Source organism: Amycolatopsis sp. NPDC058986, assembly GCF_042741125.1.
Taxonomy (GTDB): Bacteria; Actinomycetota; Actinomycetes; order Mycobacteriales; family Pseudonocardiaceae; genus Amycolatopsis.
On sequence record NZ_JBHYJW010000053.1, the window covers coordinates 1 to 55,641 of the forward strand.

Sequence of the window (55,641 nt, forward strand, 5' to 3'; positions counted from 1 at the left end):
AAGGGCTACGCCACATGACCCGAGACATCAACCGACCACTCACCCTGCTCGGCATCCACCCCTAACCCCACAACGACTTTGCCGGAACCCTGCCCTCCCTTGGGGGGACTGCCCAGCAGCAGTCTACCGCGCACCCATGACAATTCCGGGGCGATGACGGAAACGGGGCCGAGTTGTCCACAATCGCCGGTGGCTGTGGACAAGTGGGTTCTCGTGTGGGCAGGGGTGCGCTGACGGATCATCTGGACGCCGCCCCTTGAAGTCCATTGTGGACGGTTACGTGACGAGGGGGCCCTTTGGTGCGTCCAGCGCACCGAAGGGCCCCCTCGTCACATCGGCGCCCCTTGTGGGAAGGGGCGGGAGAGGCTGCTGCGCCCGGTGGTGCGGCTGGTGCATCTCCTCGGCAAAAGGGCGGGCCCAGCCGACGCTGGACCGCCCGTTCGCTCGCTGCGACGCCGCTCGCCCCGAACGCTCCGAACGCGACACTCATCGTCCCGAACGGAGCGTTCGCGACGATGAGGCGTGGCGACCCTCGCGCCGCGCCAGTGCCGTGAACGACGCGTTCGCGACGTTCACCGTCTCCAACGACGCGTTCGAGACATCGCCGCCGACCCCTGGAGCCAGACTCGGCGCCCAAAGACCGTTCAACGGCATAACCATCCACAAAGGACAAACCAGCACGCCCCGCCCAGCGCGCACCCGAACCGATGGATCCAGCGCGGGCGATCTCGGCGGCAGTCAGCCCTTCAGACTCGCAACTCCTCCAGCGACTCCCGCAGTTTCCCCGCCACCGGAACCGGCCGCCGTGTCTCCCGGTCCACGAACACGTGCACGAAGTGCCCCTCCGCGACCAGCGTCTCGTCCGCCGTGTACATCCCGACCTCGTACCGCACACTGGATTTCCCCAGATGTGCCACCCGAAGCCCGACCCGCAGCGTCCCGGGGAAGGACACCGACGCGTGGTACCCGCACTTCGATTCCACGCACAACCCGATGACCTCACCGAGCGAGAAATCGAGCCCGCCCCGCTCGATCAGCCAGGTGTTGATCACCGTGTCCATGATCGAGTAGTGCACGACGTTGTTGACGTGCCCGTAGACGTCGTTGTCCTTCCAGCGCAACGGAACCGTCTGCCAGTGCGGGTACCCGTTCACCACAGCGTCACCGAGTCCCGGAGGATCGCTGCAAGATCCGAAGCAGACGCCGTGCGCGGAGCCATTGTCAAAAGCCGTTGCTGTTTCAGCGTTCCCTCCACCAGATTGTCCACATCGGACTCCGAATATCCGACGGCGCCGAGCCCGTTCGGGATACCGATCTCCCGCATCAGGCCGGTCAGCACCGCGGGCAGATGATCGGCGAAGTCGCCGGGCCATTCGAAGTCGGGTGCCAGCAGCCGGGCGACGCGCAGATGCCGGTCCGGCGCCGCCCCGAAGGTGAAGCGGAACGCGGCGGGCGCGGTCAGCGACACCGCCATCCCGTGTGGTACCAACGATTCCGAGGCAGGGTAACCGGAAGGGTGGAATTCGCCCACCTGCCCGGCGATCGGGTACGCGTTGGCGTGCGGGATGTGCACGCCCGCGTTGCCGAAGCCGAGCCCGGCGAGCGTCGCGGCCAGCGCCATCGCCTCGCGGGCCGCCGTGTCCGAACCGTCCCGCACGGCGGCGGGCAGCGCCCACGAAAGCAGCTGCAGCGACTGCTCGGCGAACATGTCGGCCAACGGATTCGAGCCGCAGTACGGCACCCGCTGCTCGGGACGTTTGCGTTCGAACGAGGTGAACGGTTTCGCGGTGTAGCTCTCCGCCGCGTGGCACAGGATGTCCATCCCGGCCGCCGCGGTCACCCCGGCGGGCTGGCTCACCGTGAGGCGCGGGTCGACGACCGCGAGCGTCGGGCGCAGCCGCAGGTGGCTGATCCCGCTCTTGACCCGCAGGGACAGCACGTCGAGCACGCACACCGTGGTGCTCTCCGCACCGGTCCCGGTCGTCGTCGGCACCGCGACCAGCGGTTTCAGCGGGTTCACCGGTGCTCGGCCGCCGCCGACCGGCACGTTGACGTAGTCCATCAGGTCGCCGTCGTTGCTGGTCAGCAGGTTCGCCGCCTTCGCGGTGTCGATGCTCGAACCGCCACCGACCGCGACGAACGCGTCCCACGGCCCGGTCCCGCGCGCGAACTCGACGGCCTTGCGCATGCTGACGTCGGTGGGTTCGACGTGCACGCCGTCGAACACCTCGGCTTCGATGCCGTAGCCGGTGATCCCCTCGGCGATGCGCCGCGGCCAGCCCGTCGCGGCGACGCCGGGATCGGTGAGCACGAGCACGCGCCGCGCGCCGAACTGCGTCAGGTCGTACCCGATCTCGTCGCTGGCGCCCGACCCGAATTTGAGCCCCGGCGCACCATACGTGAAGACTGTTTCATATTCGGTTGCCAAGGCCCTCGTCCTCGCTCTCTGCTCGGCCGAACGGATCTGTCGAAAGCGGACATTCAGTGCTATCCCAGTGTCTCTTCGTCCTGATCCGCCGAAGATCACTTGACGGCACTGAACGGTTCCCGCCTAAGCTTTCCCCATTAGATACCAACTAGGAGCGACCGTCGCCCAGACGGCAGTACGGATACTGACCGAAGCGGGAGTGGATCGGGTATACGCGGTCGTCGGGGAGTCCTTCCTGGAGCTTCTCGACGCTGTCCAGCGCGAGCGCTCGATCACCCTCGTCTCGGCGAGGCATGACGCCGGTGCCGCCTTCATGGCCGAGGCCGAGGGCAAGCTCACCGAGCGTCCCGCCGTGCTGCTCGCCGGCAGGGGGCCGAGCGCGGCGAACCTGGCCGTCGGCGTGCAGACCGCCTACCAGGACGAGACGCCGATGGTGGTGTTCCTGGAGACGCCGGCGATGGACCCGGCGCCCGGCAGCTCGCTGCCCGCCAGCGACCTCACCGCGATGTTCGAGCCGATCAGCAAGTCGTGTGTGCGGGCGCAGGACCCCGACGAGGTGCCCGGCCTGCTGGCCGAGGCGCTGACCTCCTCCCGTGAGGGACGGCCGGGGCCGGTCGTGATCGGCGTGCCCAGCGACGCGTGGGGAGTGCCCTACGACTCGGCGAAGCCGGTCGCCACGGTCCGCCCGCCCGCCACCGGCACTCTCGGCCGCTCCGCCGACGCGGTCGCGCAGCTGGTGGACGAGGCGCGGTATCCGGTGGTCATCGTCGGCGGCAGGGCCCGCTCGGCGCGCGAAGAGCTGATCGCCGTCGCCGACGAACTCTCCCTGCCGGTGTACAACGCGTTCCGGCGGCAGGACGCCTTCCCGGAGAACCACGCGCGCTACGCCGGTCACCTCGGCCTCGGCATCCCCGCCCGCCAGCTCGACGCGCTCGAGCGCGCCGACCTGGTGCTCGCGCTGGGCACCCGGCTGGACGAGGTCACCACCCAGTCCTACCGGTACCCGACCCCACAGCAGACCCTCGTGCTGGTCGGCACGGGCAGTGACGACACGCCGCGGCGCGGGCTGACGTTCCGGATCGACGCCGAGGTCGAGCCGTTCCTGCGTGAGCTGCGTTCGGTGGCCTCGCCGCGGACACGCCGGGCTTCGGCGGCCAACGCGGCGGTGCACACCTTCATGACCCCGCCCGACACCAGCGGCAACAGCAGGGTGCATCCGGCCGACGTCGTCCGCGCGCTGCGGAAGCTCTCGCCCGAGGACACCATCGTGACCAGCGACGCGGGCAACGTCGCGCAGTTCATGCACCGCTACTGGTGCTTCACCGCGCCACGCAGCCAGCTCGGCCCGAGCAACGCGGCCGTCGGCTACGCGGTGCCCGCCGCGGTGGCGGCGAAGATGGCCGAACCGCGGCGCACCGTGGTCGCGATGGTCGGCGACGCCGGGACGCTGATGACCGGCCAGGAGATCGAGACGGCGGTCCGCTACCGGGCGCCGGTCATCGTGGTGGTCTTCCAGAACGGGCTGCACGGCGGCTTCGCCGCGCACCAGGCGCGGGCCCACGGCAGGCTCACCGGTGTCACGATCCCGCTGGCCGATTTCGCTTCGTGGGCACGGGGGCTCGGCGCGGCGGGGTACACGGTGGACGACCGGGAGGAGCTCGAGCCGATCATCGCGAGCGCGCTGGTCCGCCAGCGTCCGTGCGTCATCGACGTGCGCACCGATCCCGACGTCGTGGCCCCGGACGTACGGCTGTCCGGGTTGCTGGGTGCGGTCCGTCCGCAACCTCCTGTGACATAAGGAATTTCTCAGGGACTCACAGGGAAGTTCTGCCGCGCCGGCGGAAAACTCCGGTAGCCTGACGGTGTTCCGGATCGGCGATGACGTCGCCGAACCTTTTTGTCGGTGCCCGGTGGCACCCTGGCGGTCATCACCCCAAGCGGGTCCCAGAACGAGGGGAGTTCGACATGGCCGACGAACAACGCGCGGCAGAGTCGCGCAAGGCGTCCGAAGTGGTCCCGGTGCAGTTCAGCGCCAGTGCGGAGGCCCACGACGACGTGGTGGTGGCGGCCCATCGGGACGCCTCGTGGCGGTCGCCGTTCGGCACTGAGCCGCGGCGGGCGGCGAGTGGCGGATAGTACACACCACTCTGGGTGACACGGGTTGTCGGCCGGGCCGACCCTGTGCTTTACTTCGAGTGGTCTTGTTTTTTGTGTTCGTGGTGAATCACGCTCGCAGAATTCAGCGGGCGCAGTGTCTCCTCATCGAGGAAGCAAACCGTCCGGGTTCGACCCGGGTCGCCGACTGGCTTCCTGATTTTGGTGTTATACATGGAGATTTTTGATGACTCAGGGCACTGTGAAGTGGTTCAACTCCGAGAAGGGGTTCGGCTTCATCACCCCCGACAACGGTGGCGGCGACGTCTTCGTTCACTACAGCGAGATCCAGGGTAACGGCTTCCGTACCCTCGAAGAGAACGCCCGGGTGGAGTTCGAGATCGGCCAGGGCCAGAAGGGCCCGCAGGCCACCTCGGTCAACCTGATCTGACCCACGCACTTACCGCAAGGGCCGCCACCGTTCGCCCGGTGGCGGCCCTTGCCGTGTCTGTGGTCCACAGTGGATTCCGCCGGCGCCGTCCACCGGAAATGGGATCACTCGATCGGGGACAGCGCTGGTCAGTAGGCTGCCGGGCATGGTTGAGACCGGGTACACCGTCTCCGGAATGTCCTGTGGCCACTGTGCGCAGTCGGTCACCGAAGAGCTCACCGAACTTCCGGGAGTGGCCGGAGTGGACGTCGACGTCGCCAGTGGCCGCGTCACCGTCCGCAGTGCCACACCCCTGGAGGCCGACGCGGTTAGCGCGGCGATAACCGAAGCCGGATATCGGTTCGAAGGCGTGACGAGCCTGGCGCCGTAGCGGGGCCTTCACCTTCGGCTTACGTTGCAACCCTGCTGCAACCCTTTCCCGCCGGGGACGTCCCGGAGTCTGCTGTTCCTCCAGTAACGCCGGCAGGGAGGGCACGCGGTGGGTGAAGCGGTGGCGGGCATCGTCGCGAATCCGGCGTCCGGACGGGACATCCGCAGGCTGGTCGCGCAGGCTTCCGTCTTTCCCACCGCCGAGAAGGCGAACATGGTGCAGCGCCTGCTCGCCGCCTTCGCCGCCAGCGGGGTTCAGCGTGCCGTTCTTTCGTCCGACCTCGGCGGGATCTCCGCTTCGGTGGGGCAGGCCCTCGACCGGGGTGGCCGTCCTCCCGAGGTCGAGTTCTGCGATGCGGAACCGCTCACCGGGACCGCCGTGGACACCACCAACGCCGTCCGCCGCATGGTGGACGAGGGCGCCGGGGTGATCGTGTGCCTCGGCGGCGACGGCACCGCGCGCGTCGCGGCCGCCGCCTGTGGCGACGTGCCGCTGCTCGCGTTGTCCACCGGCACCAACAACGCCTTCCCCGAGATGCGTGAGGCGACCGTCGCCGGGCTCGCGGCGGGGCTGATCGCGAGCGGCCAGATCGATCCGGACCTGGTGACCCGCCGGATGAGCGTGCTCGAAGTGGTCACCAAGGCCCGCCGCGAAATCGCCCTCGTCGACGTCTGTGTGTCGCTGATCAGGCACGTCGGCGCGCGAGCGCTGTGGGAACCCGCGTCGCTCACCGAGCTGTACTGCACTTTCGCCGAGCCCGACGGCATCGGGTTGTCCAGCATCGCCGGTCAGCTTTGCCCCAGCCCGAGATCGAGCGCCGACGGCGTCGCGCTGCAGCTCGGCCCGGTCGGGGAGACGCCGTACGTCGTGCAGGCGCCGATCGCGCCCGGGCTCGTCGTGCCGGTGGGGGTGCGCGGCTGGGGTGTGCTGCGGCCCGGGGTGCGGGTCGAGCTCGCGGCGGCGGGCGGGGTGATCGCGGTCGACGGCGAGCGTGAGCTGGAGCTGAAGAACGGCGAGAGCGCGTTCGTGGAGCTGCGCTCGGAGGGGCCGTGGTGCGTGGACGTCCGCGCGACCATGGCGGAGGCGGCCCGGCGGGGGCTGCTCCGCACCACCACCGCGGCGGCGCCGGGCAAGGAGCGCCGAAGATGACCGGGCTCCTGCGCGAGGCGTACCGGATGATGCGCACGATCCGGGTCTTCGAACAGTGCGTGCACGACGCTTCCGCCCGTGGCGAACTCCCCGGGGCCGAACGGCTGCACGCCGGTGACGAGGCCGCGGCGACCGGGGTCTGCCTGCATCTCGACGAGCGGGACGCGATCGCCGGAACCCAGCGGGGCTACGGTCACTGCATCGCCGGTGGTGTCGACGTCAAGGGCATGATGGCCGAGCTGTACGGCCGCCGTACCGGGTCCCGCCGCGGCAAGGGCGGCGCCCTGCACATCGCCGACCTCGCGCGCGGCATGCTCGGCGCGAACGGCGTCACCGGCGGCCCGACCCTGATCTGCGGTACCGCGCTCGCCGCGAAACAACAGGGCACCGGAGGTGTCGGCGTCGCGTTCTTCGGTGACGGCGCGAGCGGGGACGGCGCCACCCTCGAGGCGCTGCATCTGGCCACGACCTGGTGTCTGCCGGTGCTGTTCATCGCCGAGAGCACCGCCTGGCCCCGGCGGTCGCGCGGCTGGTCGGTGGCCTCGGACAGCATCGCCGATCGCGCGGCCGCGTTCGGCATGCCCGGCGAGATCGTCGACGGGCTCGATTTTTTCGCCGTCTACGAAGCCGCCGGGGAGGCCATCGTCCGCGCGAGGAACGGCGGCGGGCCGACGCTCATCGAGGTCCGGCGGCTCGCGATCCCGCCGGGGTGCGCGCACGGGGACTGCCTGGAACGGTTCCGTGGCACGGTACTCGACGGCGGCGGGCTCGAAGAGTCTATTTTGGACAGAATCGACGGCGAGGTGGCCGCGCTCGTCGCGGCTTCGGTCGCCGAAGCGAAAGCGGCGCCGGAACCGGCTTCGGCCGATCCGGAAGCCGACGCCTGAGTTCTCCGGTCGAGAGGAGCCGCCGATGACCCGCGCGACGAGCTACCGCGAGGCGATCATCGAGGCGCTGACGCAGGAGATGACGCGGGACGCGTCGGTCATCGTGCTCGGGGGCGGCGGGATTTCGGCGCCGGGACTTTCCGTGCGCTTCCCCGGCCGGGTGCTGGGTACGGCAGGCTCCGGCTCCGCGTTCGTCGGCGCGGCGATCGGTGCCGCGACCCGTGGGCAGCGGCCGGTCGCGGAGCTGGCGTTCCCCGGCTCCGGCGGCATCGGCCTCGACCAGATCTTCGGCCAGGCGGCCATGTTCCGCTCCCTGCTCGGGGGTGCCGCGAACACGCCGCTGGTGCTCAGGATGGCGTACGGGACCGGGCTGTGCCCGTACCCGATCTTCACCCACCTCCCCGGTTTCAAGGTCGTAGTCCCGGCCACACCGTATGACGCCAAAGGTCTTATGGTGCAAGCTATCCGTGACGAAGATCCGGTTATCTTCTGTGAGCACAAGGCTTTGTACGACGTCGTCGGCGAAATCCCTTGCGACACATACACTCTGGCGTTCGGTGACGCGAACGTCGTCCGCTCCGGCGGCGATGTCACACTGGTCGCGCTCGGCCGGATGGTGCCGCTCGCCGAGCAGGCCGCGCGCGAGCTGGCGGTGTCCGGAATCGACGCCGAGGTCATCGATCCCCGCACTACGAGCCCGCTCGACACCGCGACGATCCTCGGCAGCGTCGGCCGCACCGGTCGGCTGGTGGTCGTCGACGAGGCGTCGCCGCGGTGCAATCTCGCCACCGACATCTCCGCGTTGGTGGCGAAGGAAGCGTTCGGCGCATTGCGCGCGCCGATCGAGATGGTGACGCCGCCGCACGCCCCGGCGCCAGGTCCGCGTGTGTTGGAGAATCTCTGCCCGCCGGACACTCAGCGTGTCGTCAACGCCGCCAAAACCGTCGTCGGCTGGCGCCGGTGACGGTGCTCACGCGAGGAAATCCCTGCGTACAGGCTAGGAATCTCCGACTCCGTAGTGCAGACTCCCTCTGCGAGCACTGGGAGCGGCGGTGGGACTACGGAGCCTCGAGGCAGCGTTGCCGGCTGGGGTGGATCCTCGGCAGCACGCGCGCGTCCTCGCCCGCATCCATGACGCCGCGCTGTCCGGCAGGGCCCTGCCGGGCCGGCCGCGGCCGGTGATCGGCGCGTCCTGGCAACGGATGCGGCAGCTGGGGATGGACCCGGACCGCGGCGCAGGCGGGCCCCGTCTCAAGATCGAGGAAATCGAGGAACGCCGCAGGCGGTGCGGGCTGGCCGAGGTGCTCCCCACCCTGCGCGGCGGCCTGCTCGCGATGGCCGAGCAGGCCGCGCACATCATGGTCGTCACCGACGCCGACGGGCGGATCCTGTGGCGTGAGGGCAGCGCGCCGGTGCGGCGCCGCGCCGACGCCATCGGGTTCAGCGAAGGCGTCGACTGGCACGAGAACGCCGTCGGCACCAACGCGATCGGGACGGCACTCGTCGCGCGGCAGCCCGTCCAGGTCTACTCGGCGGAGCACTACGTCCGCGCGCAGCACGACTGGACCTGTGCCGCGGTGCCCCTGTGCGACCCGCGCGACGGGCAGCTGCTCGGCGCGGTCGATCTCTCCGGTCCGGCCTCGACGGTGCATCCGACGACGTTGGCCCTGGTGGACGCCGTCGCCCAGCTCGCGGAGGCCGGCCTGCGGTCCACCCACGGGACGGAGCTGGAGCGGCTGCGTGGCATCGCCGTCCCGGTGCTGGCGAAGGTGCGGGGACGCGCGATCGCCGTCGACGGGCACGGCTGGGTCGCGGCCACCGCCGGGCTCGCCCCGGTCGACCGGATCGCGCTGCCCGCGGGTTGTTCGCCGGGCCGGGCCTGGCTGCCCGCGTACGGAAGTTGCCAGATCGAGCCGCTGCCCGGCGGCTGGCTCGTGCGGCTCGCCGATGGCGGCGACGCGGCCGACGCGCAGCCGACCCGCGTCGTGCTCGACGTCCGCGCGCCGCGCGAGCCGACGCTGACCGTGTCCGGCGACACGGGCACCTGGACACACCGCCTCAGCCCGCGGCACGCCGAGATGCTGTACGTGCTGGCCTGCCGCAGGGACGGCCGATCGGCGTCGGAACTTTCGCTCGACCTCTTCGGCGACGCCGCGCGGACGGTCACCGTGCGTGCCGAGATGTCCCGGCTGCGGCGGCATTTCGGCGGCATCCTCGGCGGGCGCCCGTACCGGTTCGCCGACGACGTCGAAGTGGTGATCGAACGGCCTGCCGATCCGGCCGAGGTGCTGCCGCACTCGCTCGCCCCTGCCATCCGCGGCTGAAGCCGATCTCCACCCGCGCCTCCACCCGTCGACGGTCCCGCTCCACCCGGCCCCGTACCTAGCGTGATCGCCACGAACAAGGCGGCCCATGCCGAGGGGCGGGAACGAGGGGGAAGGATGAAGATGGTGATCGGACTGGTGGTGGTCGGCCTGATCGTGCTGATCGGGTTCATCGCCTACCGGTTGATCCTGGTGGAGCTGATCACGAAGATGAGCGATCACCACTGACGGGCACACCGTGGAGCACCGGCCGGAGGGGGACGTGGCGAGACGAGGGCGGCCGCTGCTGCCGGACACGATCGCGCCGAGCTGGCTCGTCGTGCAGTTGCTCGGCACGCTCTTCTCCGTCGCGACGCTGCTCACCGCGCGAGAGTCGCAAGCGTGGATCTGGGCGTGTTACGGCGTCTCCGCCGCGCTGTGGATGGGCTTCGTGGCGACCGCGCACTGGCGGCCGATCCCGGCGGCGGTGCTGCTGGCCGCGGCGAGCGTCGTGCCCGCGGCGGTGCTCGGCTGGGCGCAGGACTCGTCGGCGATCATCCTGTGTGTCATCGCGCTCGGCAGGCTCGCGACCCTGACGAGGGTCAGCGTCACGGTCATCGTCGGCATGGCGCTGCTGGACATCACGCTGGTCCTGTCCTCCAGCGCGTTCGCCGGGGCGAGCATGACCGAGGCGGCGACCGACGTCGGGATCATGCTGCTGCTGTTGCTGATCGGGCTCAACCGCCGCCAGTACGAGGTGCAGGCGGCGCAGGCCGAGCAGCTGCTGGAGCAGACCCGGCTCGCGCAGGCCGAGCACGCGCGGGCAGCGGCGCTCGACGAGCGCACGCGGATCGCGCGGGAACTCCACGACGTCCTCGCGCATTCCCTTGGCGCACTGGGCGTCCAGCTGGAACTCGCCGAGGCGCTGCTGGCCGAGAAGTCCGATGTGGACGGTGCATTGCGGACGGTCCGGCGGTCCCGGCGGCTCGCCGCGGACGGGCTCGCCGAAGCACGCGACGCGGTCGCGGCGTTGCGTCGCGACGTCCTGCCGCTGGCCGAAGCGCTGGCTGCCGTCGCCGACGCGCACGCCCGCGATCACGCGGTGAGCGTGGATTTCGCCGCGACCGGCGAGGTGCGCCCGCTGCCGTCGGCGGCGGTGGTCTCGCTGGTCGGGGTCGCGCGGGAGGCGTTGACCAACGCCGGGAAACACGCGCCGGACCAGCCGGTCACCGTGCGGCTGGCGTACGAGGCCGACCTCGTCCGGCTCTCCGTGAGCAGTGCTCTCGTTTCGGCCGGGCGCTCTCAGCCCGGTGACGGCGGCTTCGGGTTGACCGGGATGCGGGAGCGTCTCGCGCTCGCGGGTGGCACCCTGACCTCCGGCCCCTGCGACGGGGAATGGCGAGTGGTGGCGGAGGTACCGGCGTGATCAGGGTCGTCGTCGTGGACGATCAGCAGGTGGTGCGTGAAGGACTCGTCGCGCTGCTCGGGCTGCTGGACGATGTGGACGTCGTCGGCTCGGCCGCCGACGGACGGCAGGCGCTGACCCTGCTCGGTACGACACCGGCCGATGTCGTGCTGATGGACCTGCGGATGCCCGAACTCGACGGCGTCGCGGCGACCCGCATGATCACCCGTGACCACCCCGGCACCGCCGTCGTCGTGCTGACGACGTACGCCGACGATGTGTCCATTGCGGACGCACTGCGCGCCGGGGCGCGGGGTTACCTGACCAAGGACGCGGGCCGCGCCGAGATCGGAGCGGCGCTGCGCTCGGCCGCCGCGGGACAGGCGATCTTCGACGCCAAGGTGTCGGAACGTCTCGTGGCCGCGCTGGACGCGCGGCCCGCCACCCGTGCGAAACCGTCGTTGCCGGATGGCCTGACCGCCCGCGAGGCGGAGGTCGTCGGGCTCATCGCCCGCGGGCTGACGAACGCGGAGATCGCCGCCGAGCTGTACATCGGCGAGACGACGGTGAAGACGCACATCAACAACGCCTTCGCGAAGATCGGCGTGCGGCATCGTGCCGAAGCCGTCCGCTACGGGCTGGACCACGAGCTGTAGCCCGGTTTTCTCCACCCCGATCTCCACCCTCGGGGCGTCCCGATCCACCCGTGCCAGGACCTACCTTCGTTTCCGAAGGGCGAAGCGGAACGGTGCGGAGGAAAAGCCATGGGGCACATCGAAAACCTGGCCGAGGGCGGCAACACGAACATCGGCGAGATCATGAACATCCTGCTGGTCCGGTTCGGGGTGATGGCCGCGGGGATCGCCGTGCTGGTGCTCGTCGTGTTCACCATCGCCGTCGTCCTCAAGCGCAGGGGCAAGCTGGGCGCCGCCCGGCGCTACGTGGAGCCGCTGGCCCGCGGCTACGTCGAGAACCGTGCGGCGCGGCGTGGCAGGGGCGGGCGCCGGGGCGGCGGCTGGACGGGCGCTGTCGTCGAGGGCGTCGTGAAGTACGTGGAGAACCAGGACACCGGCCGGAACCGTCGCGACGACCGGGACGGCCCGCGGCGCTGATCCGCCAAGGAAATCGGGAAGGTGAGCGGAGATGGAACGGGTACTGGCCGAAGGCAACGGCGGCGAGATCATGGGCGAGCTGCTGCACGATTTCCTCATGAAGGGCGTCATCGTCGTCGTGCTCGTCGTGGTGGTGCTCATCGCCATGGTGGTGATCTGGAAGACCGTCGGCAAGAAGCGGGACTGAGGTCCCGTCACGAAGCGGCTGGATCGCGGAGCAACGGTTCGGCGACCTTCGCCAGGTGGTCGAGGCGCTCCAGGGTCCCGGCCTCGGGCAGCGTCGGCATCAGGAACGACACCTCGTCGACGCCGGCGTCGGCGAAACCCCGCACCAGTTCGGGGTCGCCGGGCGCGCCGAACACGCTGATCCGGACGTCGGCCCGGCCCTGGTCCGCGAGCCAGGAGCGCACGCGGCGCAGCTCGTCGAGCGGGGTCACGAAATGCGGCAGCCAGCCATCCGCGTGTTCGGCGAGCCGCTTGAGCCCCGCCGGTCCCTGACCGGCGACGTAGATCGGCGGATGCGGTTTCCGTACCGGCTTCGGCCACGAGAAGATCGGGTCGAAGTCGATGTGCTCGCCGTGGAACTCCGCCTCGTCCTTGGTCCAGATCTCCTTGAGCGCGCGCAACTGCTCGGTCAGCAACGCGCCCCGCGTCCGCGGATCGACGCCGTGGTTGCGCATCTCCTCGATGTTCCAGCCCGCCCCGACCCCGAACACCACCCGTCCGTTCGAGAGCAGATCGAGGCTGGCGATCTCCTTCGCCGTGTAGAACACGTCGCGCTGGATCATCAACGCCACCGCGGTGCCCAGCCGGAGTTTCGACGTCGCGGACGCGACGGCGGTCAGCGCGACGAACGGATCGAGGTTACGCGCGGCGCCGCGCGGCAGTTCGCCGCCGGGATAAGGAGTCTCCCTGCTGACCGGGATGTGGGAATGCTCCGGGAGGAACAGGGAGTGGAACCCGCGCTCCTCGATCGCCGCCCCCAGCACATGCGGCCGGATACCTTCGTCGGTCACTGATGTCGCGATCCCGAAGTCCATACCTGGCAACGACTCCGCCGGGCGCCCGAATATTCCGGCCGGCAGGTGTCAGGCGGCAGGTGACCGTTCCGTGATCTGCACGCGATACCGCCCCGGGGTAATACCGAACTCCCGCTCGAAGGCGTGTGAGAGTGCATACGGGCTCCCGTAGCCGACGCGGTCCGCGATGGTGGACAGGGTGTCGGGAGTGTCCCGGAGCAGGGTGGCCGCGAGCGTCAGGCGCCACCAGGTCAGGTACGCCATCGGCGGGCGGCCGACCAGAGCGGTGAAGCGGCGCGCCAGGGTGGGCCGGGAGACGCCTGCCGCCGCGGCCAGGCGGTCGTTGGTCCACGGGGCGGCCGGGTCCGAGTGCACTGCCCGCAGCGCGGCGACCGTCACCGGGTCGCTCAGCACGCGAGGCCAGGCCCCGCTGGTGGCCTCGTCCATCCACGAACGGATCACGTAGACGAAGAGAAGGTCGAGCAGGCTCGGGAGCGCGACGCAGGCGCCGGGCCGTCTTTCGTCCAGCTCACCGGCGAGCAGATCGATCGCGGCGCGGAGTTCGGGATGGCTGCCGACTCGGCTGGGCAGGTGCACGACCCGCGGTAGCTCGGCCATGAGCGGGTGCAGGCGGCTGCAGTCGAGCCGGTACTTGCCACAAAGCAGCTCCGTGTCGCCGCGATCGGACCGGTCGTTCTCCGCGAGCCGGCGCTCGAACGGCACCGCCCGCTCCAGCGCGTTCGCCGTGTCGGCGAGGGAATCGGCGAGCACATGGCCGGTGCCATGGGGCAGCAGCACCACGTCACCCACGCCGAGGGACACGGGGTCGCCGCCGTCGGGCAGCAGCAGGCAGCCGCCCTTCAGGACGACGGCGAAGCCCGCCCCGACGTACGGATCCAGTCGTACGCACCAGCTCCCGCCGATCCTCACCCGATCGGAAGAGGGGTGCCCGAGGCGCACGGCGGAGATCGCGTCGCTCACCACATCCATGCCAGGATCGTATCCCACACCTCAGCGGTGAGACGAATGCGTATTTCGCTGAGCTGGATAAGCATTGAGACGGTCGTCAAGCCTTCTTAGGATTGGTCGCATGACAACGGAACGCATCGTGCTGGGGGACGTCGAGATCATCCGGATCGCCGAGTGGCAGGGCCCGTTCATGCCCGTCTCCGACCTGGTACCGGACGCCGATGCGGAGGTGCGGAAGGACAACGAGGACTGGCTGGCGCCGGACCACTGGGAGCCGGACAGTGACCGGGCGGTGCTCGCGGTGCAGTCGTGGGTACTGCGCAGCGGCGGACGGACCGTCCTGGTCGACACCGGAGTGGGCAAGGGGCGCGAACGCCCGGCCTCGCCGCCGTTCCACCACTGGCAGAGCGATCTTCTCGAACTCCTGACGGCCGCCGGTGTCGACCCGCGCGAAGTCGACGTCGTCGTCAACACCCACCTCCACGTCGATCACGTCGGCGGGAACACCGTCGAGGCGAACGGGGAGTGGGTACCGGCGTTCCCCAACGCCGAATACCTCATTCCGGCCGCCGACGACTTCCATTTCGGTCCGGACAACGCTTATGGGAACACGTCACGGCAGGACGAACGCCTGATCCACGAGGACAGCATCGCGCCGCTGCACCGGGCAGGGCAGGCCGTGCTGTGGGACGGCAGCCACCGCATCGACGAACACCTCACCCTCGAATCCGCGCCCGGCCACACACCGGGTTCGTCCGTGCTGCGCCTGAAATCCGGCAGCGACCGGGCGGTCTTCGTCGGGGATCTGCTGCACAGCCCGGTTCAGCTCCTCCAGCCCTCGTGCAACAGCAGTGCCTGCCTCGCCCCGGACCAAGCGGCGGCCAGCCGTCGCCGGGTTCTCGCCAGGGCGGCCGACGAGCGGGAACTGCTCGTCCCCGCGCACTTCGCCGGTGCGGGCGCGGTGGAAGTCCGGCGGGAGAACGGGGAATTCACGCTCGGCCCCTGGGCGGCGACCGGTACGCGCTGAACAGCGTCGGTGTCGTCCTCCCGCACTCGGCGACGACCATCGTGCTGACATGCCGACTACCGGGTGCTCGTCGGCGCACACTCGTGCTCATGCAGGTCGAATCAGGCGACGAGAAACGTAGCGCGGTGGACCGAGAAGCCACCGGGAACGCACGACACGAACGTGAGCAGGCCGCCGACGAACGTGAGCAGGCTGCCGACGAACGTGAGCAGGCCGCCGACGAACGTGAGCAGGCCGCCGATGTGCGGGAGCGGATCGCGGACGATCGGGAGGGTCGCGCCGATGTGCGGGAGGAGGGACTTGCCGGGTGGGAGCGGCGGCTGGATCGGCGAGATCGTGTGCGTGGCGCGCCCGTCGCCAGTCCGTGGGAGCGCGGCCAGGAGGCCGCCGTGCGGGCTCGCGCGCTCCTGACGGCCAGCATGGCGCGGTTGGATCGCAGCGAGGAGGCCTTGCGGCGCGCGCGGCAGTGGCAGGAGCGGGAGCAGGACGCGGTCGATCGCGAGATCGCGGCTTCGCGGCGTGAGCGGTCTTCGTCGCTGGACCGGCAAGCGACGGGATCGCTGCTGGCCGCTGCGGCCGACGCGCTGCGAACGCAGCTCGTCGCGACGGCCCGCGAGCTGGCCGAGGTGGAGGAGTCCTTCGCGGACCATCATGATCGGCTCGCCCAGGAGGATTCGGACGGCGCGGCGGACCGGCGCCTGGCCGAGGCCGCTCGGGCCAGGGCCCGGGTGGCGCGCGAGACAGCCGAACGGTTCCTGCCCTGATACCGCGCACGATGGCGACGCGCTCGGCTGCCGACGGCACGCTCCCCGCGTCGCTCGCTCTGGCGTTCGACCCGATCGGCCGAACCGGGTGTCCAGTCCGTTGTGGACAGTGCGCTCCCCGCGCCGCGCTTCGAGCGGGTTGGGGACCGCGCCCATGCCCTGCGGCTAAGGTGACCACGGTCAGGTAGGACTTGGGGAGGAACGGCGATGACGACGACCGCGACGCAGCCCGCGCCGCCGGGCGGCCCCGGCGCTCCACCGCCCGAAGAAGGCCGCGGCGGAATCGCCGGTCTGCTCGAACTGCCGGGGCAGGCGGTGCGCGCGGTCACCCGGTCCGCCGCGACCACCCCCGGCAGGCTGACCGTGATCGCCGTCGGGCTGGTGCTGCTCTCCCTGCTGGCCGGTCTCGTCGCGACGTTGTCCGTGCAGGGGCGCAAGAACACGATCAACGGTCTCATCGAGCACCGTGAACCCCTGGCAGCCGCGGCACAGCAGGTCTACCGCGCGCTTTCGGACGCGGACGCCACCGCGGCGAGCGCGTTCCTTTCCACCGGCGTCGAGCCGCCCGAGCTGCGTCAGCGGTACGAACGGGACGTCGCCGAGGCGGGCGCGGCGCTGGCGAAGGCGGCGTCGGACTCCGCGGACGTCACCGAGGCGGCCGCCCAGGTCGACGTGCTCAGCCAGCGGCTCCCGGTCTACACCGGACTCGTCGAGACCGCGCGGGCGAACAACCGGCAGGGTTTCCCGGCCGGCGCGTCCTATCTGCGCGAAGCGTCCGAGCTGATGCGGACGAAGCTGCTGCCCGCCGCGCAGGAGCTCTACAAGGTCGACACCGCCCGCCTGGCCGACGAGCAGGACGACGCGACCGGGTTCCCGTGGCTGGCGACCCTGCTGGTGCTGGCGCTGCTCGCCGCGCTGATCGTCACCCAGGTGCATCTGACCCGGCGGACCAACCGCCTGCTGAACGTCGGCCTCGTGGTCGCGACCGTGTGCGTCGGGGTCTCGCTGCTGTGGGGCGCGGCGGCGCTGGTCGTCCAGGGCGTGTTCGTCGGGAACGGCCAGGACAACGGTTCCCGTCAGGTCGACGCGCTGGTGCGGACGCGGATCACCGCGCTGCAGGGCCGCGCCGACGAGACGCTGACGCTGGTCGCGCGCGGCGACGGCGGCGGGTACGAAAAGGACTTCGCCGGGCTCGCCGTCCAGCTCGTCGGCCAGGACGGCAGGAGCGGCCTGCTCGGCGAGGCCCGCGGCCTCGCGAACGGTGGTGACGCCACGGGCAAGATCGACGAAGCCGGGCGGGCGGCGGCCGACTGGCTGAAGGCACACAAGGAAGTGCGGCGCTTCGACGACGACGGCCAGTACTCCGACGCCGTCGACCTCGCCATCCGTCACGACCGGCAGAACGGTGCGGCCCCGGCGTTCCAGCGGCTCGACGACAGCCTGCAGGCCGCGATCAACGTGGGACGCCAGGCGTTCCTCGACGACACACGGGCGGGCGACCGCGCGCTCACCCTGCTGGCACCCGGCCTCGCGGTGCTGGCCGTGGTGGCCGCGGCCGGTGCGACGATGGGGATCCGGGAACGGCTGAGGGAGTACCGGTGAGGAAGCGGAATGTCGTGCGGGCGGGTGTGCTCGCCGCGGTCGCGGTGCTGGCTGGGTCGTTGTCGGCCTGCGGGAGCGCGGGCAAGCCGATGGATCCGGCCCCGGTCAGCGAGGCCGCCTGGCCGCCGCCCGCGCACGTGGCCGGCGGCGAGACGGGGGCGGGCGGGTCGTCGGACACCAGCTGCAACCCATTGGCCAGTCTCGCGCCGACCGGGGGCACGGCGATCTCGGCCGGATCGACCATGGCGAAGATCAAGGAACGCGGGAAGCTCATCGCCGGGGTCGACCAGACGACGTACCTGTTCGGTTCGCGCAATCCGGTGAGCGGCAACCTCGAAGGCTTCGACATCGACATGGTCAACGAGGTCGCCGACGCGATCTTCGGCAGCCATCAGGGCAAGGTGCAGTTCCGTGCGATCACCTCGGGCCAGCGCGAGGACGTGCTGATCAACCACGAGGTCGACATCGTCGTGCGGACCTACAGCATCACCTGCGCGCGCAAGAAGAAGGTCAACTTCTCGTCGGTGTACTACGTGGCGGGCCAGCGGATCCTGGCGCCGAAGGAGGCGAAGGCCGACACACTCGCCGATCTGTCGGGCAAACGCGTCTGCGCGGCGAAGAAGTCGACACCGCTGACGAAGATCACGACCGACCCGGCGAAGGTCGTGCCGGTGTCGGTGGACAACTGGTCCGACTGTCTGGTGATGCTTCAGCAGGGTCAGGTGGACGCCGTGTCGACCGACGACACGATCCTCGCCGGGATGGCCGCGCAGGATCCGCAGCGGATCGAGGTCAAGGGACCGCGGTTCACGACGGAGAACTACGGCATCGGCATCCCGAAGGAAAACGACGACATGGTGCGGTTCGTCAACGCGGTGCTGGAGAACGTGCGCAGGGGCGACTGGCAGAAGAGCTACGACGCCTGGGTCGGCAAGCCGCTCGGCGCGGCGAGCCCGCCCGCCGCGCAGTACCAGTGACCGCGCGTGCCGTCCCGAGGGACGCCCTTGTCGCACTCCGGCCAGCCGTACCAAAGGCGTCTGCAGCACATGGCAACCCCCATGGCCCCGGAACTTTTCAGCGAGCGGCGGTTGGCGGTGCGTCGCGAATGCTCCGTTCGGGACGATCAACGTCGCGAACGGTCCGTTCGCGCGCACGGCGGGCACCGCTGGACCGTTCGTGCCCCACTAGGATCGATGGCGGACTTCGTCGCGGTGAAAACGGGAGGTAGCAGTGTCGGAGGAACCACGCCGTCCCCGGCACGCGGCACCGGACGAACCGGAGGAGCGTGCCCAGCCCGTCGAGCCCGCCGGTACCCCGGGCTGGACGCCGCCCCCGCCGGTGCGCTGGGACACCCCGGAGCCGTCCATCTCGGGCCGTCTCGACGGAACGCCGGAGGAGAAGCCCGAAAGGCGGCCGTCCGGCGGCGACGCGGAGACCGTCTTCCACGCGCCCGTGCGGCGTCCGCCCACTCCGCCGCGTGGCCAGCCGCAGGCCCAGCCGCCGCGTCCGCCCCGGCAACCGCCGTCCCCGGTGGCCTCCGGTGCGGACGATCCGACCAGGCCGCCGGGTGAGCTGAACCCGGTCGCCCAGCCGACCCAGGCGGTGCGTCCCGTCGCGAGCGTCGCGCAGCCGACGAGTGTGCTCGCCGCGCCGACGCCGGAAACGCAGAGCATCATGCCGCCCGCGCCGCGCGTCGACGCCGGCGCGGAGCCCTTGCCGGACCCCGGCACCGAGAGCGTCCTGCCCGAGCGGTCCAGCGAGGGACACGGGACCGGGAGCCGCGGCACCGGGACGGGAACCGGCACGGGCACCGGGACCGGCAGTGGTTCGGGCGGTGGCGCGTTCCCCGCGACCTCGCGCCGGACGTCCTCGCGGACGTCGCGGCGGTCCCGGCGCGGCAGGCTCGGCGCCGGTCTGGTCGAGGTGCCGCCGGTGCCCTACCGCGACCCGTCGACGGCGGTGCTCGAGAACCCGGTCGTGTCGGAGGAGAAACGCTTCTGCGGCAGCTGCAACGCCAAGGTCGGCCGCGGCAAGGACGGCGAGCCCGGTTCACCCGAGGGCACCTGTGCCAACTGCGGCGCGCCGTTCTCCTTCATTCCCAAGCTGAAACCGCACGAGCTGGTCGGTGGCCAGTACGAGGTGCTCGGCGCGCTCGCCTACGGCGGCCTCGGCTGGATCTACCTCGCGCAGGACCACAACGTCAGCGACCGCTGGGTCGTCCTCAAAGGACTGATCGACACCGGTGACGCGACCGCGATGGCCGCCGCGGCCAACGAGGAACGGTTCCTGGCCGAGGTCGAGCACCCGAACATCGTCAAGATCCACAACTTCGTGCAGCACCCGGATCCGCAGACCGGGAACTCCGTCGGCTACATCGTGATGGAGTACGTCGGCGGCCAGTCGCTGCGCCAGCTCGCGCTCGCCCACCACCGCGAGACCAAGCGGCCGGAGCCGCTGCCGATCGGCCAGGTCATCGCGTACGGCCTGGAGATCCTCCCCGCCATCGGCTACCTGCACTCGCAGAACCTGTTGTACTGCGACCTGAAGCCGGACAACGTCATCCAGACCCACGAGCAGCTGAAGCTGATCGACCTCGGCGCGGTGCGCCGGATGGACGACTACGAGAGCCCGCTGTTCTTCACCACCGGCTACAGCGCGCCCGAGCTGGCGAAGCAGGGCGCGTCGGTCGCCTCGGACCTGTACACGGTCGGCCGGACGCTGGCCGTGCTGAGCTTCGAGTTCGTCGGCTACACGACGAAGTACAAGGCGACGCTGCCCGGGCCCGACGTGGTCCCGCTGTTCGCGTTGTTCGGTTCGTATCACCGCTTCCTCAAGCGCGCGACGCACGCCGACCCGGAACGGCGGTTCGTCTCCGCCGAGGAGATGGCCGATCAGCTGACCGGCGTCCTGCGCGAGATCATGGCGATGGGCACCGGGAAGCCGCGGCCCGGCGCGTCGACCGTGTTCGGGCCGGAGAGCCGCACGTTCGGGGTGGACATGGTCGTCCCGGAACCGGGCGCGAGCGTGCCGTTGCCCGAGCCGGTCGAGGTGGTCTCCGGCCTGCCGCTCCCGCAGGTCGACACGGACGACCCGGCGGCGGGTGTGCTGGCCACGACCACCGCGCTCGACCCGAAGGGCGCGATCGAGGCACTGGCCGGCGCGCCGCGCGAATCCATCGAGGTCCGGCTGCGCATCGTGCGGGCGCGGATCGAGCTGGGCGAGCTGGTCGAGGCGCAGCGGCAGCTGCAGGCCGCGCAGTACCTGGCGATCAGGGCCGGTTTCCCGCACGACTGGCGGATCGACTGGTACCGCGGCCTCATCGAGCTGGCCGGCGGGCGTCCGCGCGTCGCGCACGTCGCCTTCGACGCGGTGTACGACGACCTGCCCGGCGAGATCGCGCCGAAGCTGGCACTGGCCGTCAGCGCCGAGGGCGTCGGCGACTACTTCGGCGCCGCGCGGTTCTACGAGCTGGTGTGGCGAACGGACCGTTCGTACGTCAGCGCCGCATTCGGGCTCGCCAGGGTGTACCTGGCGCAGGGCGCGCGGGCGAGCGCGATCGAGGTCCTCGAAGCGGTGCCGCAGTCGTCGACGCACTACGTCGACGCGCAGGTCGCAGCCATCAAGATCAAGACCAGGGTCAACGGCGGCGGCAAGGAGCCCGCCGGTGTCTCCGAGCGCGACCTCGTCGACGCCTCAGGCAGGCTCGAACGGCTGAACCTGGACGCCGAGCGCCGCACGCGCCTGTCCGCCGAGGTCCTGGAGTCCGCGCACGACTGGCTGCGGGCGCCGGGCCAGACCGGCGCGTCGGCGGGCGCGCGGGTGCTGGGCTGCGCGCTGGAGGAGCGGGACCTGCGCTTCGGCCTGGAGCGCTGCTACCGCACGCTGGCCCGGCTGGCGGGGACCACGAAGGAACGCGTCGACCTGGTCGACCGCGCCAACGCCATCCGCCCGAGGACCCTGACCTAAGGTGACGTCGCGAATGCGCCATTCACGGCGTTGAACGTCGGCGATGCGCCATTCGCGACGCCACACCGGCGTGACCGCCGTCGTCGGGTGCGAGACGTAGGTCATACCCGGCGCTGTCACACCGGGCCGGGTCCTTCCGTCAGTGCTGTGTAACCAACGACAACAGCACTGGGAGCAGCGCATCATGGAAGCTCGGTTGAACGTCTTCGGTAACCCGGCCGCCGGCAAGTTCCTGAAGTACATCGCCTCGGCGGGCAAGGTGGTCACGGACTCGGCACTGCCCGCCGCGACGCAGGAACTCGTGAAGATCCGGGCGAGCCAGATCAACGGCTGCGGCATGTGCCTCGACATGCACACCAAGGAGGCCACCGCCGCGGGTGAGACCGCGGTGCGGCTCAACCTGATCGCGGCCTGGCGGGAGGCCACGGTCTTCACCGAGGCCGAGCGCGCGGCGCTGGAGCTGACCGAGGAGGGCACCCGCATCGCGGACACGGCGGGCGGGGTCGGCGACGAGGTGTGGGCGAACGCGGCCAAGCACTACGACGAGGACCAGCTCGTCGCCCTGGTGTCGCTGATCGCCGTCATCAACACCTTCAACCGGCTGAACGTCATCACGCGGCAGCCGGCGGGGAACTACCAGGTCGGCCAGTTCGGCTGACCGGGGGTAACGGTCCGGAGGGCGGCCGCGCGTCCTCCGGACTTCAGCCCGCGAAGGCCGGTCAGGGGTTGATCTCCCAGTCGCGCTCTTCGCGGGCGCGCTTGGCCTTCTCGTGGGCGGCGGCCAGTTTCTCCAGCGCCTGCGGGTCGCCGTGGGTGCTGAAGTGGTCGAAGCCGACGACGACGAACAACGCTCGCGCGCTGACCGCGATCGGCCCGTCTTCGGCGTCGAGACGCCCGTTGGCGCTGACGTAGATCTTGCGACCGGCGATGCCGTCGAGCCGCGTCGAGATGTACAGCGTCGATCCGACCGGCACCGGCCGCCGGAAGTCGGTCTCGAGCTTCCCGGTTACCGCGGGCCTGCGCAGCAGGTTCCCGACCGTCGAGCCGAGGGCCTCGTCGAACGCGCAGGCCAGCAGCCCGCCGTGGGCGAGGCCCGGCGCGCCCTGGTGCGCGGCGGTCACGGTGAACTTCGAGTGCACCGTCTGCCCCTCGCCGACCCGCGACCGCAGGTGCAGACCGGATTCCACCTCGTCGCCGCAGCCGAAGCACTCGCCGAAGTGCACACCCAGCTCCGTGCCGGCGGGCGGTGCCTTCGGATGGGCCTCGGCGGGCTCCACCGGCACCGGCGGCCAGGGTTGAGAAACACGACTCATGGACTGACGTTAACTCGACAGTGGTTACGCGCCGCACGCGACCCACGCGCCGTCGGCCTGCACCGTGAGCGCTCCGTAGTCGGAAATTGCCGAACCGTAGATCATTTCCGATTCGTTCTGCCGAGACGGCTCCGTCACGCAAGACTGGGTCGATGAGCTCGAAAGAAACCGTTGCACGCGGAGGAGGTCGTCGCGGGGATGAGTGACGCAGTAGCGCAAAAGCCGGAGGTGGACCAGAGAACGGTCAGGCGGGCGGTCATCGCGTCCGCGATGGGGAACGCGACGGAGTGGTACGACTACGGCGTCTTCACCTCGGGGGCGATCGCCACCAGCATCGGCACGGTGTTCTTCCCCGGCGAGGGTAACGCGGTGCTGAAGTCGCTCGCGCTCGTCGCGGTCGGCTTCATCGTCCGCCCGTTCGGCGGCGCGTTCTTCGGGCCGCTGGGGGACAAGCTCGGCAGGCAGAAGGTCCTGGCGATCACGATCCTGCTGATGTCCGGGTGCACGTTCCTGGTCGGCTGCCTGCCGACCTACGCGGGCCCGTACAGCATCGGCATCGCGGCCCCGGTCGCCGTCCTGCTGCTGCGGCTGATCCAGGGCTTCTCCACTGGTGGCGAGTACGGCGGGGCGGCGACGTTCATCGCCGAGTACGCGCCGACCAAACGCCGGGGGTTCTTCGGCAGCTTCCTGGAGATGGGCACGCTCGGCGGGTACGTGCTGGGCAACGTGGTCGTGCTGGCCGTGACCCTGTCGCTCTCGCACGAACAGGTCGAGTCCTGGGGCTGGCGGATCCCGTTCTTCGTGGCGCTCCCGCTGGGCCTGATCGGTCTCTACCTGCGGTCGAAGCTGGAGGACACGCCGGAGTTCCGCAGGCTGGAGGCGACCGGGAAGAAGCCGGAGAAGGCGCCGCTGCGGGAGACGCTGACCCGCAACTGGCGGATGATCCTGAACCTCATCGGGATCGTGCTCCTGCTCAACATCGCCGACTACATGCTCTTGACGACGATGCCGACGTACTTCACCGACACGCTCAAGATCAACGACAACACCTCGACGCTGATCATCATCGGGGTGGAGCTGGTGCAGATGGCGATCATCCTCCCGCTCGGCGCGCTGTCCGACCGGATCGGGCGGAAACCGCTGCTGCTCACGGCGGCGATCGGGTTCGCGGTGCTGAGCTGGCCGTCGATCAAGCTGATGCAGTCGGGCAGCATCCTGTGGCTGGTCGTCGGCTTCCTGATCGTGGCGGTGCTGCTGGTGTTCATGCTGGCGGTGATCGGCTCGACGTTCCCGGCGATGTTCCCGACCCGCGTGCGGTACGGCTCGTTCGCGATCGGCTACAACATCTCGACGTCGATCTTCGGTGGTACCTGCGGTGTCATCGTGACCGCGCTGATCAAGACCACCGGTAACAACGACTGGCCCGCGTACTACCTCATAGCCGCGGCGTTGATCGCGATCGTGCCGATCCTCAAGATCCCGGAGACGTCCCAGGTGCCGATCGAGCAGATCGACACCGCGGACACGGGTGGCTCACTGGTCGGTGCCAAGAACTGACACCGGCGCCCGCCGAACGCGGAAGTGCCCCCGTCCATTGTGGACGGGGGCACTTCGCGTAGGTCGGTGTCAGCGGGTGGCTTCGGCCACCTCGACGCGAGGAGCGAAGCGCTTCTGCGACCAGACGGCCAGCGCACTCGCAACCGTTACTGCGACACCGGTTTCGATCAACAGGGCAACGAAGACCATGGCTTCCTCCTCGGATTCTCGGGCCGGCGAAAGGGGAGCCGGCTGAGCAGTTTGTCGGCGGCGGAACGTGCCGCCACAGGGCATATCGCCACCGTAAGCCCAGGTATTTCACGGTGGGGCCGCTTCAAACGGTGATCTCGGCCACAGCCTCACGCGCGCGTGAAACGCCGGTGAATCAGCGGTTTCCGCGCTTCAACGAGTGGTGCGTTCGGTGCCCGGCGCCGCGGTCGGCACCGGTGCGCTCCCCGGCACCTGCCTCGTCGGCGTCGGTCCCGGAAGCCGTTGGGAGGTCTTGGGAACGCTGGTGCCAGGTGCTCCCGGCGTGGCGGTCCCGACGTTCGGTTGTTCCGGCACGGACTGCCTCTCGGGTGAGGTGGCCTGCTCGGGCGCGGGGACGGGGGACGAGGGGGAGGACGGGACCGTGGAAAGACCAGGACCGGCGGGCTGGATCGGCGCCGGATCGGCGCCGAGGTGGTGACCGGCCATGAACCCGGCCACCACGAGGATCACCGCCGTCGCGGCGGAACTGCCCGCCATCGCCCAGCGCTTGCGGCGCCGCCGGATCCGCCCGCCGCGCGCGATGACGTCGGCCGCGTCGAAGCGCATCGGCGGTCCGCTCGCCGCCGAGGAGAGCACGGTCCTGATGTCGTCGTTCTCGTCCATCTCGTCACCTCCCTTCCAGACCGCTGGTGCTGAACGACAGCGACTCGAAATGCGGGCCGAGCCGTTTCCGCAGGGTCGCCAGTGCGCGTGCCGCCTGGCTCTTCACCGTGCCGGTGCTGCAGCCGAGCGCCTTGGCCGTCTCCTCGACGCCCAGGTCGTCGAAGTACCGCAGCACCAGCACGGCGCGTTGTCTCGGCGCCAGGACACCCAGTGCGTGCCGCACCAGTTCGTCCTGCTCGGTCCCGGTCCGCTCGACCGGGACCTCGGGTAGTTCTCCGGTGAGCCGCTCCCGTTTCCACCGGACCTTGCGGTGCTCGGCGAGGAACGTGCGCAGCACGACCTTGCGAGCGTAGGCGTCCAGCGTGTCGTGCCGCGCCAGCCGCGGCCACGCCAGGTACAGCTTCAGCAGCGCGGCCTGGGTGAGGTCCTCGGCCTGGTGCCAGTCGCCGCAGAGCAGATATGCCGTGGCCCGCAGGCTGTGCGCGCGCTCGCCGAAGTACCGGGCGAACTCGCCGTCCCACGGCGAGCCCGCCCGGTCCTCCGGACGAGAGCGAGGTGTCACCGGGTTACTTGACCTCCCCGATGGCGGGCAGCCAGGTGGCGCCGATCGGCCCCGCCGGAATCGCCGTGGGCACGCGGGCTTCGCCCGGCTTGCTGGTCTGCCTGGGCGCGCCGGGGGCCGCGGCCGGGGCCTTGCTCGTCTGCCGGTCGGTGGCTGCGGGCGCCGGGGCGGGGGCCTCGGTGGCGGTCGGGGCCCCGGTCTTCGCCGGGGCCGGGGCGGTGGTCGGCTCGTCGGTCGCCAGCGCGGTCCCGGCGGTGGCGGCGCCACCGGCCAGCAGCAGGGCACCTACGGTCAAGGCCATACGAATACGCAAGTCGAACTCCTCGGTACTGGCGCCGCACCGGATCAGCGGCGCCCTTCGCGGTAAGTCATGCCGCCGCGGTTCCCCGGGGTTGCATCGAATTTCCGGCGGAGACACGAACGGCCAGGAAACCCGTGGGGAATCCTGGCCGCCCGCTGTTCGCCGGATGTTCAGCTCGCGAGCGCCGACAGCTTCTGCCAGTCGGCCCAGTTGTAGGTCCAGTCGCTGTAGTCGCCGTCCTTGGGACCGAGCTGCTGGGTGCTGCCCACGATCTCGACCGGGTCGCCGGGGAGCACGCCGTCGTAGTACTCCTTGGCGTTCGCCGGCGACAGGTTCAGGCAGCCGTGCGAGATGTTCTGCTTGCCCTGCGCCCACATCGACGAGGCGAGGCCGTGGATGAACTCGCCGTTGTTGGAGATCCGCACCGCCCACGGCACGTTCACGTCGGTGTAGCCGTAGCGCGGGTTGCTCATCGAGTACGTCGCGTGCTTGGACATCACGACGTGGACGCCGCTGTTGGTGACCCGGCCGGGGTCGGAGTCGAGCCCGTAGCTGACCGGGTAGTCGGCGATCTGCTGGCCGTCCCGGATGACCTGCATCCGGTGGGTCCGGGGATCGCCCTTGACGACCTGGGAACGCCCGATCTTGAAGCTGGCGGAGACGTCCTGCTGGCCGTAGACGCCCTCGCCCATCTTGACGCCGTAGATCTTGGCGTTGACCTTCACCTCGGTGTCGGGCTTGAAGTACTCCTTCGGCCGCCAGTGCACCGAGGTGTCGCCCTCGACCCACGCCCACGAGCCCTCGGTCTTCGGCGTGGTCTCCACGGAAAGCGCCTTCTCGACCGAAGCCTTGTCGGTGACGCGGCTGGGGAAGGTCAACGTGATGGGCATGGCGATGCCGTAGGTCTGGCCGTCGCCGACGTTGAGGCTGCCCGACATCTGCCGCCTCGGTTTGACCGTCGTGAAGGCGCCGCTGATCGGTGCCGGCTTGCCGTCGGCACCGATGGCCTGGCCGGACCACGTGTAGGTCTTGCCGAAGCCGAGTTCCTCGGTGGTCTTCCAGCTCTTCTTGTCCGGAGCCGCCTGTCCCGCGACCTGTTTGCCGTCCGGGTTGGTCAGGACGACCGAATCGAGGGTGCCGTCGGTGACGCTGACGGTGACCGGTTCGCCGGGCGGGACATCCTGCGCGCCCGCCGTGGGTTGCACCGTCACCTTCGCCGGCAGCGCGGCGGGCGCGGACTGCGTCGGGCCCCCGCCGGTGGTGCCGCTGGCCGACACCGCGGATCCATCGCTGCACGCCCCGAGCGTCAGCACCGCGACGAGCCCCAGCACCGCGCCCGCCACTCGACGGTGCGCGGAGTTCCTGAATGTCACACCGATCCCCAATCTCCCCTTTGCTGCCCCAACCACCGAGACGCCTGGATCAGTCCGGACGTTGATCCCCTGCGAAGTGACGAGTGTCACAATCGGCAAGAATTCCTTCACGCACAAGACATGACCGACTCCGTGCCGTATCCGGTGATCACCGGCTTCGGTGTGCGACGTCCAGACTAGCCGGTACCGCCGACAAGATCAGTCGTGCGCGGTACGAGGGCCCGGTCGCTGCGGGAACCGTTGGTCCATCCGCTCGATCACGGGGTTCAGATTTGGCCAGATCCCGGTAGGCTGCTCTCAGGCCGTCGTTTTGCGTGTTAGTGGCTTCACACTCGCGGAACTTCTGACGCGAGCCGCGGAGCCGACACGCTCTTCGCTCGTCTCGTTGGAACCGCCCGGGACGGTCGGGGTGCCGCTTCGGTGGCATTCGAAGCGGAATCTGTAACGAGGAGTACAGCGGTGGCGCAAGGCACTGTGAAGTGGTTCAACGCGGAGAAGGGCTTCGGCTTCATCGCGCAGGACGGCGGCGAAGGCGACGTTTTCGTTCACTACTCGGAGATCGATGGGCGCGGTTTCCGCACTCTCGAGGAGAACCAGCGAGTGGAGTTCGAAGTCGGCCAGGGGCAGAAGGGCCCGCAGGCGCAGAAGGTCCGCCCGATCTGAGTCAGGCCCTCGGCGTTATCCAGGCCTGAGAAAAGGCCCCCGGTGTCCGCACCGGGGGCCTTTTCTTTGGTGTTGCTGTGTCTTGCGCGCGTCAGCGCCTGCCCGCCACGGGCTCGTCGAAGGCGCCGGCGGGGAAGTGGAACTCGTCGGTGAGGGCGGCGTCGACGTCGGACTGTCGGTGGTCCTGCGCGGACGCGGCCTGGCTCTCCCAGGAGAGCCGCTCGAGGATCCACTCCTGGGCGAGTGCCTGCGGTGAGATGTTGCGCTCGCCGGCGATGTCCTTGAGCTGCTGGCTGGCGATGAGGTTCATGCGCAGCTGGTAGACCTGCGCCTCGCCGAAGCGCTTGCCGCTGCCCGTGGTTTCCGGGGCGGACTCCGGCGCGAGTGCGGCGAGGTAGCTGGTGAGCTCCTTGTCCTCCTCGCCGACCTCCTCGGCGGGTGCGGCCTTGGTGCCGTCGCGATGACGACCGGACGACACGGCCTTGAGGTTGGTGCGGGTCCCGAGACGACCAAAGGATGGAAGAGGCACGCCGCAACGATAACGGCGAGGTCTCGGAAACCCAACCACTGTGAGCCACAACACACCAAACGCCGTAACACAATCAGCCCAACCACCCCCCGCTCAGCCCAACCCACCCACCCCTCTGCCCTAACCCTTAGCAACCACAAACAACAAAACCGAGCGAATAGGCCGACAAACACGATCAAGGTGCCTGGGCTCGCCAGAGCCGCCAGGCCCTAGGCGAACAACGGTGACCACGCTGGTTCAGGAACCGACCGCACCGTGGGGGTCCGGGGGGCTCGGCCCCCCGGGTAATACGCGCGGGGGACCGTCTGGGAGGGCGAGGAACGAGCCCGACCAGACATGGAGAGACCCCCGCGCCAGGGGGAGGAACGCGGGGGTCGGAGGGGATCTCCACAGGCGCTGACCGGGGGTGTGTCAGCACCTCTAGTGTTGCACGACTTCCGGGGTTGGGCGAGTGGAAGCCGGGAAAATTCCGTTGCTGGTGTCCACTCCGTCGTGGTCTGTTGTTCATTTGCGGGTCCGGGGTTCTCCTGTCGTGCTGGTTGCGCAGCGTTGAGCGGAGTGTGGCCTCAGGTTCACTCTCCGGGGGGCTGTGTGTGGCGGCCGGCGCTGGTTAGCCTCGCGGCCAGGTCGTTGTGAGCCGATGGAGGGGCAATGGGCGGGTCTGCGGAAGTGCGGCAGTTCCTCCTCCGGTACGAAGGTGCCGATGGGGGGAGCGCGACGTTCGCCGGTGGGTTGCCGGCGCAGCGCAGTGGTGGTTCCGACACTCAGCGGGTGTCGGATGATCAGGTCCGGCGTGCGCGTCTTGCGGTGGCGAATGGCGCACTCGGGGTGGAGGACTGTGTGATGTTGCTGGACATGCTCGGGCTGACGCTGGACGACGACGGCCAGGCGCCGGTGCAGCGGTGACCCGGCGGGTCTGACGGTCTTCTTGGTGGGAAACCCGCTGCTTGCGGCGGGTTCCTGAAAGTGTTTTACGAATCCGTGCGGTTTCTGGCGGGCGTTTCGTAACAGTGTTACGGTTCCTGGGACGAAAGGAGCTGACATGGTCACGAGCGACGGGACGATCGAGCTGGCGCACCGGATCCGACCAGTGGTGCAGGTGCTGGGCGGGCAGTTCATGACCTCGCCGGAGCTGGCGGAGGTGGAGACCGAGACGGGCTTGCCGCCGCGGACGCTGTACCTCCGCGGGCGCTCGGCGGTGCTCGGGGACGCGCCGCCGAAGGTGGTCGCGGAGCTGTTCGGGATCTTCCCGCACTGGCTTTTCGAACTCGCGCTGCCGCCCGCGATCGAAGCCCTGTCGGCACCCGATGCAGTGCGTGCCTACACCGAGTCATCGGCTCGCTGGTCCCGTGGCCATCTTTCGGGTGTATCCGAATCGGGACGGCTCGCGGATCTTCTGTTCCGTTTGGTGGACGGCGCCGACGCGAGCGGCCTTGCGCTGTTCGCGGGCTGGCAGTCCGCCGAGCGGCCGGAAGGAGCGGCCGAACGGCTCGGATTCGCGCTGATGGTGTTCCGCGAGCTACGCGGCGGCCTGCACTTCGCCGCCTTGCGCGCGTCGGGGCTCACGATCCCGGAGGCCGTGCTCGCCGACCCGGAAGGCGGTCGCGAGCGGCTGCTGCGAACGGCGTGGTCCGCCGAGGATGCCGACGCGCTGATCGCTTCCGCGTCGGCGAAGCCGGATCTGGTGGACCGCTGGCGCGCCGCCGAGCGACTGACCGACGAACGCGTCGCCGAGCTACTGGAGGCGCTGCTGACGGAAGCCGAACGCGACGAACTCGCGACGCGCGTGGCCGCACTGGGCGAACTTGTGGCCGTTACGGCATGATGGGTGCTGTTCCCGCAGGTCCCAGCCCTGCGGTGCGCTTAAGGAACCCCCTGTGCAGGGCGGCTGCGACGTGCCCTATGCTTGTAATCGCTCCCGGGGGGACCTGAGAGCGCGGTCGGTCGGTTCGCCGAAACCGGCCGAGCTCCCATCGTCCAGCGGCCTAGGACTCCGCCCTTTCAAGGCGGCAACGCGGGTTCGAATCCCGTTGGGAGTACGTAGTACCCTTCATTTCGATGAAGTTGCAAGGCCCTGTGGCGCAGTTGGTTAGCGCGTCGCCCTGTCACGGCGAAGGTCGCGGGTTCGAGTCCCGTCAGGGTCGCAAGATCGTTCGGCTCCTTGCCGGCGTTCCCGGCCAGGTAGCTCAGTTGGTACGAGCGTCCGCCTGAAAAGCGGAAGGTCGCCGGTTCGACCCCGGCCCTGGCCACCCGAGTCGCCCGAGGTATGTCCGCGGAAAGCGCGGACCGTGCCTCGGGTGTCGTGTTTTGTGGGGGTGCAACCCCCACACCCCGCCCGGGAGGGCTTCGCCCCCCGGACCCCCCAGCGTTGTGGTTGCCTTTCGTGGGGTGGTCACCGTCGTGCGTGGTCACCTTTGTGGGGTGGTTGCCGTCGTGCGTGGTCACCTTTGTGGGGTGGTTGCCGTCGTGCGTGGTCACCTTTGTGGGGTGGTTGCCGTCGTGCGTGGTTGCCTTTGTGGGGTGGGCGAGAGGTTTCGGCTGAATGTCAGGACAGGCGTTTGGTGAAGCCTGCTGACACTAGTTGCTGGTAGGCGGACCGGACGTTGTCGGGCATGTCCTGTGGGATCGCGAAGCCCTTGTCTGCGTAGAGAGTGATGCGTTGGGTGTCGCCTACCAGCATGTTGATCACGTGGTCTGCGTCGCCGATGCTCGCTAGGTACTCGTCGAGGGGTAGTTCGTCGGAGGTGCAGGTGACTTCGACTTCCGGCCACAGCTTCTTGCAGGTCGCGTAGGCGCGTCGTTGTTGGTACGGCCGCGAGATCAGGACGACCGAAGCGACCTTGGAGTCGCGTTCGGCGAGTAGTTGCCGGGTGAACGTGATGTTCTCGCCCGTGTTCTTCGCGTGCGGCTCGATGAGGATCGAATTCGCCGGGACACCGAGTGAAACGGCGTGCTCGCGGTAGTGGACGGCTTCACCTCGGGGGAAGCGCTCGGCCGTGGTCGGAGCGTTCGCTCCGGTGAAGACCACCAAAGGAAAAACACCACGCCGAAAGAGGTCCGCAGTGCAGGTCGCGACGCCCAGGTCGTGGCTCCCCAGGCCGATACCCACGTCCGACTGACGGATCACGTGGTGCATGTCGTGGTAGTCCCAGAGCGTTTCCACCTCGGCGCGAAGCGACGCCGGCAGGGTGGAAGCCGGCTCGGGCATGGGGAGTCTCCGGCGGTCGGTCGGGGCGGTTGCCTTCGTGTGCTGGTTACCTGGGGACTGCGATGACCTGGTGGGCGTCTTCGTAGACGATTTTGCCTGGGGTGTCGGATTCCAGGCGTTCGTAAGGGACGTTGTGGGTGCTCAGGATTTCCAGGTAGCCGTCTACTCGGGCCAGTAGATGGGTGGCGGTGGGTTTGAACCAGGCCACGGCGCCGGGGTTGTGATTCCAGTCATAGGTGCTGGGGTCCACGTCGGTGGGGTTGGTGTAGGCGGCGTCGTACCAGTCGTTGTTCTCGCGGCGGAAGGCTTCTTGTTGTGCGGTCAGCTTTCCGGCTTTGGCCAGGCCGTTGACCAGCTTGAAGATGCCGGGGAAGACGCCGCGGTCGTCGGCGGTCGTGCCCTGGTAGCGGATGAACATTGTGTCCCTTCACCGAAAGCGGGCTTGATCTCCAGTTGACTCCAGGTATGAGAGTAGAAGCATGAGCACACTTGCCGAGCAGTCAACGGAAGCAGCGGTCGACTGGCACATCGACACGGTCGACGTCGACGCCTACCTCGCGCGGCTGGGAATCGAGCGGCCCGCGAAGCCGACCGCGCGGGCCCTGCGGGACCTCGCGACGGCGCACGTCCTCGCCATCCCGTTCGAGAACGTCGACGTCCTGTTGGAGCAGCACCGCGGGATCTCGCTCGACGTCGTCCAGGAGAAACTCGTCGGCAAGAAGCGTGGCGGCTACTGCTACGAGCACGCCCACCTCTTCGCCGCAGCCGCCGAACGCCTCGGCTTCCGGGTGCGCCGGATCGTGGCGCGCGTGCAGCCGCGGCGACCGGGGCCGTACACGCACATGTCGCTGCTCGTCGAGGCCGAGGGCGTGTGGCACCTCGTCGACGTCGGGTTCGGCGCGGGGATGCTGCAGCCGATGCCGCTGGTCGACGGCGCTGTCGTCGACCAGGCGGGCTGGCCGCACCGGCTCACACATCGCGAGGGCTGGTGGACGCTGCAGAAGCAACAGGGCGACGAGTGGGAGGACCTGCACGCGTTCACGCCGAACCCGAGCAGCCCGATCGACTACGAGGTGTACCACCACTACACGTCCACGCACCCGCGCTCGCCGTTCACCGGGCAGCTCGTGGTGATGCGGCTGGAGCCGGGCCTGAGCAGGCAGCTGGTCGGCCACGAACTCACCGTCCGGCGTCCCGACGGCACGGAGGAGAAAACCGAGGTGGCTCCCGGCGAACTCGGGGAAGCCCTGCGTCAGCTCGACGTCGAGCTGACGCCGGAGGAGCTGGCAGCACTGCTCGAACGGTACTGACCGCTGGCACAGTGGAGTCATGACGATTCTGGTCACCGGAGCCACCGCGAACATCGGACGCAAGGTCGTCGATCACTTACTGGGGATGGGGGCACCACAGATCCGTGCGCTGACGAACAATCCGCGCAAGGCTGCTTTGCCCGAAGGCGTCGAGGTGGCGGAGGGCTACCTGCGACGGGTCGAGACGCTGCCCGCGGCGTTCGAGGGCGTCGACAGCGTGTACCTGGCGCCGACACCGGACACGGTCGTCGAAGTGCTGAAGCTGGCGCGTGACGCAGGTGTCCGGCACGTCGTCGACCTCTCCGGTGAGCCGGAAAGCTGGTGGGGCGACGTGACCAGGGCGGTCGAAGCCAGCGGGCTCGACTGGACACACCTGTGGCCCGCCGACTTCATGGAGAACTCGACGATGTGGGCCGAGCAGATCCGGCGGACCGGCGCGGTCCGGGAGCCCTACCCGGACACCGCGAGCGCACCGATCGCGATGGACGACATCGCCAGGGTCGCGGCGACGGCGTTGCTGGGGGACGGGCACGTCGGCAAGGCCTACCCGATGGGCGGGCCGGAAACACTGACCCGCGCCGAACTCGTCCGGCAGCTCGGTGTCGCGCTGGGGCGGGAGATCCCGTTTCTCCGCGTCTCGCCGGAGGAAACGGTCGAGGCGCTCACGCCGTCGATGGGGGACACCGCCGCTTGGTACGTCGACACCGTGCTTCGCGGGTTCACCGAGAACCCGCGGCTCCCGACCGGCTCGGTCGAGGAGATCACCGGCCGTCCCGGCACGACGTTCGCCGAGTGGGCCGCCGCGCACACTGCCGATTTCGCTTGAGCGCCAACGGGTTCACCGCGCGGCGCCGAACAGTTCGGTGGCCGCGCTGGGCCTGCCGAGGTGGTAACCCTGCGCCTGATCGCAGCCCAGTTCGCGCAGGAGGTCCAGCTGGTCGGCGGTCTCGACGCCCTCGGCCACCACGGTCAGGCCGACGGCGTGTGCCATCGCGATGATGCTGGCCACGATCGCCGCCGCGTCGCGGGATTCGGCGATGCCGGTGATGAACGAGCGGTCGATCTTGAGCGTGTCCAGGGTCAGCCGCCGCAGCTGGGCCAGTGACGAGTAGCCGGTGCCGAAGTCGTCGATCGCGAGCAGCACACCCAGTTCACGCAGCGAGGTCAGCACTTCGGCGGCCGCGGTGTGGTCCCGCATCAGCGCGCTTTCGGTGACCTCCAGGCACAACGCACTGGGCGGCAGTCCGGTCGCGCGCAGGGTGTCCTGCACCGCGGCCACCAGGTGCGGGTCGTCGAGCTGGCGTACCGAAAGGTTCACCTTGAGATGGAGGTCCAGACCTTGCGCCGAGCGCCGCCCGGCCAGTTCGCGGGTGGTGGCCTTCAGGACGTGCTTGCCGATGACGTTGATCAGCTCGCTCTCTTCGGCGAGCGGGATGAACTCGCCGGGCGGGATCGCGCCGTGGGTGGGATGCGTCCAGCGCAGCAGCGCCTCGACCGCGACCATCTCGCCGGATCGCAGATCGACCACCGGCTGGTACGCCGGCCACAGCTGGCCGTTCTGTACCGCGTCCCGCAGGTCCTGTTCCATTCGCAGCCGCCGCTGCAACCGCTCGCGGAGCGCGACGTCGAAGAACTCGTACCGGCCGCGGCCGAGCGTCTTGGCCTGGTACATCGCCACGTCGGCGTCGCGCAGCAGGTCCTCGGCGCTGCGCCGGTCGTCACCGGCCGCGAGCACGACGCCGATGCTGGCGTCGAGGTGCAGCTGCCTGCCGTGCACGCCGATCGGCTCACTCAGCACCGCGCGCACGTGCTCGGCCAGCGCGCGGACCTCGTCGTGGCCGGTCACCTCACCGGTGACCAGCACGAACTCGTCGCCGCCGAGCCGCCCGACGACGGTGTCGCCGCCGGTGCACCGCCGCAGCCGTTCGCCGACGATGCGCAGGACCTGGTCACCGACCGAGTGCCCGAGCGAATCGTTGATGACCTTGAACTTGTCCAGGTCCAGGAACAGCACCGACGTCGGCCGGTCGTGGGCGCGGCGGTCGAGCCGGTCGAGCACCAGCGTCCGGTTCGCCAGCCGGGTCAGCGGATCGTGCGTGGCGTCGTGCGCGAGCCGGGCGCTGATCGCGCGCCGCTCGGTGATGTCGGTGAACGACGTGACCACCGACATCCGCGCCGGGTCCTCGGGGCTGAGCAGCCGCGAGGTCAGCGACACCCAGACGTCCTTGCCGTCCGGCCTGCGCAGCCGCACCACCTTGCCGTTCTGGGTGACCCCGGTTCGCAGCGTGCGTACCGACGGCGTGTCCTCGGCGGAGATGCGGGCCCCGTCCTCGTCGAACAGTTCGAGGGTGTGGGACGGCAGGCCGACGAGGTCGGCCGCGGCGATGCCGAGGATGCGGCAGCCCGCCGGGTTCACCGACTCGACCAGCCCGTCCGGCCCGGTCACCAGCACGCCTTCGTCGAGCGCGGCGACCACCGTGCGGTAGTGCTGTTCCGCCCGCCGCCGCTCGGTTTCGTCCGCGCAGACCAGCACGTAGCTCCCGGCCAGCTCGGCCGCGGACACCCGCACAGCGAGGGTCGCGCCGTCACGGCGCCGGTGCGTCGCCTCGGCCAGCCCGCCGGACCGGCACAGCTCCGCCAGGTCCGTCGGTGCCCCGACGACCTCGGTCACGGGTCTGCCGAGCGCTTCGTCCGCTGTCCAGCCGTATACCGCCTCGGCCGCCGGGTTCCAGCTGGTCACGACGCCGTGCGGCGTGGTGGTGATGATCGCGTCGCTGACACGGCTCACCAGTGCGGCCCGGCAGCGCAGTGCCTCGGCGGCGGCCTTGCGTGCGGTGATGTCGCGGATGACGACCTGGAAGGCGGGCTTTCCCGCGCTGTGGGTACGCACCGAAACGAGCTCGGCCGAGACCGTGCTGCCGTCGAGACGTTTCAGCACCGCCTCCACCGGATCGGTCGTCGCCGCGGGCCCGGACGCCGGCGCGTCGCGGGGTTCCTCGGCGACGAAGTCGGTGAACGGCCGCCCTACGAGCTGTTTGGTGTCGTCCGCGCCGAGCAGGTCGAGCGCGGCGCGGTTGGCGTAGGTGACGACGCCGTCCTCGTGGACGCAGATCGCGTCGGGGCTCAGCTCCACCATGACGCGATAGCGCTCGGCGAGATCGGCCAGGTCCGCACCCGCCGTGCGGTCGTCGGCGACCGCGCACGCGACGCCGAGCAGACCCGCGGTCCGGTCGTCGTGGCCGACCGTGCGCACGCGCAGCCGGACCCGGCACGGCCGATCGCCCGCGGTCTCGATCGACTGCTCCAGTTCGAAGTCCCGGCCCGGCGGCGCGTTCCCGATGCTGGCGGCGAGCGGGTCGAGCAGCCTGGTCAGCCGTCCACAGAGGTCGTCCGCAGTCGCGCCTGCCATCCCCAGCACCGCGTCGAGCCCCGGCATCCAGGTCAGGGTGGACGCGGCGAGGTCGAGGGAGAAGATCACCCCGGAGCCGGCGGCGGCGACCAGATCGGCGATCAGGTCGTGCCCGGCTCCGCTCCTCGCGGTGGGGACCGCCGGCTCACCCATGGCGGTCACCCCGCGTGAGTCTGCCTCCATAGTGTGTCCGGTCTCCCCTGGTCGGCATACCAACGAGACGGAAAGCAAGCAGGCCCGGGAAACCTGTCGACATGCCTGAACCGCTTACTTTCGGTCGGTTTGGTATCTACTAGCGCTGTGGCCCGTCGATTACACCACCGACCGATCCCGGTGTATATCCATGGGATTCCGCTTCCGGACTTTGGTCGCCACCGGTGTGTTTGCCCGGTTTTCGTCAGCGAGCGGCCACCAACTGGTCCGATGTGGGCAGGAGCGGTTCGGGAGCGCCTTCGCCGGGCGGTGCCGGAGGCGGTGGTGGTGGCGCGCTGAGCCCACGGCCCCAGAACAGCAGCCCGAAGTGCGCGGCGATGGCGTGGCCGAGCAGCGTGACGACCGAGTCCAGGCTCGCCGGGGCGTCGGTGACGTAGACGGCGACCAGGAACAGCTCCATCGCCACCAGCGCCGCGATCCGCAACCGCCCGCGGCACAGGAACACCAGCGCGCCCGCCGTGGTGAAGAATCCGTAGCTGACCCCGATGTCGAGCCAGCGCCCGGCCGACGACGGCAGTGCCCCGCTCTGGATGAGCGCCAGCACCGGCAGCTCGGTGGCCAGCGTGGCCAGGACATGGCCGCTGAAGAACACGATCGCGGTGCGTCCCGCCCCGAACCGGCGTTCCAGCGGGGCGACGGCGACGGCGAAGATGGCCGCGTAGGCGAGCCACCCGCCGTCGGAAAGCCACAGCGCGCTGGCGAACAGCGAAACCAGCGGACGGCGCCAGAGGTTGTGCGCGTCGGTGCTGGAAAGGGCGAGAAGTTTCCCGATCACCTTCGGCTCGCCGAACCTGACCAGCAGCGTGGTGCCGAGCAGGACCACCAGGTAGCCGAAGGTGAACGGCGTCGAGCGGGGTGTCGGGACGAGCCGGACGAGGGTACGTAAGCCGACGCGGGCGGAGACCGGCCGTCCGGCGCGCATCAGCATGGATCCAGCGTCGCGGGTCATCCTGGGAGGATTCCTACGGCCAGCTGTGAATCAGCTGTGATCGAACCGGGCCGATGATCACGATCCGAAGTGATAATTTTCGGCAATACTCACCCATTCGGGTGCTTTTTCCGGTAGGAAGACCACCACATTCATGGTGGAGGGGCCCCGGGGTGAAGCACGAGGTTTCGGTAACCGAGCTGCTCGAACGCGAGGGCTGGGGCGAACGCGTTCCCCCACCGCCCCGATCGCGCTGGCGCGTCGTCGCGGTCATGCTCGCCGTCGTCATCGGCTGCGGCACGGCGGCGGTCCTCGTCGCGTTCAACGGCCCGAGGCACGACAACGCCAAGAAAGACGACCAGATCGGCGTCATCGACATGCCGCATCGGACGTCGGGAGCGGGCGGTGCGGACGAGAGCAACACACCCGAAACCACCGAGGGCGGTACCGGTGGCGGGACGGTCGACACGACGTCGGCGAGTTCGCGGACCAGCACGTCCGGGACGACCAGCAGCGGTACCACGACCTGGACCGGAGCGACCACGCCCTGGCCGACGACCGCGGGGACGACACCCCGGGACGACCCGCCGCCGAGGACCACCGGTTCGACGACTCCGCCGCCCACGCCACCTCACACCACGACGCCCACGACACGCACATCGGAGCCCTGCCCCATCCTGTGGCCGTTCTGCTGAACGTGTGGCCATGATGGGATCTTGACGCGGGGAAACCGCCGCGTGCCTATCGGGAGGACACGGACGGTGACAGTGGAAACGCGGCCAGGCTCGCGCGCGCGTGCTTGGCTGCTGGAGGGCTCGCCCAAGCGGGCTCAGCAGCTCAAGGGCGATAAACGCGAGACGGCCAAGAGCCACGAACATCCGTGGTGGAAGGTCATGTGCCTGACCGGTGTGGACTATTTCTCCACGCTCGGTTACCAACCGGGAATCGCCGCGCTGGCCGCGGGAGTGCTGTCGCCGCTCGCCACGATCGTGCTGGTGCTGCTGACGCTCGGCGGCGCGCTGCCGATCTATCGCCGGGTCGCGAAGGAGAGCCCGCACGGCCAGGGCTCGATCGCGATGCTGGAGAAGCTGCTGTCGTGGTGGAGCGGCAAGCTGCTCGTGCTGGTGCTGCTCGGCTTCGTCGCCACGGACTTCGTCATCACCATCACGCTCTCGGCCGCGGACGCCACCGCGCACGTCACGGAGAACCCGTTCGTCCCGTCCTTCTTCCACGGCAAGGAAGTCCTGATCACCACGTTGCTCATCGCGTTGCTGGGCGGGGTGTTCCTCAAGGGGTTCGCCGAGGCGATCGGCGTCGCGGTGACGCTCGTCGGCGTCTACCTGACGCTCAACGTCGTCGTGGTCGCCGTCTCGCTGTGGCACGTCTTCGCCGCCCCGGACCTGATCGTGAGCTGGCAGGACCTGCTGGTCTCGAAGCATCCGAACCCGTGGCTCATGATCGGCGTCGCGCTGATCGTGTTCCCGAAGCTGGCGCTCGGCCTGTCCGGTTTCGAGACCGGTGTATCGGTGATGCCGCTGGTCAAGGGCTTGCCGGACGACACACACGCCGAGCCCGCGGGGCGCATTCGCAATGCTCGCCGCCTGCTGGTCACCGCCGCGCTGATCATGAGCGCGTTCCTGATCACCAGCAGCTTCGCGACCACCGTGCTGATCCCGCAGCACCAGTTCGAGGCCGGTGGCCAGGCGAACGGCCGCGCGCTGGCCTTCCTCGCGCACAGCTACCTCGGCGACGTCTTCGGCACGTTCTACGACATCAGCACGATCGCGATCCTGTGGTTCGCCGGCGCCTCGGCGATGGCCGGGCTGCTCAACATCGTGCCGCGCTATCTGCCGCGCTACGGCATGGCGCCGGACTGGGCCCGCGCGAGCAGGCCGCTGGTGATCGTCGTCAGCGTCATCGCGTTCGTCATCACCTGGATCTTCGACGCGAGCGTGGAGGCGCAGGGCGGTGCGTACGCGACCGGTGTGCTGGTCCTGATCTCGTCGGCCGCTGTCGCGGTGACACTGTCCGCGCGGCGCGCGGGTCAGAAGAAGGCGTTCATCGCGTACCTGGCGATCACGGTCATCTTCGCCTACACGACCGTCGTCAACATCATCGAACGTCCCGACGGCGTGAAGATCGCGGGCTTCTTCATCGTCGCGATCGTGCTGACGTCGTTGATCTCGCGTGCGACCCGGTCACTGGAACTGCGGGTCGAGGAGGTCGCCTTCGACGCCGCCGCCCAGCGGATCCTCGACAAGGCGGTGCGCAGCGGCGAAATCCGGATCATCGCCAACGAACCGGACGCGCGAGACGAAACCGAGTACCGCGAGAAGGAGCAGGAAGCCCGCGAGGACAACAACATCCCGAACGACTCGGCGCTGATCTTCCTCGAAGTGACCATCAGCGACGCCTCGGACTTCGAGACGACGCTGCGGGTGCGTGGCGAGAAACGGTACGGCTACCGCATCCTGCGGGTGAAGAGCCCGTCCATCGCGAACGCCATCGCGGCCATCCTGCTGCACATCCGCGACGAGACCGGGAAACGGCCACACGTCTACTTCGCCTGGACCGAGGGCAACCCGTTCAAGTTCATCGGGCGGTACCTGTTCTTCGGCGACGGCGACGTCCCGCCGGTCACCCGCGAGGTGCTGCGCCGGGCGGAACCGGACCAGCACCGCCGCCCGCTGGTCCACGTCGGTTAGGGCGCCTTGAGCAGGTCGGGGTCGGTGCGCTTGCCGAGGTGGTTGAACAGCAGGTTCAGGCCGAACACGACGATCGCGGTCACCGTGATCGGGCTGCCGCAGATCGTCTGCAGCCACGCCGGGAAGTGCCTGAAGAAGATCGAGTTCCCGAGGTGGTCGAGCGCGAACGCGGGCAGCAGCCCGACGCCGAGCGCCACGGCGACGACGAACGTGTTGTGGTTGCCGGAGAATTCGACCTTGCGCAGGTTCTGCACACCGACCGCCGCCACCATCGCGAACATCACGACCGCGACCGCACCGATCACCGGCTCGGGGATCGCCGCGACGAACGCGCCGACCTTCGGGATCAGCCCCATCACCACCAGCAGCCCACCGGTGACCGCCGCGACCCAGCGGCTGCGCACCCCGGTCATCTGCACCAGCCCGACGTTCTGCGCGAAGACGGTGTCGGGGAAGGAGTTCATGAACCCGCCGAGCACCGCGGACAGGCCGTCGGTGGCCAGGCCGCGGGCGAGGTCGGCGTCGCTGGGACGTCGTCCGGTGATCTCGCCGACGGCCACCATGTCGGCGGTCGACTCGGTGAGCGTCACCAGCATCACCACGCACATCGACAGCACCGCGGCGACCGGGAACGTCGGCGCGCCGAAGTGGAACGGCGTCGCGAGGCCGAACCAGCTCGCCTGCGCGATGCCGTCGAAGTGCGTCAGGCCCATCGGAATCGCCACGACGAACCCGAGCGCGAGCGCCATCAGCGGGCCGATCTGGTTCGCGAACCCGCGCAGCACGCGGGTGAACAGCACGACGACGGCGATCACGCCGAGCGCGAGCAGGATGTTCGACGGTTTCGCGTAGTCGGGCGACTCCGTGTCGTGGCCCGCGATCATCCCGGCGCCGGGGCCGACCAGCGAAACCCCGATCACCAGCAGCAGCGTCCCGGACACCAGCGGCGGGAAGAAGCGGATCATCCTGGCGAACGGCCGCGCGATGAGGATCCCGAACACCCCGGACGCGAGCATCGCGCCGTACACCGCGGTGAGCCCGTACTGCGCGGCGATCATGATCATCGGGTTGACCACGCTGAACGTCGCGCCTGCCACCACCGGCAGCCGGATGCCGAGGACGCGGCCGATCCCGATCGCCTGCACCAGCGTTGCGATCCCCGCCACCAGCAGATCGGCGTTGACCAGCAGCGCGATCGTCGCGGTGTCGAGCTTCAGCGCGCCGCCGACGATCAGCGGCACGGCGACCGAACCGGCGTACATGATCGACATGTGCTGCAGCCCGAGCAGCGTCAGCCGCCCAGCAGGGAGCCCTTGATCGACCGGATGGGTCGCGGATTTCGTCATGGTCGTCCCTTCAGACACGCGCGAGCCCACAGCAAACGCGGCGGGGATGACGCTAGCAATGCCCTGAGGTGTCATCGGTGTTATAGCGGGCAGCCGAATGTCCCGCTTGGACGGTCCGCCGGGGCACGCGCCGATACGCTTGAATATCCGCATGCGGCACAACGCGCGACAGCCCCCTTCGGTGGTGGAGCGCGTGCTCGACGTGCTGGGCGCGTTCACCGCCGAGCGGCCGGAACTCACGTTGTCGGAGCTGAGTCGCCGAGCTGGTCTGCCGCTGTCCACCACTCACCGGATCGCCGGGGAACTCGTCCGGCGGGGCGCACTCGCCCGTGACGAGGACGGGCGGTTCCGCGTCGGGCTGTGGCTGTGGGAGGTCGCTTCGCTCGCCCCGCACGACGCCGAACTGCGCGAAAGCGCCATGCCGTTCCTCGAGGACCTGTACGAAGCGACGCACCAGAACGTGCAGCTCGCGGTGCTCGACGTTCCGGAGGTCGTGTACGTCGAGCGCATCTCCGGCCGTGGCGCGGTCGGTGTCCGGTCCCGTCCCGGCGGGCGGCTTCCGGTGCACGCCACCGGCGTGGGCCTGGTGCTGCTCGCGTTCGCGCCCGCGGACGTCCAGGAGGAAGTGCTCGCGGCGCCGCTCAAGCGGTACACCGCGAACACGATCGCCTCCGCGGACCGGCTGCGTCGCGCGCTCGCCGACGTCCGGCGTGACGGCTACGCGATCAGCGACCGGCAGATCGACCTGGACGCGGTGTCCGTCGCCGCGCCCGTGTACGGGCAGGACGACGCGGTGGTGGCGTCGATCTCGGTGGTCGTCCCCGCCGAGGGCACCGATCCGCACACGCTCGTGCCCGCGGTGGTGGCCGCCGCGCGCGGGATCTCGCGAGTTCTCGGTGCGCCGAGGGCGCTGCGGATGTCGGGGGACGCTCGCCGCGAGACGTACTGAAGGCTTCCGCTCAGTGGAAGTCCCGCTGCGTCGAGCCCGTGCGCTGTCGCAAGCTGAGGGCGTTCCCGCGTGCCTCGACGGCTCCAGCCCGATGTGCTCAGATGGGTTCTGGTGCGGCTGAGCAGACGGGAGAAATGATGGGTTCGGAGCAGTCCACGGTCGTCGTGGCCGGGGCGGGGCAGAGCGGTTTCCAGGCCGCGGCTTCCTTGCGGGACAAGGGTTTTCCCGGTCGCGTGGTGCTCGTCGGCGACGAGTCCGGCGTGCCGTACCAGCGGCCGCCGCTGTCGAAGGCGTATCTGACGGGTGTCGCCGGGCCGGAGCAGTTGCGGCTGCGGCCAGAGGACTTCTTCGCGGAGAAGGACATCGAGCTGGTGTGCGGGCGTGTCACCGAAGTGGACCGCGCCGGCTCCCGCGTCGTTCTCGACGACGGAAGCTCGCTCGGCTACGACCATCTGGTGCTGGCCACCGGCGCGCGGAACCGCAGGCTGCCCGTGCCGGGCGCGGACCTCGCGGGCGTGCTGACGTTGCGTACGCGCGACGACGCCGACCGGCTGCGTGACGAACTCGAGCGGGCGGAGAACGTCGTCGTGATCGGCGGCGGGTTCATCGGTCTCGAATTCGCCGCGCACGCGGGGCGGCCGGTGACGATCGTCGAGGCGCAGGATCGCTTGCTCGCCAGGGTCGCGTCGCCCGAGATCTCCGCGTATTTCGCCGAACTGCACGAGAAATCCGGGCACACCGTGCTCCTGGGCGTCGGTGTCGCGGCGCTGCACGGCACGGACCGCGTCGAGTCGGTCGAGCTGACCGACGGCAGGCGGTTGCCTGCCGACCTCGCGGTGGTCGCCGTCGGCGTGCTGCCGGAGACGTCGCTCGCCGAAGCGGCCGGGCTCGAGGTGGCCAACGGGATCGTCGTTGACGCGCGGCTGCGCACCGGTGACGAGAAGATCTTCGCCATCGGCGACTGCGCGAACTTTCCTTGCGTGCAGGCGGGAACGGCGGCGACGCGGCTCGAATCCGTGCAGAACGCCGTCGACCAGGGGCGCTGCGTCGCGACGGTGATCGCGGGGGAGGAACTGCCCTACGACAGCCTGCCGTGGTTCTGGACGGACCAGTCGGGCGCGAAGCTCCAGATCGCGGGAATTCTCGCCGACGCCGACAAGACCGTGCTCACCGGCGACCGGGCGGCGGGGAAGTTCTCCATACTGTCCTTTCGCGACGGTGTGCTGATCGCTGTCGAATCGGTGAACCAGCCGCCGGTGCACATCGCCGCGCGTCGCTTGTTCACCGCTTTGCCTCGTCCGTCTTATGTGGATCTCGAAGCGAGCGGGTTCGATCTCAAGGCTCATGTGAAGTCGCTGTCCGCGGCTTGAGAAGTACCAGGAGGTAACGTCTTTGCGCACCCAGGTCGCCGTCATCGGTGCCGGCCCCGCCGGACTGCTGTTGTCCTATCTGCTCCATCTGGAGGGGATCGATGCCGTCGTGCTGGAGGCTCGCGATCGCGAGTACGTCCGGCAGCGTGTGCGTGCCGGGGTGTGCGAACAGCCGACCGTCGAGCTGCTCCGCGAAATCGGGCTCGGCGCTCGGCTGGACGTCGAAGGCTTGCCCCACGAGGGTTTCTCGCTACGCTTCGACCGCGCCGACCATCGGGTGGCGCTCACCGAGCTGACCGGGAAGGCGATCACCGTCTACGGGCAGCAGGAGATCGTCAAGGATCTCATCGACGCGCACGAGGAACGCGGGCTTCCCGTCGAATTCGAAGTGTCCGATGTGGAATTGTCCGGTGTGGACACCGAAAGTCCGGTGGTCCGTTACCGCGATGTGAACGGCGTCGCGCGCACGCTTGAATGTGACGTCGTCGCGGGCTGCGACGGGTTCCACGGCATCAGTCGTCCGTCCATTCCGGACGGTGTCATGACGACGTTCACCCGGGAATACCCCTTTGCCTGGTTGGGTGTTCTCGCGCGGACGCCGCCCTCGGACGAGGAACTGATCTACGCCCACCACGAGCGGGGTTTCGCGCTGCACAGCATGCGGTCGCCCGAGATCACCCGGCTGTACCTCCAGGTCGATCCGGCCGAGGACCTGGCCGAGTGGTCCGACGACCGGATCTGGTCCGAGCTGACGACCCGGCTCGACGTCGACAGCGACTTCGTGCTGCGGGAAGGTCCGATCCTGGACAAGGGCATCACCCCGATGCGGAGTTTCGTCGCCGAGCCGATGAGGCACGGGCGGCTGTTCCTCGCGGGCGACGCCGCGCACATCGTCCCGCCGACCGGGGCCAAGGGGATGAACCTCGCGGTCGCCGACGTGCGAGTGCTTTCCCGTGTGCTCAAGGCGTTGCTGAAGGGCGACCCGGAACTCGCCGAGTCCTATTCGGACACTTGCCTGCGGCGGGTGTGGCGCGCGGAGCACTTCTCCTGGTTCATGACGACCATGCTGCACACCGACCCGCATGCCGACGGCTTCGCACGGCGGCTGCAGCTCTCGCAGCTGCGGTACACCGCGTCCTCGCGTGCCGCGGCGACCAGTCTCGCCGAGAACTACGTCGGCCTGCCTTTCGCATGATCGTCAACCTGTAGTTGACGACCCCGGATCGTCAACCTACAGTTGACGGCATGACGTTACCCACTCCGATCAAACTCGACGACCTGATCAGCGCGATCAAGAGCAACAACGACAAGGACGTCCTCGCCCAGCTGTCCGACGCGGTCTACGTGGGCGAGCACCTCGGCGAAGTGGCCGACCACCTGATCGGCCACTTCGTCGACCAGGCCCGGCGGTCCGGTGCCTCGTGGACCGACATCGGCAAGAGCATGGGGGTCACGAAGCAGGCCGCGCAAAAGCGCTTCGTGCCGAAGGACGACACCGGCGGCGGCAAGATCCAGAACGTCTTCGGCCGCTACACCGACCGCGCGCGGCACGTGATCGTGGCCGCCGAAAAGGCCGCCAGCGACGCGTCGAACGGCAGCATCGAGACCGTGCACCTGGTGCTCGGCCTGCTCTCGGAACCCGCGGCGCTGGCGGCGAGCGCGATCCTGGCGCAGGGTGTCGAGCTCGAAGCCGTCCGCGAGGCGGCCGAAGCACGGCTGCCCGAACCGGTCGACCCGGTGCCGTTCAAGGTGCCCTTCGGCGCCGGGTCCAAGAAAGCACTCGAACTGACGCTGCGCGAGGGGCTGCGGCTCGGGCACAACTACATCGGTACCGAGCACATCCTGCTGGCCCTGCTCGAACAGGGCGAAGGCGTGGGCTTCGAGGTCCTCGACAGCCTCGGCGTCAAGAAGGACAAGGTCGAGGCGAAGATCCTCGAAGTCATCGCCGAAATCCTCGCCACCCGCGCGGAATGAGCCCGGCCCGCCATGCGCTGGGGCAGAGCCCGGGTCTGGTGGTGGGTGGTGCTGGTCGCGGCGGCCCTGGTGACGCTGCTCGCCTGAACACCGAGGGACGCCCTGGGTGCGTTCGATGCACCAAGGGCGTCCCTCGCTGCGCTGGATGCACCGAGGGCGTCCCTCGGATCTATCCACAACCGCCACTGTTGTCCACAGATCGGGAGCTGCCGGTGGCGCCGCCCCGGCTTCGAGACTCACGATTGCGTGATGAAACGCGGGTTGTGGGGAGTCGACCCCGAGCTTCTCGTCGACAACAGCAAACACGGCGTCATCAGAGCGGAAAGGTTGGTGGAACTGGGCGTTCCGCGATACACCGCATATCGGCGTTGCCGGCCCGATGGTCCATGGCAGCGCCTCCTTCCCGGAGTGCTCTCGCTGTACAAGACAACACCGAGCCGGGAACAAATGCTTGCCGCGGCGGAGCTCTACGCGGGGTCGGCAGCAGTGGTGACCGGCTCCGAGGCCTGTCGTGCTCACAGACTGCGCTCGATCCCCGGCAGCGGGCCCGTGCATGTGCTCACGCCACATGGCTGCAAGGTTCAGAGCAGCGGGTTCGTGCTCATCGAACGCACTCGTCGTATGCCACGGCCGATCAAGCGCGCGGGCATGCCTGTCGCGCCCGCCGCCCGTGCGGTTCTCGATACCGTACGGCGGATGTCCGACCTGCGTTCGGCTCGCGCATTGCTTTCGGAGTGCGTTCAACGGGGTTTTGCTTCGGTCTCGGCGCTTTCCTGTGAGCTCGAGGCGGGAAGCAGCCGGGGAAGCGCGATCCCACGGAGGATTATCGCGGAGTTGATGGCGGGCACGGAGTCGGTTGCGGAGATCGACGCCGAGCAGTTGTGGCAGCGGAGCGAACTGCCGGCTCCACTGTGGAATCACCGGCTGCTGGACAGGAATGGTGTGATCATCGCCAAGCCGGATGCCTGGTTCGATGAGGTGGGCTTGGCGTGGGAGATCGATTCATTCGCGTATCACCTAGATCCGGAGGGATACGCCAGGACTTTGGCTCGGAACGGTCGCTATGCCGCCGCGGGAGTCCTCGTGCTCCAGACTCTGCCGGCGCGGCTGCGCACGGATACCGATGCTGTGATCGCCGAACTCCGAGCGGCTTATCGTGCTGCCGCCGCTCGCCCACGTCCGAACGTCAGGGTGCTCGCCTGAACACCGAGGGACGCCCTAGGTGCGTTCGATGCACCAAGGGCGTCCCTCGCTGCGTTGAGTGCACCGAGGGCGTCCCTCGGATCAACTCACGAGCGCGCGGCTCACGCGGGGGATTCGGGGCGGCCCTCGGCGGCCCAAGCGGTGTGGAACGAGCCGTCCCGGTCCACCCGGCGGTAGGTGTGCGCGCCGAAGAAGTCCCGTTGTCCCTGGACCAGCGCGGCCGGGAGCCGGTCCGCGCGCAGGCCGTCGTAGTAGGCCAGCGCGGTCGAGAAGCCCGGGGTCGGGATGCCCAGCGACACCGCGGTCGAGATCACCGAACGCCAAGAGTCCTGAGCATCTTCGACGGCCTTCCGGAAACCACCGGAGGTCAGGAGCGTAGGCAACGTGGGTTCGGCGGCGTAGGCGGAGGTGATGTCGTTCAGGAACTTCGCCCGGATGATGCAGCCGCCACGCCAGATCGCCGCGACGCGGCCGAGGTCGATGTCCCAGCCGTATTCGGTCGCCCCGGCCTGGATCTGGTTGAAGCCCTGCGCGTACGCAACGACCTTCGACGCGTACAGCGCCTGCTCGACATCGTCCGCGAAACGGTCCAAAGCGGACCCCGACAGCGGAGCACGCGAAGGGCCGCCGAGTCCGCGAGCGGCCGCGCGCAAACCAGTCGAGCCCGACAGCGAGCGCGCGAACACCGCTTCGGCGATCCCCGAGATCGGGACGCCCAGGTCGAGTCCGATTTGGACGGTCCAGCGGCCGGTGCCCTTCTGCTCCGCGGCGTCCGCGACGACGTCGACGAACGGCTTGCCGGATGCGGCGTCGACGTGCGCCAGCACTTCGGCGGTGATCTCGATCAGGTAGGAGTCCAGCCGTCCGGTGTTCCAGGTCCGGAACACCGAGGCGATCTCGGCGGGGGAATAGCCGCCCGCGCCGCGCAGCAGGTCGAACGACTCGGCGATGAGCTGCATGTCGGCGTACTCGATGCCGTTGTGCACCATCTTCACGAAGTGCCCGGCGCCGTCGGCCCCGACGTGCGTGCAGCACGGCTCGCCGTCGACCTTCGCCGAGATGTCCTCGAACAGCGGTCCGAGCGATTCGTACGACTCCACCGACCCGCCGGGCATGATGCTCGGCCCGTGCAGCGCGCCTTCCTCGCCACCCGAGACGCCGGTGCCGACGAAGTGCAGGCCCCGCTCGCGCAGCGACGCCTCGCGGCGACGGGTGTCGGCGAAGTGTGCGTTGCCCGCGTCGACGATGACGTCGCCCGGTTCCAGCAGCGGCGCGAACTCCTCGATCACCGCGTCGGTCGGGGCGCCGGCCTTGACCATGATCACGACCTGGCGCGGTCGCTCCAGCGCGTCGACGAACTCCTGCGCGGAGTACGCCGGGATGAAGTCGCCCTCGTCGCCGAACTGGTCCACCAGCGCACGGGTCCGCTCCTCGGACCGGTTGTGCAGGGCGACCGTGTGCCCGTGCCGGGCGAGGTTCCGCGCCAGGTTCCGGCCCATGACCGCCAGCCCGGTGACCCCGATGCTCGCTTTCTTGCTCATTCGCACAGCCCTTTCGAGAACACTCGTCTCTCTCGATTCAGACACTAGTCCCGCTTGCCGTACTCAGGAGAAGCAGCGGATGGGCGCCCCGCCGTTGAAGGCGATCATGTCGGTGAGCGCGGCGGCCAGGTCGATCGGCGCGCCCCACGACTGTCCGTCCAGCTCGGCGTATGCGCGATGCAGGTTCCCGACCAGCCGTTCCTGCTCGGACATCGCGGCGAACTCGCCGAGGTCGGTGTCCTTCACCACCTCCAGCGGCGCGAGCCCGGCCGACTTGCCCCGCTCGGCGGTCTCCTGGACGAACCGGAGATACCGCGCGACGACCTCGACCTCCGCCAGTCCGCACACCGGGCCGTGCCCCGGGAGGATCACCCGCGGCTCCAGCTCGCGCAGGATGTCCAGCGCGGCCAGCCAGCCCGCGACCGAGCCCATCACCGCGAACGGGCTGCCGCCGTTGAACACCAGGTCCCCGCAGTAGAGGACCCGCTGCGCGGGCAGCCACACGAGCACGTCGTTGGTGGTGTGCGCCGCGTGCCCTGGGTGGATGAGCTGCATCTCGACGTCCCCGGCGTACACGGTCAGCCGATCGTCGAAGACCACGTCGGGCACGCGCAGCTCCAGATGCCCCCAGTCGCTGCCGGTGAAGATGCCCTCGTACGACTGGATGCCCGTGGCGAGCAGCTCCGCACGCGTCTTGCGGTGCCCGATGATCGTCGCCCCGGCCGCGAGGTAGTTACCGTTCGTGTGATCGCCGTGGTGATGGGTGTTGACCAGCGTGGCCGCCGGCCTGGACGTCGTGGCCTCGACGGCGGCGAGCAGCGCGCGGGTCCGCCGCTCGGTCGCGCAGGTGTCGATCAGCACGGTGTGGTCGCCACCGTCGACGAACCCGCAGTTGTTGATGTACCAGGACCCGTCCGGCTGGACGTAGCCGTAGACACCCTCGGCGAGCTGCTGGACGGACGCGGCGGAGGGGGAACGATCGCTCACGCGCCCACTATGCCGCAACGACCGTCCCGGCGGTTGTCCGATAGATCCCGATATGCGCTGGTCCAGGCGAGTGACACCGAGGGTGACTGGCGTTCCGGATCGTTTCCTGAGACGCTGCGCGGTGTCATCATCGAACTCCGCAAGGTGAAGCAGTAACCTGGGTGGTTCGAAGTTCGCGCAAGGGTGACGGCGATCGCCGCCACCCTGGTTCTACGTCCGGGAGAGCAAGGCGATGGCCAGCACCGTCACCTCGCGCCGGAAGCAGCTCGGCAACGAGCTCCGGCATGCCCGCAACGCGGCGCGGATGACGCAACAGCAGGTCGCCGAGGTTCTCGGCTGCACCCAGGGCAAGGTCAACAAGATCGAGTCCGGTGCGGTCGGGGTGAAGCTCGGAGATGTGCGGTCGATGCTGAACGCGTTCGGGATCAACGGCGAAGAGGCCGACACGCTGATGAACCTGGCCCGTGCCGCGGCCGGGCAGCGCGGGCACTGGTCCGGCTACCGCTCGGTGGTGCCGCACTGGTTCCGCACGTTCACCGATCTGGAGCCCGCGGCCGCGGAGATCCTGACCTGGCACGGCGAGCGGATTCCGGGGCCGTTGCAGTCCGAGCACTACATGCTCAAGCAGTTCACCGAGTTCGGTGCCACGGACGTGACGTCACTGGTGCGCAACCGGCTCGACCGCAAGGCGGTGTTCGAGCAGCAGCAGCCACCGTACTACCGGTTCATCATCAGCGAGGGCGCGCTGCGCCGAGCACCGGGCGGCCACGCGCCGGCGGTGATGCTGGACCAGGTCGAGTACCTGCTCGGCATGGAGCGGCACGCGCGGGTGTACATCCACGTCCTGCCCTTCGGCGCCAAGCTGGCGTCGGTGCCGAACGACTTCACGATCATGCGGTTCCCGGACCGCACGCGTGACTTCGTCTACATCGAGCATTCCGCCGGCGGTCTGTACCTGGACGACGTCAAGGACTTCAACATCTTCGTCGACGCCTGGGACAGGCTGCGCGGCGCCGCGCTGGAACGGCAGGAGACACGCCAGTTCCTCAAGGAGCTCGCCGAGGTCTACCGCAGGCAGATGCAGGCCTGACCGTCGGCAGAAGGTGAAAGCGCTTCTATACCAAGCAGGCCGGAAGTAAGCCGACCAGCGAAACAGGCGGACCTGTGCGACCGCTTACTTCCGGTCGGATTGGTATCTACCGGCACTGTAAGGTGACGTCCTTCGCTGTCTTCGCCTGCCGAAGGGAATCCCGGGCATGACGCAGATCCCCGAGCCGGACGCCCCCGAGGGTGTCGACCTCGAACGTCCCAACGCCGCCCGCATCTACGACTGGTTCCTCGGCGGCACCGCGAACTGGGCCATCGACCGCGAGTTCGCCGAGCGGGCCGTGCAGACGTTCCCGATGATCAAGACGGTGGCGCGGACGAACCGTGAGTTCCTCGGGCGGGGTGTGCGCTACCTGGCGCGCAACGGCATCGAGCAGTTCCTGGACCTGGGATCCGGCGTGCCGACGGTCGGCAACGTGCACCAGGTCGCGGCCTCGGTGAACCCGAACGCGCGCTGCGTGTACGTCGACATCGAGCCGGTCGCGGTCGCGCATTCGCAGATCCTGCTCGAACGCGAGGGCGTCGCCGGACGGCACGCGGTGCTGCAGGGCGACCTGCGGAACCCGTCCGACATCTGGCGTCGCGCGCTGGACACCGGCGCGCTGGACCCGCAGCGGCCGATCGGGCTGATCATGGTCGGCGTCCTCTACTTCCTCGGTCCCGACGAGCCGGCGCGGCAGATCGTGCAGCAATACCTTTCGATGCTGCCGTCCGGCTCCTACTTCCTGTCCTCCCACCTGACCGGCGACGGTGTGCCGACCGGGGACAGCGACAGCCGCGACCGGATCCGCGAGCAGTACAAGGAGTCCAGCACGCCGTTCCATCTGCGCAGCCGCGCGGAGTTCTCCGGGTTCTTCGAAGGTCTGGACCTCGTCGAGCCGGGTATCGCCTGGTTGCCGGAATGGCATTTGGACGAGGCCGAATCGAAGGCCACCAAGCGGCTCGCCCCCGACCCCGCCTTCTCCGGCTCGATCGGCGGTCTCGGCCGCAAGCCCTGAGCCGCGCGCCCTGAGCGCACAATCCGAGCCAGGACAGCAAGGAGCCCCGGGTCCGCAGGTACCCGGGGCTCCCTTGTGTGGTGGGGCGGTCAGACGTGGGAGCCGAGATGGCGTGGCAGCAGCTGGCTCAGGTCGATCTGTGTCTCGAGCGGACGTGTGGTGCGGATCGGATCGTGGCGCGGTGCGCGCGGCTCCGGGAGGTCCAGCTCGGTGCTCAGGGTCGGCTGCTTGCGCAGCGGTGCCTGGATCAGGCTGAAACCGAAACGATTGCGGAGTTCGTGGGCGATCGCTCGACGTCCGGTGTGCGTGTGTTCCTGCTCACGGCGGAACAGCGAAGTGAGCCGGACAGCCATTGGGATCACACCCCCAGTTCTGGTCGTGGGTACCGGTTCGGCCCGGTTCCCTGCAAGCCGAGGCAGCCTTCGCAGGGCATCCCCATGCCCGGCCGGACCCACTCGACATCGGCACGGGGAAGCGTTTCCCCGCAGCGTCCGGTGATCAACGCGCCGGTGTCCGCAACAGCGTCAGCAGGGAAAACATGCACTACGCGGCGGGATTCGCCCACGGTCCCCCGTGCGAGCCTGCCCACAACCAGCGCGCCCGGTGGCGCGCTGTCCTGGATGATCACGCTGATCCTCCCCCATGAGGTCGGCGGTGGTTGGGTCGCGGTCCGCGAGCTTGTCGCTCATTGCCATCGAGCTACGAGTTGCTGGCAACTTACGAACAACCGTTGCCCCGGCCGCTGCGATTAATCCTACAACTGGAATAATCTTCATGTCGAGGTCAAGACGAGTTGATCACCCGCTTGGCCGCGCGGACTAGTCCATAGAGCTGAAGAAAGACCCGGGGACGTGCGGCTTTGATCGAAGTGACGACCGCGCCCCCACCGAAGCCCGGAGGTACGACCCATGGCGGATTATCCGTCGGTAGCGGATTACGATCCGAACACGGCCGTGTCCCTGTTTGACGAGTCCGCTTGGGAGAAGTCGTTCGTCAGCGAACCCAACGGCGGGAACTGCGTCGAGGTCAACCTGGGTAGAGAAGGCCTGGTCGGGGTGCGGGACACCAAGCTCGAGGGCAGCCCCGTCTTCGTGTTCGACGCGGGGGAGTGGGAGGCCTTCGTCGTCGCGGTGAAGGCCGGGCAGTTCGACCTGCCCGCCGCCTAGTTTCACCCCGCCGCGTCCTGGTCTACACCAATCGGGTGATGTTGCTCACTTCTGCCCGAATTCGCTCGGTGAATTGCCCTGGAAACCCGTGAAGGCCGTCTCGGAAGTTCGAGACGGCCTTCACGAACACTCACGGTTACGCGATGGCGGGCAATCCACCCCCGCGGAGCCGGGCGCGGGTACGGCGCCAGGCGATGACGACCAGCGCCGCGAGTACGAGCAGCGGAATGGTGCTGATCGCCCAGCTGACGCCCATCGGCGGGCCGGGCTGTTCGAGGACGTGCACGGCGGGCAGTTCGCCGGTGCCCGTCCCGGCGGGCCCGGTGATCGTGAACTTGAACTTCCAGTCGCCCTGCGCCTGCAGCGAGCGGATGTCCAGGCCCCACACGTCGAGCTTGCGCGGATGCCGGGCCATCGGCTGCGGCCGGTTGTACCTGCCGTATTCCGGGTTGAACAGCGACAGCGTCCCGGACTTGTCGGCGATGCCGCCGTCCGGGATGAAGGTGAAGTCCAGCGACTGCATCGCGCGCAGCGGCCACGTGCTGAACCCGACCGTCATCCCGTACGGCCCGGCTTGCACGCGCTCGGTGTGCACGATGTTCACCGGCTCGTAGGCGTTGGCGGGTGCCGCAGACAGGAACAGCAGACCGGCCACGGCGCACAACGCCAGCAATGTCCTACGCATGCGCGTCCTCCCCCTTCCGCGCGGGCGCCAGCAACCGCAGCATCCCGCCGAACCGCCACCCGGCGAACCCGCCGAGCAGCCCCAGCACGCCACCCGCGACGCCGGTCGCCAGCACGACCACGGTCTCCGGGTGGTACTTCGAGTAGATCCAGGCGGTCTGGACCACCAGCGTCGCCCCGATCAGCAGCCCGCCGACGCCGCCCGCGATGACCGAAACCCGGCCGGCGTGCCAGCCGCGTTTCGTGCCGAGCAGGAACAGCACCTCGAGCACGGCCGCGATCGGCAGCAGGAGCATCGGCATGAGCGACGGCATCTCCGGTACGCCGCTCACGTAGTCCCGCACCGGAAGGCCGACCATGTCCGCGTACGCGCGGGCCGCCCACGGCGAGAACCACCAGAACACCCCCTGCAGCACCACGAGCCCGGCCGCGGTGGCGACCGCGGCGCCGGGACGGCGCAGGAAACCCGCCGCGGTCGTGACGAACAGGACCGACAGCAACGCGGTGGCGGCGCGGGTGACCTCGACCGGGTCGAGGTCGACCTGCTGCAGCCCGAGCACGGTCACCGCGCTGAAGGCCAGCAGCACCGACAGCGAACCGAGCGTCCCGACGACACCCCAGCGGTGTTCGTGGGCCGAGGCGAACACCATCGTGGTGCCGATGATCGAGATCGTGATCGACAGCAGCAGCCCGATGTGCGGCGGCGAGTCGATGACCGCGTCGAAGCCGTACAGCCCGTGCCACCACTGGTCCCACAGCCCGTACAGCAGGAACGACGCCGCACCCGCACCGGAGACGAGGTAGCCGAGCGGCGCGGCGAACGTCCGGCCGAACACGTTGATCGCGCGGCCGCCGATCCGCGGGTCGACCGGTCGCCCTGCCCGTCGCGCCGCGGTCGTCATCAGGACGACGGCGAGGCTCGCCAGCCCGACGATCGCGCTGCCCGCGTACAGGAACAGGTGCGGCAGCGTGAAGAACGTGTCGGGCCCTACGTCGCTGTGCCACTGGATGTCCCAGGTGAGCCCGACCAGCGAGACCACCGAACCCCCGAGCACCGTGCTCGCCGGCGCGAGCCCGGTGCGTGCCCGTTTTGCCGTCGTGACCACGCGGGCCCCCGACGCGGTGAGATCCATCCCCCGACCTCCTTCTTTGTTTATTTGACGAGCAAGGGAAAGACGACATTCGCGGACCCGGCGGGCCCGCGCAGCGACACGGTGAGCTCCCATTGGCCGGCCATCGGCAGGCCGACGTTGGCGCGGTAACGGCCCGGCCCGTCGGAGCCGGCGGCCACCGGGGTGAGCGCGTGCCCCATCTGCGGCATCACCGGCTCGACGGTCACGGTGTCCGCGGCCGGTCCGGTGACTTCGAGCGCGAAGTCGTTCCCGCCGATCCGCGGCTGCTCGCCGGTGATCCGCACTGTGTACGGACCCGATGTCGTCTCCGCGGACACCGGCGTGGACGAACTCCCGCTCCAGAACAGCCACGCGAGCACGCCCGCGACGATCAGCGCGACGACCACGATCAGCACGACCGGCCGTCGGCGGGCAGGCGCCGCCGGGGTGGCGGTCGCGTCGGTGCCGGTCACCGTCGGCCTCCTTCCGTACCCGGCGCCGCGGCCGGGACGTCGATCGTGACGGGCACGGTGAGCACCGAGAACCCGCGTTCGGCCTGCAGCCACAGCCGGTACCGGCCGGGCGCGGCGAAGGTGTAGGTGAACGGGACGTCCGGGCCGTAGGCGGCGACGGTCTCGTCCGGTTTCCCGGTCATCCCGGCCACGAACGGCGGCATCGCGTGCACATGGGCCCAGGTCGGCGCGGTCGCGGCGGCCGCGCCGATCCGGTCGGGGC

At 69.3% G+C, this 55,641-nt stretch carries 56 protein-coding genes and 3 tRNA genes (1 of these 59 only partly in view); 37 read left to right on the forward strand and 22 right to left on the reverse strand.

From position 1 onward, the window contains the following. Positions 1 to 746 precede the first annotated feature (746 nt). Both ACFW0G_RS34560 and ACFW0G_RS34565 read right to left on the reverse strand, forming a co-directional pair. Entirely contained in the window at positions 747 to 1,157 is a 411-nt protein-coding gene (locus ACFW0G_RS34560; protein WP_378329680.1) for an acyl-CoA thioesterase, read from the reverse strand. Further along, entirely contained in the window at positions 1,151 to 2,428 is a 1,278-nt protein-coding gene (locus tag ACFW0G_RS34565; protein WP_378329681.1) for a hydroxyacid-oxoacid transhydrogenase, read from the reverse strand. The genes ACFW0G_RS34560 and ACFW0G_RS34565 overlap by 7 nt, the downstream gene beginning before the upstream one ends. A 136-nt stretch (positions 2,429 to 2,564) precedes the next feature. On the opposite strand from ACFW0G_RS34565, the gene ACFW0G_RS34570 reads away from it, so the two are divergent. The 12 genes from ACFW0G_RS34570 (at position 2,565) to ACFW0G_RS34625 (ending at position 12,386) form a co-directional block, all read left to right on the forward strand. Further along, a complete protein-coding gene (locus tag ACFW0G_RS34570) occupies positions 2,565 to 4,226 on the forward strand; it encodes a thiamine pyrophosphate-dependent enzyme (RefSeq protein ID WP_378329743.1) in 1,662 nt (553 codons plus the stop codon). Positions 4,227 to 4,393: 167 nt separating this feature from the next. Next, the gene (locus tag ACFW0G_RS34575) at positions 4,394 to 4,564 is read left to right on the forward strand and encodes a hypothetical protein (protein WP_378329682.1); all 171 of its coding nucleotides are present in this window, start codon (positions 4,394 to 4,396) and stop codon (positions 4,562 to 4,564) included. A 205-nt stretch (positions 4,565 to 4,769) separates the two neighbouring features. Next, entirely contained in the window at positions 4,770 to 4,973 is a 204-nt protein-coding gene (locus tag ACFW0G_RS34580) for a cold-shock protein (protein WP_153036265.1), read from the forward strand. 145 nt (positions 4,974 to 5,118) lie between these two features. Next, a complete protein-coding gene (locus tag ACFW0G_RS34585; RefSeq protein ID WP_378329683.1) occupies positions 5,119 to 5,343 on the forward strand; it encodes a heavy-metal-associated domain-containing protein in 225 nt (74 codons plus the stop codon). Positions 5,344 to 5,451: 108 nt separating this feature from the next. Continuing rightward, positions 5,452 to 6,492, forward strand: coding sequence for an ATP-NAD kinase family protein (locus ACFW0G_RS34590; RefSeq protein ID WP_378329684.1), 1,041 nt, complete (start codon positions 5,452 to 5,454; stop codon positions 6,490 to 6,492). Further along, positions 6,489 to 7,379, forward strand: a complete 891-nt coding sequence (locus ACFW0G_RS34595; RefSeq protein ID WP_378329685.1) for a thiamine pyrophosphate-dependent dehydrogenase E1 component subunit alpha — start codon at positions 6,489 to 6,491, stop codon at positions 7,377 to 7,379. The genes ACFW0G_RS34590 and ACFW0G_RS34595 overlap by 4 nt, the downstream gene beginning before the upstream one ends. A gap of 25 nt (positions 7,380 to 7,404) precedes the next feature. Continuing rightward, positions 7,405 to 8,343, forward strand: coding sequence for an alpha-ketoacid dehydrogenase subunit beta (locus ACFW0G_RS34600; protein ID WP_378329686.1), 939 nt, complete (start codon positions 7,405 to 7,407; stop codon positions 8,341 to 8,343). 88 nt (positions 8,344 to 8,431) lie between these two features. Then, positions 8,432 to 9,703, forward strand: coding sequence for a GAF domain-containing protein (locus ACFW0G_RS34605; RefSeq protein ID WP_378329687.1), 1,272 nt, complete (start codon positions 8,432 to 8,434; stop codon positions 9,701 to 9,703). Between the two features lie 262 nt (positions 9,704 to 9,965). Beyond that, entirely contained in the window at positions 9,966 to 11,108 is a 1,143-nt protein-coding gene (locus tag ACFW0G_RS34610) for a sensor histidine kinase (RefSeq protein WP_378329688.1), read from the forward strand. Next, complete coding sequence (locus ACFW0G_RS34615) at positions 11,105 to 11,743, forward strand: response regulator (protein ID WP_378329689.1); 639 nt, start codon at positions 11,105 to 11,107, stop codon at positions 11,741 to 11,743. The genes ACFW0G_RS34610 and ACFW0G_RS34615 overlap by 4 nt, the downstream gene beginning before the upstream one ends. 108 nt (positions 11,744 to 11,851) lie before the next feature. Then, positions 11,852 to 12,199, forward strand: a complete 348-nt coding sequence (locus ACFW0G_RS34620) for a hypothetical protein (RefSeq protein WP_378329690.1) — start codon at positions 11,852 to 11,854, stop codon at positions 12,197 to 12,199. Between the two features lie 31 nt (positions 12,200 to 12,230). After that, the gene (locus ACFW0G_RS34625) at positions 12,231 to 12,386 is read left to right on the forward strand and encodes a hypothetical protein (protein WP_378329691.1); all 156 of its coding nucleotides are present in this window, start codon (positions 12,231 to 12,233) and stop codon (positions 12,384 to 12,386) included. 7 nt (positions 12,387 to 12,393) lie between these two features. Here the strand turns inward: ACFW0G_RS34625 and ACFW0G_RS34630 are convergent, their stop codons facing one another. Continuing rightward, positions 12,394 to 13,239, reverse strand: coding sequence for an LLM class F420-dependent oxidoreductase (locus ACFW0G_RS34630; RefSeq protein WP_378329692.1), 846 nt, complete (start codon positions 13,237 to 13,239; stop codon positions 12,394 to 12,396). Positions 13,240 to 13,287: 48 nt separating this feature from the next. Further along, the gene (locus tag ACFW0G_RS34635; protein ID WP_378329693.1) at positions 13,288 to 14,208 is read right to left on the reverse strand and encodes an AraC family transcriptional regulator; all 921 of its coding nucleotides are present in this window, start codon (positions 14,206 to 14,208) and stop codon (positions 13,288 to 13,290) included. Positions 14,209 to 14,308: 100 nt separating this feature from the next. On the opposite strand from ACFW0G_RS34635, the gene ACFW0G_RS34640 reads away from it, so the two are divergent. The 6 genes from ACFW0G_RS34640 (at position 14,309) to ACFW0G_RS34665 (ending at position 22,204) form a co-directional block, all read left to right on the forward strand. Beyond that, positions 14,309 to 15,214 carry an MBL fold metallo-hydrolase gene (locus ACFW0G_RS34640; protein WP_378329694.1) on the forward strand — a complete coding sequence of 302 codons (906 nt, stop codon included), beginning with the start codon at positions 14,309 to 14,311 and terminating at the stop codon, positions 15,212 to 15,214. A gap of 89 nt (positions 15,215 to 15,303) precedes the next feature. Continuing rightward, positions 15,304 to 15,978, forward strand: coding sequence for a hypothetical protein (locus tag ACFW0G_RS34645; RefSeq protein WP_378329695.1), 675 nt, complete (start codon positions 15,304 to 15,306; stop codon positions 15,976 to 15,978). A gap of 207 nt (positions 15,979 to 16,185) precedes the next feature. Next, positions 16,186 to 17,580: a hypothetical protein gene (locus tag ACFW0G_RS34650; protein WP_378329696.1), complete on the forward strand. Its 1,395-nt coding sequence runs from the start codon at positions 16,186 to 16,188 to the stop codon at positions 17,578 to 17,580. Then, the gene (locus ACFW0G_RS34655; RefSeq protein ID WP_378329697.1) at positions 17,577 to 18,557 is read left to right on the forward strand and encodes a glutamate ABC transporter substrate-binding protein; all 981 of its coding nucleotides are present in this window, start codon (positions 17,577 to 17,579) and stop codon (positions 18,555 to 18,557) included. Before ACFW0G_RS34650 ends, ACFW0G_RS34655 begins: the two co-directional genes overlap by 4 nt. A 253-nt stretch (positions 18,558 to 18,810) precedes the next feature. Next, a complete protein-coding gene (locus tag ACFW0G_RS34660; RefSeq protein WP_378329698.1) occupies positions 18,811 to 21,546 on the forward strand; it encodes a tetratricopeptide repeat protein in 2,736 nt (911 codons plus the stop codon). Between the two features lie 184 nt (positions 21,547 to 21,730). After that, on the forward strand, positions 21,731 to 22,204 hold the full coding sequence (locus ACFW0G_RS34665; RefSeq protein ID WP_378329699.1) for a carboxymuconolactone decarboxylase family protein: 474 nt from the start codon (positions 21,731 to 21,733) through the stop codon (positions 22,202 to 22,204). 61 nt (positions 22,205 to 22,265) lie between these two features. Here the strand turns inward: ACFW0G_RS34665 and ACFW0G_RS34670 are convergent, their stop codons facing one another. Further along, positions 22,266 to 22,859, reverse strand: a complete 594-nt coding sequence (locus ACFW0G_RS34670; protein WP_378329700.1) for a PaaI family thioesterase — start codon at positions 22,857 to 22,859, stop codon at positions 22,266 to 22,268. A 198-nt stretch (positions 22,860 to 23,057) separates the two neighbouring features. Between ACFW0G_RS34670 and ACFW0G_RS34675 the strand changes: the two genes are divergently transcribed. Next, on the forward strand, positions 23,058 to 24,416 hold the full coding sequence (locus ACFW0G_RS34675) for an MFS transporter (RefSeq protein ID WP_378329701.1): 1,359 nt from the start codon (positions 23,058 to 23,060) through the stop codon (positions 24,414 to 24,416). A gap of 381 nt (positions 24,417 to 24,797) precedes the next feature. On the opposite strand, the gene ACFW0G_RS34680 is transcribed toward ACFW0G_RS34675, so the two are convergent. From ACFW0G_RS34680 to ACFW0G_RS34695, 4 genes are all read right to left on the reverse strand, one after another. After that, on the reverse strand, positions 24,798 to 25,268 hold the full coding sequence (locus ACFW0G_RS34680; protein ID WP_378329702.1) for a hypothetical protein: 471 nt from the start codon (positions 25,266 to 25,268) through the stop codon (positions 24,798 to 24,800). A gap of 4 nt (positions 25,269 to 25,272) precedes the next feature. Then, the gene (locus ACFW0G_RS34685; protein WP_378329703.1) at positions 25,273 to 25,830 is read right to left on the reverse strand and encodes a SigE family RNA polymerase sigma factor; all 558 of its coding nucleotides are present in this window, start codon (positions 25,828 to 25,830) and stop codon (positions 25,273 to 25,275) included. 4 nt (positions 25,831 to 25,834) lie between these two features. After that, the gene (locus ACFW0G_RS34690) at positions 25,835 to 26,131 is read right to left on the reverse strand and encodes a hypothetical protein (RefSeq protein ID WP_378329704.1); all 297 of its coding nucleotides are present in this window, start codon (positions 26,129 to 26,131) and stop codon (positions 25,835 to 25,837) included. A gap of 170 nt (positions 26,132 to 26,301) precedes the next feature. Further along, a complete protein-coding gene (locus tag ACFW0G_RS34695) occupies positions 26,302 to 27,504 on the reverse strand; it encodes an Ig-like domain-containing protein (protein WP_378329705.1) in 1,203 nt (400 codons plus the stop codon). 459 nt (positions 27,505 to 27,963) lie between these two features. On the opposite strand from ACFW0G_RS34695, the gene ACFW0G_RS34700 reads away from it, so the two are divergent. Next, entirely contained in the window at positions 27,964 to 28,167 is a 204-nt protein-coding gene (locus ACFW0G_RS34700; protein WP_020669570.1) for a cold-shock protein, read from the forward strand. A 91-nt stretch (positions 28,168 to 28,258) separates the two neighbouring features. Here the strand turns inward: ACFW0G_RS34700 and ACFW0G_RS34705 are convergent, their stop codons facing one another. Then, a complete protein-coding gene (locus tag ACFW0G_RS34705) occupies positions 28,259 to 28,696 on the reverse strand; it encodes a hypothetical protein (protein WP_378329707.1) in 438 nt (145 codons plus the stop codon). Positions 28,697 to 29,347: 651 nt separating this feature from the next. Between ACFW0G_RS34705 and ACFW0G_RS34710 the strand changes: the two genes are divergently transcribed. The 5 genes from ACFW0G_RS34710 to ACFW0G_RS34730 all read left to right on the forward strand — a co-directional run bounded on the left by ACFW0G_RS34710 (position 29,348) and on the right by ACFW0G_RS34730 (position 30,945). After that, positions 29,348 to 29,602 carry a hypothetical protein gene (locus ACFW0G_RS34710; protein WP_378329708.1) on the forward strand — a complete coding sequence of 85 codons (255 nt, stop codon included), beginning with the start codon at positions 29,348 to 29,350 and terminating at the stop codon, positions 29,600 to 29,602. Positions 29,603 to 29,738: 136 nt separating this feature from the next. After that, entirely contained in the window at positions 29,739 to 30,521 is a 783-nt protein-coding gene (locus tag ACFW0G_RS34715; protein WP_378329709.1) for a hypothetical protein, read from the forward strand. Between the two features lie 141 nt (positions 30,522 to 30,662). Then, a tRNA-Glu gene (locus tag ACFW0G_RS34720) sits at positions 30,663 to 30,735 on the forward strand. Between the two features lie 31 nt (positions 30,736 to 30,766). After that, a tRNA-Asp gene (locus tag ACFW0G_RS34725) sits at positions 30,767 to 30,840 on the forward strand. 31 nt (positions 30,841 to 30,871) lie between these two features. After that, positions 30,872 to 30,945: transfer RNA gene (locus ACFW0G_RS34730), tRNA-Phe, on the forward strand. 296 nt (positions 30,946 to 31,241) lie between these two features. On the opposite strand, the gene ACFW0G_RS34735 is transcribed toward ACFW0G_RS34730, so the two are convergent. Further along, entirely contained in the window at positions 31,242 to 31,904 is a 663-nt protein-coding gene (locus ACFW0G_RS34735) for a YdcF family protein (RefSeq protein WP_378329710.1), read from the reverse strand. A 46-nt stretch (positions 31,905 to 31,950) separates the two neighbouring features. Further along, positions 31,951 to 32,322: a hypothetical protein gene (locus ACFW0G_RS34740; RefSeq protein WP_378329711.1), complete on the reverse strand. Its 372-nt coding sequence runs from the start codon at positions 32,320 to 32,322 to the stop codon at positions 31,951 to 31,953. Positions 32,323 to 32,383: 61 nt separating this feature from the next. Between ACFW0G_RS34740 and ACFW0G_RS34745 the strand changes: the two genes are divergently transcribed. Further along, complete coding sequence (locus tag ACFW0G_RS34745) at positions 32,384 to 33,214, forward strand: arylamine N-acetyltransferase (protein ID WP_378329712.1); 831 nt, start codon at positions 32,384 to 32,386, stop codon at positions 33,212 to 33,214. Positions 33,215 to 33,233: 19 nt separating this feature from the next. Then, positions 33,234 to 34,040: an NAD(P)H-binding protein gene (locus ACFW0G_RS34750; protein WP_378329713.1), complete on the forward strand. Its 807-nt coding sequence runs from the start codon at positions 33,234 to 33,236 to the stop codon at positions 34,038 to 34,040. A 12-nt stretch (positions 34,041 to 34,052) separates the two neighbouring features. Here ACFW0G_RS34750 and ACFW0G_RS34755 read toward each other — a convergent pair whose 3' ends face one another. Both ACFW0G_RS34755 and ACFW0G_RS34760 read right to left on the reverse strand, forming a co-directional pair. Beyond that, complete coding sequence (locus tag ACFW0G_RS34755; RefSeq protein ID WP_378329714.1) at positions 34,053 to 36,806, reverse strand: EAL domain-containing protein; 2,754 nt, start codon at positions 36,804 to 36,806, stop codon at positions 34,053 to 34,055. Positions 36,807 to 37,020: 214 nt separating this feature from the next. Beyond that, complete coding sequence (locus ACFW0G_RS34760) at positions 37,021 to 37,785, reverse strand: rhomboid-like protein (protein WP_378329715.1); 765 nt, start codon at positions 37,783 to 37,785, stop codon at positions 37,021 to 37,023. Positions 37,786 to 37,937: 152 nt separating this feature from the next. On the opposite strand from ACFW0G_RS34760, the gene ACFW0G_RS34765 reads away from it, so the two are divergent. Both ACFW0G_RS34765 and ACFW0G_RS34770 read left to right on the forward strand, forming a co-directional pair. Beyond that, positions 37,938 to 38,459 (forward strand): hypothetical protein, encoded by a 522-nt coding sequence (locus tag ACFW0G_RS34765; protein ID WP_378329716.1) that lies wholly within the window; start codon positions 37,938 to 37,940, stop codon positions 38,457 to 38,459. 66 nt (positions 38,460 to 38,525) lie between these two features. After that, complete coding sequence (locus ACFW0G_RS34770; RefSeq protein ID WP_378329717.1) at positions 38,526 to 40,469, forward strand: amino acid transporter; 1,944 nt, start codon at positions 38,526 to 38,528, stop codon at positions 40,467 to 40,469. Here ACFW0G_RS34770 and ACFW0G_RS34775 read toward each other — a convergent pair. Next, complete coding sequence (locus tag ACFW0G_RS34775) at positions 40,466 to 41,815, reverse strand: nucleobase:cation symporter-2 family protein (RefSeq protein WP_378329718.1); 1,350 nt, start codon at positions 41,813 to 41,815, stop codon at positions 40,466 to 40,468. The genes ACFW0G_RS34770 and ACFW0G_RS34775 overlap by 4 nt on opposite strands. 151 nt (positions 41,816 to 41,966) lie before the next feature. Between ACFW0G_RS34775 and ACFW0G_RS34780 the strand changes: the two genes are divergently transcribed. The 5 genes from ACFW0G_RS34780 (at position 41,967) to ACFW0G_RS34800 (ending at position 47,311) form a co-directional block, all read left to right on the forward strand. Beyond that, the gene (locus ACFW0G_RS34780) at positions 41,967 to 42,764 is read left to right on the forward strand and encodes an IclR family transcriptional regulator (RefSeq protein WP_378329719.1); all 798 of its coding nucleotides are present in this window, start codon (positions 41,967 to 41,969) and stop codon (positions 42,762 to 42,764) included. A gap of 137 nt (positions 42,765 to 42,901) precedes the next feature. Next, positions 42,902 to 44,134 carry an NAD(P)/FAD-dependent oxidoreductase gene (locus ACFW0G_RS34785; RefSeq protein ID WP_378329720.1) on the forward strand — a complete coding sequence of 411 codons (1,233 nt, stop codon included), beginning with the start codon at positions 42,902 to 42,904 and terminating at the stop codon, positions 44,132 to 44,134. A 22-nt stretch (positions 44,135 to 44,156) separates the two neighbouring features. Beyond that, the gene (locus ACFW0G_RS34790; protein WP_378329721.1) at positions 44,157 to 45,329 is read left to right on the forward strand and encodes a 4-hydroxybenzoate 3-monooxygenase; all 1,173 of its coding nucleotides are present in this window, start codon (positions 44,157 to 44,159) and stop codon (positions 45,327 to 45,329) included. Positions 45,330 to 45,379: 50 nt separating this feature from the next. Continuing rightward, a complete protein-coding gene (locus tag ACFW0G_RS34795) occupies positions 45,380 to 46,108 on the forward strand; it encodes a Clp protease N-terminal domain-containing protein (protein WP_378329722.1) in 729 nt (242 codons plus the stop codon). A 249-nt stretch (positions 46,109 to 46,357) separates the two neighbouring features. Further along, complete coding sequence (locus tag ACFW0G_RS34800; protein WP_378329723.1) at positions 46,358 to 47,311, forward strand: hypothetical protein; 954 nt, start codon at positions 46,358 to 46,360, stop codon at positions 47,309 to 47,311. Positions 47,312 to 47,412: 101 nt separating this feature from the next. On the opposite strand, the gene gndA is transcribed toward ACFW0G_RS34800, so the two are convergent. Next, positions 47,413 to 48,852, reverse strand: a complete 1,440-nt coding sequence (gndA, locus tag ACFW0G_RS34805) for an NADP-dependent phosphogluconate dehydrogenase (RefSeq protein WP_378329724.1) — start codon at positions 48,850 to 48,852, stop codon at positions 47,413 to 47,415. Between the two features lie 63 nt (positions 48,853 to 48,915). Next, positions 48,916 to 49,839, reverse strand: coding sequence for an MBL fold metallo-hydrolase (locus tag ACFW0G_RS34810; RefSeq protein WP_378329725.1), 924 nt, complete (start codon positions 49,837 to 49,839; stop codon positions 48,916 to 48,918). A 232-nt stretch (positions 49,840 to 50,071) separates the two neighbouring features. Between ACFW0G_RS34810 and ACFW0G_RS34815 the strand changes: the two genes are divergently transcribed. Both ACFW0G_RS34815 and ACFW0G_RS34820 read left to right on the forward strand, forming a co-directional pair. After that, entirely contained in the window at positions 50,072 to 50,929 is an 858-nt protein-coding gene (locus ACFW0G_RS34815; protein WP_378329726.1) for a helix-turn-helix domain-containing protein, read from the forward strand. A 166-nt stretch (positions 50,930 to 51,095) separates the two neighbouring features. Next, positions 51,096 to 51,944, forward strand: coding sequence for an SAM-dependent methyltransferase (locus ACFW0G_RS34820; protein WP_378329727.1), 849 nt, complete (start codon positions 51,096 to 51,098; stop codon positions 51,942 to 51,944). Between the two features lie 89 nt (positions 51,945 to 52,033). Here ACFW0G_RS34820 and ACFW0G_RS34825 read toward each other — a convergent pair whose 3' ends face one another. Continuing rightward, a complete protein-coding gene (locus tag ACFW0G_RS34825; protein ID WP_378329728.1) occupies positions 52,034 to 52,297 on the reverse strand; it encodes a hypothetical protein in 264 nt (87 codons plus the stop codon). Between the two features lie 555 nt (positions 52,298 to 52,852). Between ACFW0G_RS34825 and ACFW0G_RS34830 the strand changes: the two genes are divergently transcribed. Beyond that, complete coding sequence (locus ACFW0G_RS34830) at positions 52,853 to 53,110, forward strand: DUF397 domain-containing protein (protein ID WP_378329729.1); 258 nt, start codon at positions 52,853 to 52,855, stop codon at positions 53,108 to 53,110. A 136-nt stretch (positions 53,111 to 53,246) separates the two neighbouring features. On the opposite strand, the gene ACFW0G_RS34835 is transcribed toward ACFW0G_RS34830, so the two are convergent. The 4 genes in view from ACFW0G_RS34835 to ACFW0G_RS34850 are tightly spaced (at most 20 nt apart) and all read right to left on the reverse strand, a layout consistent with a single transcriptional unit that may run on beyond the window. Beyond that, positions 53,247 to 53,795, reverse strand: a complete 549-nt coding sequence (locus ACFW0G_RS34835; RefSeq protein WP_378329730.1) for a hypothetical protein — start codon at positions 53,793 to 53,795, stop codon at positions 53,247 to 53,249. After that, entirely contained in the window at positions 53,788 to 54,927 is a 1,140-nt protein-coding gene (locus tag ACFW0G_RS34840) for a hypothetical protein (RefSeq protein WP_378329731.1), read from the reverse strand. The genes ACFW0G_RS34835 and ACFW0G_RS34840 overlap by 8 nt, the downstream gene beginning before the upstream one ends. 20 nt (positions 54,928 to 54,947) lie before the next feature. Then, a complete protein-coding gene (locus ACFW0G_RS34845) occupies positions 54,948 to 55,379 on the reverse strand; it encodes a FixH family protein (RefSeq protein WP_378329732.1) in 432 nt (143 codons plus the stop codon). After that, positions 55,376 to 55,641: the 3' portion of a hypothetical protein gene (locus ACFW0G_RS34850; protein WP_378329733.1), read on the reverse strand. 1,195 nt of this gene lie beyond the right edge of the window; 266 of the gene's 1,461 nt are visible here — the last part of the coding sequence; its start codon lies off the right edge, out of view; its stop codon occupies positions 55,376 to 55,378. The genes ACFW0G_RS34845 and ACFW0G_RS34850 overlap by 4 nt, the downstream gene beginning before the upstream one ends.

Bases quoted from the DNA above. Each gene is read 5' to 3' on its own strand.
- ACFW0G_RS34835 (WP_378329730.1), bottom strand. From the start codon at position 53,795: ATGCGTAGGACATTGCTGGCGTTGTGCGCCGTGGCCGGTCTGCTGTTC.
- ACFW0G_RS34675 (WP_378329701.1), top strand. From the start codon at position 23,058: ATGAGTGACGCAGTAGCGCAAAAGCCGGAGGTGGACCAGAGAACGGTC.
- ACFW0G_RS34760 (WP_378329715.1), bottom strand. From the start codon at position 37,785: ATGACCCGCGACGCTGGATCCATGCTGATGCGCGCCGGACGGCCGGTC.
- ACFW0G_RS34715 (WP_378329709.1), top strand. From the start codon at position 29,739: ATGGTCACGAGCGACGGGACGATCGAGCTGGCGCACCGGATCCGACCA.
- ACFW0G_RS34690 (WP_378329704.1), bottom strand. From the start codon at position 26,131: ATGGCCTTGACCGTAGGTGCCCTGCTGCTGGCCGGTGGCGCCGCCACC.
- ACFW0G_RS34625 (WP_378329691.1), top strand. From the start codon at position 12,231: ATGGAACGGGTACTGGCCGAAGGCAACGGCGGCGAGATCATGGGCGAG.
- ACFW0G_RS34755 (WP_378329714.1), bottom strand. From the start codon at position 36,806: ATGGAGGCAGACTCACGCGGGGTGACCGCCATGGGTGAGCCGGCGGTC.
- ACFW0G_RS34745 (WP_378329712.1), top strand. From the start codon at position 32,384: ATGAGCACACTTGCCGAGCAGTCAACGGAAGCAGCGGTCGACTGGCAC.
- ACFW0G_RS34620 (WP_378329690.1), top strand. From the start codon at position 11,852: ATGGGGCACATCGAAAACCTGGCCGAGGGCGGCAACACGAACATCGGC.
- ACFW0G_RS34780 (WP_378329719.1), top strand. From the start codon at position 41,967: ATGCGGCACAACGCGCGACAGCCCCCTTCGGTGGTGGAGCGCGTGCTC.
- ACFW0G_RS34825 (WP_378329728.1), bottom strand. From the start codon at position 52,297: ATGGCTGTCCGGCTCACTTCGCTGTTCCGCCGTGAGCAGGAACACACG.
- ACFW0G_RS34840 (WP_378329731.1), bottom strand. From the start codon at position 54,927: ATGGATCTCACCGCGTCGGGGGCCCGCGTGGTCACGACGGCAAAACGG.
- ACFW0G_RS34785 (WP_378329720.1), top strand. From the start codon at position 42,902: ATGGGTTCGGAGCAGTCCACGGTCGTCGTGGCCGGGGCGGGGCAGAGC.
- ACFW0G_RS34740 (WP_378329711.1), bottom strand. From the start codon at position 32,322: ATGTTCATCCGCTACCAGGGCACGACCGCCGACGACCGCGGCGTCTTC.
- ACFW0G_RS34650 (WP_378329696.1), top strand. From the start codon at position 16,186: ATGACGACGACCGCGACGCAGCCCGCGCCGCCGGGCGGCCCCGGCGCT.
- ACFW0G_RS34600 (WP_378329686.1), top strand. From the start codon at position 7,405: ATGACCCGCGCGACGAGCTACCGCGAGGCGATCATCGAGGCGCTGACG.
- ACFW0G_RS34795 (WP_378329722.1), top strand. From the start codon at position 45,380: ATGACGTTACCCACTCCGATCAAACTCGACGACCTGATCAGCGCGATC.
- ACFW0G_RS34735 (WP_378329710.1), bottom strand. From the start codon at position 31,904: ATGCCCGAGCCGGCTTCCACCCTGCCGGCGTCGCTTCGCGCCGAGGTG.
- ACFW0G_RS34645 (WP_378329695.1), top strand. From the start codon at position 15,304: ATGCAGGTCGAATCAGGCGACGAGAAACGTAGCGCGGTGGACCGAGAA.
- ACFW0G_RS34815 (WP_378329726.1), top strand. From the start codon at position 50,072: ATGGCCAGCACCGTCACCTCGCGCCGGAAGCAGCTCGGCAACGAGCTC.
- ACFW0G_RS34750 (WP_378329713.1), top strand. From the start codon at position 33,234: ATGACGATTCTGGTCACCGGAGCCACCGCGAACATCGGACGCAAGGTC.
- ACFW0G_RS34710 (WP_378329708.1), top strand. From the start codon at position 29,348: ATGGGCGGGTCTGCGGAAGTGCGGCAGTTCCTCCTCCGGTACGAAGGT.
- ACFW0G_RS34635 (WP_378329693.1), bottom strand. From the start codon at position 14,208: ATGGATGTGGTGAGCGACGCGATCTCCGCCGTGCGCCTCGGGCACCCC.
- ACFW0G_RS34680 (WP_378329702.1), bottom strand. From the start codon at position 25,268: ATGGACGAGAACGACGACATCAGGACCGTGCTCTCCTCGGCGGCGAGC.
- ACFW0G_RS34630 (WP_378329692.1), bottom strand. From the start codon at position 13,239: ATGGACTTCGGGATCGCGACATCAGTGACCGACGAAGGTATCCGGCCG.
- ACFW0G_RS34665 (WP_378329699.1), top strand. From the start codon at position 21,731: ATGGAAGCTCGGTTGAACGTCTTCGGTAACCCGGCCGCCGGCAAGTTC.
- gndA (WP_378329724.1), bottom strand. From the start codon at position 48,852: ATGAGCAAGAAAGCGAGCATCGGGGTCACCGGGCTGGCGGTCATGGGC.
- ACFW0G_RS34800 (WP_378329723.1), top strand. From the start codon at position 46,358: ATGAAACGCGGGTTGTGGGGAGTCGACCCCGAGCTTCTCGTCGACAAC.
- ACFW0G_RS34775 (WP_378329718.1), bottom strand. From the start codon at position 41,815: ATGACGAAATCCGCGACCCATCCGGTCGATCAAGGGCTCCCTGCTGGG.
- ACFW0G_RS34595 (WP_378329685.1), top strand. From the start codon at position 6,489: ATGACCGGGCTCCTGCGCGAGGCGTACCGGATGATGCGCACGATCCGG.
- ACFW0G_RS34580 (WP_153036265.1), top strand. From the start codon at position 4,770: ATGACTCAGGGCACTGTGAAGTGGTTCAACTCCGAGAAGGGGTTCGGC.
- ACFW0G_RS34575 (WP_378329682.1), top strand. From the start codon at position 4,394: ATGGCCGACGAACAACGCGCGGCAGAGTCGCGCAAGGCGTCCGAAGTG.
- ACFW0G_RS34585 (WP_378329683.1), top strand. From the start codon at position 5,119: ATGGTTGAGACCGGGTACACCGTCTCCGGAATGTCCTGTGGCCACTGT.
- ACFW0G_RS34670 (WP_378329700.1), bottom strand. From the start codon at position 22,859: ATGAGTCGTGTTTCTCAACCCTGGCCGCCGGTGCCGGTGGAGCCCGCC.
- ACFW0G_RS34820 (WP_378329727.1), top strand. From the start codon at position 51,096: ATGACGCAGATCCCCGAGCCGGACGCCCCCGAGGGTGTCGACCTCGAA.
- ACFW0G_RS34830 (WP_378329729.1), top strand. From the start codon at position 52,853: ATGGCGGATTATCCGTCGGTAGCGGATTACGATCCGAACACGGCCGTG.
- ACFW0G_RS34640 (WP_378329694.1), top strand. From the start codon at position 14,309: ATGACAACGGAACGCATCGTGCTGGGGGACGTCGAGATCATCCGGATC.